61 protein-coding genes and 2 pseudogenes (2 of these 63 cut by a window edge) are annotated in these 57,671 nt (G+C 36.9%); 12 read left to right on the top strand and 51 right to left on the bottom strand.

The genetic code is table 11. The annotated features are described in order from the left end of the window. From V7138_RS05510 to rpsU, 19 genes and pseudogenes are all read right to left on the bottom strand, one after another. Positions 1–658: the 5' portion of a pyruvate, water dikinase regulatory protein gene (locus tag V7138_RS05510; RefSeq protein ID WP_335394776.1), read on the bottom strand. It extends 155 nt beyond the left edge of the window; 658 of the gene's 813 nt are visible here — the first part of the coding sequence; the start codon lies at positions 656–658; its stop codon lies beyond the left edge, outside the window. A gap of 27 nt (positions 659–685) precedes the next feature. Then, entirely contained in the window at positions 686–1,324 is a 639-nt protein-coding gene (locus tag V7138_RS05505; RefSeq protein WP_335394854.1) for a helix-turn-helix transcriptional regulator, read from the bottom strand. 129 nt (positions 1,325–1,453) lie between these two features. Next, positions 1,454–3,532, bottom strand: a complete 2,079-nt coding sequence (gene glyS, locus V7138_RS05500) for a glycine--tRNA ligase subunit beta (protein ID WP_335394775.1) — start codon at positions 3,530–3,532, stop codon at positions 1,454–1,456. Further along, the gene (glyQ, locus tag V7138_RS05495) at positions 3,525–4,415 is read right to left on the bottom strand and encodes a glycine--tRNA ligase subunit alpha (protein WP_335394774.1); all 891 of its coding nucleotides are present in this window, start codon (positions 4,413–4,415) and stop codon (positions 3,525–3,527) included. The genes glyS and glyQ overlap by 8 nt, the downstream gene beginning before the upstream one ends. A 352-nt stretch (positions 4,416–4,767) precedes the next feature. Then, the gene (gene recO / locus V7138_RS05490; RefSeq protein WP_335394853.1) at positions 4,768–5,517 is read right to left on the bottom strand and encodes a DNA repair protein RecO; all 750 of its coding nucleotides are present in this window, start codon (positions 5,515–5,517) and stop codon (positions 4,768–4,770) included. 95 nt (positions 5,518–5,612) lie between these two features. Then, positions 5,613–5,756: a YqzL family protein gene (locus tag V7138_RS05485; RefSeq protein ID WP_335394772.1), complete on the bottom strand. Its 144-nt coding sequence runs from the start codon at positions 5,754–5,756 to the stop codon at positions 5,613–5,615. Positions 5,757–6,023: 267 nt separating this feature from the next. Then, positions 6,024–6,935 carry a GTPase Era gene (gene era, locus V7138_RS05480; RefSeq protein WP_335394771.1) on the bottom strand — a complete coding sequence of 304 codons (912 nt, stop codon included), beginning with the start codon at positions 6,933–6,935 and terminating at the stop codon, positions 6,024–6,026. Continuing rightward, positions 6,925–7,341, bottom strand: a pseudogene (locus V7138_RS05475) (cytidine deaminase); the annotation flags it as partial. The gene era and the pseudogene V7138_RS05475, both read right to left, overlap by 11 nt. A 97-nt stretch (positions 7,342–7,438) precedes the next feature. After that, on the bottom strand, positions 7,439–7,825 hold the full coding sequence (locus V7138_RS05470) for a diacylglycerol kinase family protein (RefSeq protein WP_335394768.1): 387 nt from the start codon (positions 7,823–7,825) through the stop codon (positions 7,439–7,441). Continuing rightward, positions 7,809–8,279, bottom strand: a complete 471-nt coding sequence (ybeY, locus tag V7138_RS05465; RefSeq protein WP_335394766.1) for an rRNA maturation RNase YbeY — start codon at positions 8,277–8,279, stop codon at positions 7,809–7,811. The genes V7138_RS05470 and ybeY overlap by 17 nt, the downstream gene beginning before the upstream one ends. Next, positions 8,276–10,474 (bottom strand): HD family phosphohydrolase, encoded by a 2,199-nt coding sequence (locus V7138_RS05460; protein WP_335394764.1) that lies wholly within the window; start codon positions 10,472–10,474, stop codon positions 8,276–8,278. The genes ybeY and V7138_RS05460 overlap by 4 nt, the downstream gene beginning before the upstream one ends. A gap of 80 nt (positions 10,475–10,554) precedes the next feature. After that, positions 10,555–11,523, bottom strand: a complete 969-nt coding sequence (locus tag V7138_RS05455; RefSeq protein ID WP_335394762.1) for a PhoH family protein — start codon at positions 11,521–11,523, stop codon at positions 10,555–10,557. Between the two features lie 2 nt (positions 11,524–11,525). Continuing rightward, positions 11,526–12,713: a sporulation protein YqfD gene (gene yqfD / locus V7138_RS05450; RefSeq protein ID WP_335394760.1), complete on the bottom strand. Its 1,188-nt coding sequence runs from the start codon at positions 12,711–12,713 to the stop codon at positions 11,526–11,528. 29 nt (positions 12,714–12,742) lie between these two features. Beyond that, positions 12,743–13,027 carry a sporulation protein YqfC gene (yqfC, locus tag V7138_RS05445; protein ID WP_335394759.1) on the bottom strand — a complete coding sequence of 95 codons (285 nt, stop codon included), beginning with the start codon at positions 13,025–13,027 and terminating at the stop codon, positions 12,743–12,745. Positions 13,028–13,117: 90 nt separating this feature from the next. Beyond that, positions 13,118–13,597, bottom strand: coding sequence for a hypothetical protein (locus V7138_RS05440; protein WP_335394757.1), 480 nt, complete (start codon positions 13,595–13,597; stop codon positions 13,118–13,120). A 48-nt stretch (positions 13,598–13,645) separates the two neighbouring features. Then, a complete protein-coding gene (gene floA, locus V7138_RS05435) occupies positions 13,646–14,635 on the bottom strand; it encodes a flotillin-like protein FloA (RefSeq protein WP_335394755.1) in 990 nt (329 codons plus the stop codon). 21 nt (positions 14,636–14,656) lie between these two features. Next, a complete protein-coding gene (locus V7138_RS05430) occupies positions 14,657–15,988 on the bottom strand; it encodes an NfeD family protein (RefSeq protein WP_335394753.1) in 1,332 nt (443 codons plus the stop codon). Between the two features lie 208 nt (positions 15,989–16,196). After that, complete coding sequence (locus V7138_RS05425; RefSeq protein WP_335394751.1) at positions 16,197–16,643, bottom strand: GatB/YqeY domain-containing protein; 447 nt, start codon at positions 16,641–16,643, stop codon at positions 16,197–16,199. Between the two features lie 16 nt (positions 16,644–16,659). Continuing rightward, positions 16,660–16,833, bottom strand: coding sequence for a 30S ribosomal protein S21 (gene rpsU, locus V7138_RS05420; RefSeq protein ID WP_010678174.1), 174 nt, complete (start codon positions 16,831–16,833; stop codon positions 16,660–16,662). A 341-nt stretch (positions 16,834–17,174) separates the two neighbouring features. On the opposite strand from rpsU, the gene V7138_RS05415 reads away from it, so the two are divergent. Next, positions 17,175–18,101, top strand: a complete 927-nt coding sequence (locus V7138_RS05415; RefSeq protein ID WP_335394748.1) for a Na/Pi symporter — start codon at positions 17,175–17,177, stop codon at positions 18,099–18,101. 35 nt (positions 18,102–18,136) lie between these two features. On the opposite strand, the gene deoC is transcribed toward V7138_RS05415, so the two are convergent. The 13 genes from deoC to gpr form a co-directional block, all read right to left on the bottom strand. Further along, on the bottom strand, positions 18,137–18,805 hold the full coding sequence (gene deoC, locus V7138_RS05410; RefSeq protein WP_335394746.1) for a deoxyribose-phosphate aldolase: 669 nt from the start codon (positions 18,803–18,805) through the stop codon (positions 18,137–18,139). A gap of 139 nt (positions 18,806–18,944) precedes the next feature. Next, a complete protein-coding gene (gene mtaB / locus V7138_RS05405) occupies positions 18,945–20,306 on the bottom strand; it encodes a tRNA (N(6)-L-threonylcarbamoyladenosine(37)-C(2))-methylthiotransferase MtaB (RefSeq protein ID WP_335394744.1) in 1,362 nt (453 codons plus the stop codon). 5 nt (positions 20,307–20,311) lie between these two features. After that, positions 20,312–21,055 (bottom strand): 16S rRNA (uracil(1498)-N(3))-methyltransferase, encoded by a 744-nt coding sequence (locus tag V7138_RS05400; protein WP_335394742.1) that lies wholly within the window; start codon positions 21,053–21,055, stop codon positions 20,312–20,314. A 26-nt stretch (positions 21,056–21,081) separates the two neighbouring features. Beyond that, positions 21,082–22,026, bottom strand: coding sequence for a 50S ribosomal protein L11 methyltransferase (gene prmA / locus V7138_RS05395; protein WP_335394741.1), 945 nt, complete (start codon positions 22,024–22,026; stop codon positions 21,082–21,084). Between the two features lie 67 nt (positions 22,027–22,093). Then, positions 22,094–23,224: a molecular chaperone DnaJ gene (dnaJ, locus tag V7138_RS05390; protein WP_335394739.1), complete on the bottom strand. Its 1,131-nt coding sequence runs from the start codon at positions 23,222–23,224 to the stop codon at positions 22,094–22,096. Positions 23,225–23,371: 147 nt separating this feature from the next. Next, positions 23,372–25,213, bottom strand: a complete 1,842-nt coding sequence (gene dnaK / locus V7138_RS05385) for a molecular chaperone DnaK (RefSeq protein WP_335394737.1) — start codon at positions 25,211–25,213, stop codon at positions 23,372–23,374. Positions 25,214–25,249: 36 nt separating this feature from the next. Next, on the bottom strand, positions 25,250–25,903 hold the full coding sequence (gene grpE, locus V7138_RS05380; protein ID WP_438824314.1) for a nucleotide exchange factor GrpE: 654 nt from the start codon (positions 25,901–25,903) through the stop codon (positions 25,250–25,252). Positions 25,904–25,939: 36 nt separating this feature from the next. Beyond that, positions 25,940–26,971 carry a heat-inducible transcriptional repressor HrcA gene (gene hrcA, locus V7138_RS05375; protein ID WP_335394734.1) on the bottom strand — a complete coding sequence of 344 codons (1,032 nt, stop codon included), beginning with the start codon at positions 26,969–26,971 and terminating at the stop codon, positions 25,940–25,942. Positions 26,972–27,138: 167 nt separating this feature from the next. Further along, positions 27,139–28,275 (bottom strand): radical SAM family heme chaperone HemW, encoded by a 1,137-nt coding sequence (gene hemW / locus V7138_RS05370; protein ID WP_335394733.1) that lies wholly within the window; start codon positions 28,273–28,275, stop codon positions 27,139–27,141. 72 nt (positions 28,276–28,347) lie between these two features. After that, positions 28,348–30,171: a translation elongation factor 4 gene (lepA, locus tag V7138_RS05365; protein WP_335394731.1), complete on the bottom strand. Its 1,824-nt coding sequence runs from the start codon at positions 30,169–30,171 to the stop codon at positions 28,348–28,350. A gap of 282 nt (positions 30,172–30,453) precedes the next feature. Next, positions 30,454–30,807: a YqxA family protein gene (locus V7138_RS05360; protein WP_335394730.1), complete on the bottom strand. Its 354-nt coding sequence runs from the start codon at positions 30,805–30,807 to the stop codon at positions 30,454–30,456. 19 nt (positions 30,808–30,826) lie between these two features. Beyond that, complete coding sequence (spoIIP, locus tag V7138_RS05355) at positions 30,827–32,023, bottom strand: stage II sporulation protein P (protein ID WP_335394728.1); 1,197 nt, start codon at positions 32,021–32,023, stop codon at positions 30,827–30,829. An 87-nt stretch (positions 32,024–32,110) separates the two neighbouring features. Further along, positions 32,111–33,238 carry a GPR endopeptidase gene (gene gpr, locus V7138_RS05350; protein ID WP_335394726.1) on the bottom strand — a complete coding sequence of 376 codons (1,128 nt, stop codon included), beginning with the start codon at positions 33,236–33,238 and terminating at the stop codon, positions 32,111–32,113. 247 nt (positions 33,239–33,485) lie between these two features. On the opposite strand from gpr, the gene rpsT reads away from it, so the two are divergent. Both rpsT and V7138_RS05340 read left to right on the top strand, forming a co-directional pair. Further along, positions 33,486–33,752: a 30S ribosomal protein S20 gene (gene rpsT, locus V7138_RS05345; RefSeq protein ID WP_335394724.1), complete on the top strand. Its 267-nt coding sequence runs from the start codon at positions 33,486–33,488 to the stop codon at positions 33,750–33,752. A 198-nt stretch (positions 33,753–33,950) separates the two neighbouring features. Next, positions 33,951–35,164, top strand: a pseudogene (locus tag V7138_RS05340) (ISL3 family transposase). A gap of 110 nt (positions 35,165–35,274) precedes the next feature. Here V7138_RS05340 and holA read toward each other — a convergent pair. Then, the gene (gene holA, locus V7138_RS05335) at positions 35,275–36,291 is read right to left on the bottom strand and encodes a DNA polymerase III subunit delta (RefSeq protein WP_335394723.1); all 1,017 of its coding nucleotides are present in this window, start codon (positions 36,289–36,291) and stop codon (positions 35,275–35,277) included. A gap of 396 nt (positions 36,292–36,687) precedes the next feature. Here holA and V7138_RS05330 point away from each other — a divergent pair, with 396 nt between their 5' ends. Further along, entirely contained in the window at positions 36,688–36,822 is a 135-nt protein-coding gene (locus tag V7138_RS05330; RefSeq protein WP_099352202.1) for a YqzM family protein, read from the top strand. Positions 36,823–36,900: 78 nt separating this feature from the next. On the opposite strand, the gene V7138_RS05325 is transcribed toward V7138_RS05330, so the two are convergent. From V7138_RS05325 to V7138_RS05310, 4 genes are all read right to left on the bottom strand, one after another. Then, positions 36,901–37,185 (bottom strand): ComEC/Rec2 family competence protein, encoded by a 285-nt coding sequence (locus V7138_RS05325; RefSeq protein ID WP_335394721.1) that lies wholly within the window; start codon positions 37,183–37,185, stop codon positions 36,901–36,903. Positions 37,186–37,188: 3 nt separating this feature from the next. Continuing rightward, positions 37,189–39,270 carry a DNA internalization-related competence protein ComEC/Rec2 gene (locus V7138_RS05320; protein WP_335394719.1) on the bottom strand — a complete coding sequence of 694 codons (2,082 nt, stop codon included), beginning with the start codon at positions 39,268–39,270 and terminating at the stop codon, positions 37,189–37,191. Beyond that, positions 39,233–39,772, bottom strand: coding sequence for a ComE operon protein 2 (locus V7138_RS05315; protein WP_438824318.1), 540 nt, complete (start codon positions 39,770–39,772; stop codon positions 39,233–39,235). The genes V7138_RS05320 and V7138_RS05315 overlap by 38 nt, the downstream gene beginning before the upstream one ends. Positions 39,773–39,865: 93 nt before the next feature. Beyond that, on the bottom strand, positions 39,866–40,468 hold the full coding sequence (locus tag V7138_RS05310) for a helix-hairpin-helix domain-containing protein (RefSeq protein WP_335394716.1): 603 nt from the start codon (positions 40,466–40,468) through the stop codon (positions 39,866–39,868). 102 nt (positions 40,469–40,570) lie between these two features. Here V7138_RS05310 and comER point away from each other — a divergent pair, with 102 nt between their 5' ends. Then, positions 40,571–41,404: a late competence protein ComER gene (gene comER / locus V7138_RS05305; protein ID WP_335394715.1), complete on the top strand. Its 834-nt coding sequence runs from the start codon at positions 40,571–40,573 to the stop codon at positions 41,402–41,404. A 106-nt stretch (positions 41,405–41,510) separates the two neighbouring features. Here the strand turns inward: comER and V7138_RS05300 are convergent, their stop codons facing one another. The 8 genes from V7138_RS05300 to V7138_RS05265 are packed head-to-tail and all read right to left on the bottom strand — an operon-like array spanning position 41,511 to position 46,561. Continuing rightward, positions 41,511–42,254 (bottom strand): class I SAM-dependent DNA methyltransferase, encoded by a 744-nt coding sequence (locus tag V7138_RS05300; RefSeq protein ID WP_335394714.1) that lies wholly within the window; start codon positions 42,252–42,254, stop codon positions 41,511–41,513. Then, the gene (rsfS, locus tag V7138_RS05295; RefSeq protein WP_335394712.1) at positions 42,251–42,607 is read right to left on the bottom strand and encodes a ribosome silencing factor; all 357 of its coding nucleotides are present in this window, start codon (positions 42,605–42,607) and stop codon (positions 42,251–42,253) included. Before rsfS ends, V7138_RS05300 begins: the two co-directional genes overlap by 4 nt. Continuing rightward, positions 42,600–43,181: a bis(5'-nucleosyl)-tetraphosphatase (symmetrical) YqeK gene (gene yqeK, locus V7138_RS05290; protein WP_335394711.1), complete on the bottom strand. Its 582-nt coding sequence runs from the start codon at positions 43,179–43,181 to the stop codon at positions 42,600–42,602. The genes rsfS and yqeK overlap by 8 nt, the downstream gene beginning before the upstream one ends. Continuing rightward, positions 43,171–43,740, bottom strand: coding sequence for a nicotinate-nucleotide adenylyltransferase (locus V7138_RS05285; protein WP_335394709.1), 570 nt, complete (start codon positions 43,738–43,740; stop codon positions 43,171–43,173). The genes yqeK and V7138_RS05285 overlap by 11 nt, the downstream gene beginning before the upstream one ends. A 20-nt stretch (positions 43,741–43,760) precedes the next feature. Next, positions 43,761–44,060: a ribosome assembly RNA-binding protein YhbY gene (yhbY, locus tag V7138_RS05280; RefSeq protein WP_335394707.1), complete on the bottom strand. Its 300-nt coding sequence runs from the start codon at positions 44,058–44,060 to the stop codon at positions 43,761–43,763. After that, a complete protein-coding gene (gene aroE / locus V7138_RS05275; protein ID WP_335394705.1) occupies positions 44,054–44,899 on the bottom strand; it encodes a shikimate dehydrogenase in 846 nt (281 codons plus the stop codon). Before aroE ends, yhbY begins: the two co-directional genes overlap by 7 nt. 32 nt (positions 44,900–44,931) lie before the next feature. Further along, complete coding sequence (gene yqeH, locus V7138_RS05270) at positions 44,932–46,041, bottom strand: ribosome biogenesis GTPase YqeH (RefSeq protein ID WP_335394703.1); 1,110 nt, start codon at positions 46,039–46,041, stop codon at positions 44,932–44,934. A 4-nt stretch (positions 46,042–46,045) separates the two neighbouring features. After that, entirely contained in the window at positions 46,046–46,561 is a 516-nt protein-coding gene (locus tag V7138_RS05265) for a YqeG family HAD IIIA-type phosphatase (RefSeq protein ID WP_335394702.1), read from the bottom strand. A 410-nt stretch (positions 46,562–46,971) separates the two neighbouring features. Here V7138_RS05265 and V7138_RS05260 point away from each other — a divergent pair, with 410 nt between their 5' ends. Next, positions 46,972–47,112 (top strand): sporulation histidine kinase inhibitor Sda, encoded by a 141-nt coding sequence (locus tag V7138_RS05260; RefSeq protein WP_335394700.1) that lies wholly within the window; start codon positions 46,972–46,974, stop codon positions 47,110–47,112. Positions 47,113–47,137: 25 nt separating this feature from the next. On the opposite strand, the gene V7138_RS05255 is transcribed toward V7138_RS05260, so the two are convergent. Next, a complete protein-coding gene (locus V7138_RS05255) occupies positions 47,138–47,935 on the bottom strand; it encodes a phosphatidylserine decarboxylase (RefSeq protein WP_335394698.1) in 798 nt (265 codons plus the stop codon). Positions 47,936–48,292: 357 nt separating this feature from the next. Between V7138_RS05255 and pssA the strand changes: the two genes are divergently transcribed. Then, positions 48,293–48,832: a CDP-diacylglycerol--serine O-phosphatidyltransferase gene (gene pssA, locus V7138_RS05250; protein WP_335394696.1), complete on the top strand. Its 540-nt coding sequence runs from the start codon at positions 48,293–48,295 to the stop codon at positions 48,830–48,832. A gap of 38 nt (positions 48,833–48,870) precedes the next feature. On the opposite strand, the gene V7138_RS05245 is transcribed toward pssA, so the two are convergent. Then, positions 48,871–50,664 carry a M3 family oligoendopeptidase gene (locus V7138_RS05245; RefSeq protein ID WP_335394694.1) on the bottom strand — a complete coding sequence of 598 codons (1,794 nt, stop codon included), beginning with the start codon at positions 50,662–50,664 and terminating at the stop codon, positions 48,871–48,873. Positions 50,665–50,847: 183 nt separating this feature from the next. On the opposite strand from V7138_RS05245, the gene V7138_RS05240 reads away from it, so the two are divergent. The 5 genes from V7138_RS05240 (at position 50,848) to sigK (ending at position 55,803) form a co-directional block, all read left to right on the top strand. Next, a complete protein-coding gene (locus V7138_RS05240; RefSeq protein ID WP_335394692.1) occupies positions 50,848–52,401 on the top strand; it encodes a spore germination protein in 1,554 nt (517 codons plus the stop codon). 3 nt (positions 52,402–52,404) lie between these two features. Next, complete coding sequence (locus V7138_RS05235; RefSeq protein ID WP_335394691.1) at positions 52,405–53,514, top strand: GerAB/ArcD/ProY family transporter; 1,110 nt, start codon at positions 52,405–52,407, stop codon at positions 53,512–53,514. Further along, positions 53,489–54,745: a Ger(x)C family spore germination protein gene (locus V7138_RS05230; RefSeq protein WP_335394690.1), complete on the top strand. Its 1,257-nt coding sequence runs from the start codon at positions 53,489–53,491 to the stop codon at positions 54,743–54,745. Before V7138_RS05235 ends, V7138_RS05230 begins: the two co-directional genes overlap by 26 nt. 2 nt (positions 54,746–54,747) lie before the next feature. Then, positions 54,748–54,906 carry a hypothetical protein gene (locus V7138_RS05225; RefSeq protein ID WP_335394688.1) on the top strand — a complete coding sequence of 53 codons (159 nt, stop codon included), beginning with the start codon at positions 54,748–54,750 and terminating at the stop codon, positions 54,904–54,906. Positions 54,907–55,089: 183 nt separating this feature from the next. Beyond that, positions 55,090–55,803: an RNA polymerase sporulation sigma factor SigK gene (sigK, locus tag V7138_RS05220; protein ID WP_335394686.1), complete on the top strand. Its 714-nt coding sequence runs from the start codon at positions 55,090–55,092 to the stop codon at positions 55,801–55,803. A 470-nt stretch (positions 55,804–56,273) separates the two neighbouring features. Here sigK and V7138_RS05215 read toward each other — a convergent pair whose 3' ends face one another. From V7138_RS05215 to V7138_RS05200, 4 genes are all read right to left on the bottom strand, one after another. After that, on the bottom strand, positions 56,274–56,414 hold the full coding sequence (locus tag V7138_RS05215) for a YrzI family small protein (protein WP_335394852.1): 141 nt from the start codon (positions 56,412–56,414) through the stop codon (positions 56,274–56,276). A gap of 354 nt (positions 56,415–56,768) precedes the next feature. After that, positions 56,769–56,999: a YrhC family protein gene (locus V7138_RS05210; protein WP_438824313.1), complete on the bottom strand. Its 231-nt coding sequence runs from the start codon at positions 56,997–56,999 to the stop codon at positions 56,769–56,771. 125 nt (positions 57,000–57,124) lie between these two features. Then, a complete protein-coding gene (locus V7138_RS05205) occupies positions 57,125–57,262 on the bottom strand; it encodes a hypothetical protein (protein ID WP_335394685.1) in 138 nt (45 codons plus the stop codon). 160 nt (positions 57,263–57,422) lie between these two features. Further along, positions 57,423–57,671, bottom strand: partial view of a bifunctional cystathionine gamma-lyase/homocysteine desulfhydrase gene (locus V7138_RS05200; RefSeq protein WP_335394683.1) — the 3' portion only. The gene runs 885 nt beyond the window's last position; 249 of the gene's 1,134 nt are visible here — the last part of the coding sequence; the start codon falls outside the window, past its right edge; its stop codon occupies positions 57,423–57,425.

The raw sequence follows: 57,671 nt of genomic DNA, 5'->3' as shown, positions 1-57,671 counted from the left end.
TTGCTTGGTCATCTAAACCTAGTGATTTTAATCTTTCTCGTCTAATATGATTTAGTTTGTCTGGACTGATTTTTAATCCAAAGCATTTATTGGGTGACACTTTGAACAGTTCTTCCGGCGGATCCACCTCGGGTACTATCGGAACGTTCGCAACCTTAAAGCGCTTATGTGCAAGGTATTGGGATAAAGGGGTCTTAGATGTTCTTGAAACACCTATTAGTACGATATCTGCACGAAGAATTCCTCTTGGGTCACGTCCATCATCATATTTTACTGCAAATTCAATGGCCTCAATCTTTTTAAAATAATCTTCGTCTAGTTTTCTTACAAGGCCTGCTTCAAATCTTGGATTACTTTCATAAAGGCCCGACATTTTATCAATTAACGGACCAATAATATCATGCACGATAACTCCTTCTCGCTCTGCTTCCTTTGCAAGAAAGTCTCTTAGTTCAGGAACGACAAGTGTAAAGGCAATAATTGCATTATTAAGCTTTGCAAGTGCTACTACCTCTGACAACGTAGCAGTATCTTCCACATATGGAATTCGTTTAATATCTGTTTGTGAACCATTAAATTGACTTACCGCAGCTTTAACAACTAATTCTGCTGTTTCCCCAACTGAATCTGATACTACATATACCACCCGTTTACTCATCTGCTAATTCCATCTCCTTACCAAAAATTAGAGGATTTCATCCCCAGCGAGAGCCACTAATGCTTTTGTCATATTTGTTTTTGTGATTCTTCCTATTACTTCTATTCCACGTTCAGATTGTTTTATAACAGGTAATGCATCAATTTGCTTTTCAATTAGTTTATGAGCTACATCAAGTAAAAGATCATCTTTTTCACACATTGTAATATTAGGCATCCGAGTCATAATAACATTGACAGGAACGGATTTTAAATCCTGGTTACCAAGACTTGCTCGCAGTAAATCTTTTCTTGATAAAACTCCAACGAGAAGTGATGACTTATCCACGACAAATAAAGTTCCAACGTCTTCCAAAAACATGGTAACAATTGCATCGTAAACAGATATACTCTCGTTTATCACGACAGGAATGGATTGATAATCCATCACTTTTATTTTTTTGATCTTATCGGCTAATAATTGTTGACCTGTTTTTCCCGTATAAAAATAACCGACCCGAGGTCTCGCTTCAAGATAGCCTGCCATTGTTAAAATAGCGAGATCTGGCCGGAGGGTAGCCCGCGTTAAACTTAATCGATCTGCAATCGCTTCACCAGTAATTGGTCCATTGTCTTTTACAATTTGTACAATTTGTTCTTGCCGTTTACTTAGTTCTATTGTACTCACCACCAATTCTAAACTCTTTTGATTATGTAAATAGTGTTATACTAATTAGAATTATTATATACTAATTGAAGAATAACGTATAGTATATAGAAAAAGACTAGGAGCAAAATGCTCCTAGTTATTCTTTTCTTATTTTACAATAATCAAATTCATATCCCCGATTAAATAAATGATGTTTGCTAATTGCACCATTTGTGCAAGACGATTTTTCCTTACTGCTTCATCGTCTGCCATAACCATTGTATGTTCAAAGTATCGGTCAATTAGCTCTCTTAGTGAAGCTAAAAGATGAAAGGCTTCGGCTACATCATGTGTTTTAAGTCTCTCAATTACCATTGGTTGAACCTCTTTGAACTTCTCAAAGAGATGTTTTTCTTCATCAGATTCAAAAAGGCTAGGATTAATTTCGGATTCTTCACCTTTTTTGGCGATATTGAGTACTCTGGCTAACGATTCAATCGTTGCTTTAAAGTCCTGGTGGTCTTTTTTCTTATCAAGTATTTCGGCTTTTTTAATAAGTAGCCCAACATTTCCTAGCTTAGTACCAAGAACTGCATCAATAATGTCATAGTGAATATTTCTAGTATTTAGTTCATGCTTGATACGTAATTTAAAGAATTGAACAAGTTCTTTTTCGTTTTCTTGCTTTTCAAGCTTTGCGATATTCGCTTCGATAAATAGACTTAATGTATAATCGAATAACTCTTCAAGATTAATGTTCCAGCCTTTATCAAGTAAAATTTGAACAACTCCTGATGCCATACGCCGTAATGCATATGGGTCCTGTGAGCCAGTCGGAATAATACCTATAGAGAAACATCCAACAATCGTATCTAACTTATCAGCAAGGCTGATTAACGCACCAATTGTTGAAGAAGGGCTAGCATCATCAGCATGGCGCGGCATGTAATGTTCATTAATTGCAACAGCAATCGCCTCATCTTCACCACTTAATCGTGCATATCGTTCACCCATGACCCCTTGTAGCTCTGGGAATTCGTAAACCATATTTGTAACAAGGTCAAATTTACAAATTTCAGCAGCTCGATTAGCCTTCTTCTGTGTTTCGCTATCTAGGTTTAGTAGCTCTGCTAAATACTTCGTGATTTGCTGAATTCGTCTAACTTTGTCACCAATTGAGCCAATTTCTTCATGGTAAATAATTTTATCAAGCTTCTTGGTTAAGTCATCAATTTTCAACTTCTGATCTTCTTTATAGAAGAAATCTGCATCAGATAAACGAGCACGAAGTACCTTCTCATTACCTCTTGCTACTGTTTCAAGATGCTTGTGGTCGCCATTTCTAACTGCCACGAAGTATGGAAGAAGTGCACCATTTTTATCCTTTACAGGGAAATAGCGTTGATGCTCTCTCATGCTTGTAATTAACACTTCTTCTGGTAGATTTAAAAATTCCTCTTCAAATTTCCCGTAAAAAGCAGTTGGATACTCTACAAGATTTGTTACCTCTTCTAGCAAATCCGCATCAATAGGAACTTCCCAATTGTTGTCTTCTTCAAGTATTTTAATTTGGTTTGTAATTGCCTCTTTGCGCTCGAGATAATCCGCAATGACATATTGAGACATTAGAAGCTTTTCATAGTCCCTTGGTGTTGTGATTTCAGCCTCATGGCCTAAGAAACGATGCCCCCATGTTTTGTTACTCGCAGTAACAGTTGTGATTGAAAGTGGAATAATCTCATCACCGAATAGAGCAACGATCCATTTTATTGGACGGACATAGCGAAGTTCTTGATTGCCCCAACGCATGTTTTTAGGGAAAGATAGATGTGTAATCACATCTTCAAGTTCACTTAAAATTTCAACAGTGTTTTTCCCTTTAATGAATTTATTGATATGTGCGTATTCCACACCATTAATCTCTTTAAAAAAGATCTCTTCAACAGTAGCGCCCTGTCCTCTAGTAAAGCCCATCGCAGCTTTTGTCCAATTGCCATCCTGGTCTAAAGCTATTTTTTTTGCAGGACCTTTCGCTTCAAGTTCTACATCCTTTTGCTTTTCCGCAACATCATGAACAAGAACGGCTAGTCTCCGAGGAGAGGAAAAACGTTCAATTTGTTCAAATGAAATATTTTGCTCAAGTAACCAGTTTGTAATCTTGTCAGAAAGCTGATTCATAGCATCAGTAACAAATCGTGCCGGCATTTCCTCTAAACCAATTTCAATTAATAAATCTCGATTACTCATTCCGATCGTCTCCTTTTGCCTTCAGCATTGGGAAGCCTAATTTTTCACGCTCATCATAAAATGTTTTAGCTACTTTTCGAGCTAAATTACGCACTCTGCCGATATACCCTGTTCTTTCTGTAACTGAGATTGCTCCCCTAGCATCTAGTTGGTTAAAGGTATGGGAACATTTTAAAACATAATCATATGCCGGATGAACAAGTCCTTCGTCCATTTGACGGTGTGCTTCTTTTTCATAAATGCTAAATAAGTTAAATAACATTTCTGTATCAGATGTTTCAAATGTATATTTTGAATGTTCATATTCTGGTTGATGGAAAATATCTCGAACTGTAAAGCCTTTTGTCCATTCAAGATCAAAAACATTCTCCTTATCTTGAATATAAGAGGCTAAACGCTCAATTCCATATGTAATTTCGACTGAAACTGGTTTACACTCAATTCCCCCAACCTGTTGGAAATAGGTAAATTGAGTAACTTCCATACCGTCAAGCCATACTTCCCAACCAAGCCCTGCTGCGCCTAATGTAGGCGCCTCCCAGTTATCTTCAACAAAGCGAATGTCATGCTCTAATGGATCAATTCCTAATTTTCGTAATGACTCTAGGTAAAGCTCCTGAATATTATCAGGTGACGGCTTCATAATAACCTGAAATTGATGATGTTGGTAAAGGCGGTTTGGGTTTTCTCCATAGCGACCATCGACTGGACGTCTTGATGGTTCAACATATGCTACATTCCAAGGCTCTGGGCCAAGGCTTCTTAAAAATGTATAGGGGCTCATGGTTCCAGCTCCCTTTTCCACATCATAGGCTTGCATGAGTATGCAGCCTTGATCTGACCAATGCTTTTGTAACGTTAAAATCATTTCTTGTATATTCATTAATCTTGCACCTCCAAAATTATAAAGCGGAAGCGCCTATTGGCGCTGCGGCTAGATTTAAAAACAAATGAAAAACAAAAATAAAAAACTCCCCTCCTCTATGCCTAAATATAGACATAGGGACGAGAGTTTACCCGCGGTTCCACCCTATTTGCAATAACCTAAAATGATTATTGCCTCTTTTCAACGATACACTCTGGAACGCCTTCCTTATCTGTTCATACCCTAGCTCTCACCGTCCTAGGTTCGCTTTTATAAACGACAATAAGTACTACTTTCCTTCACCGTGTGTTCACATCATATTTTTAATAGCACTATAATCCAATTTCACTGTCATGTCAAGTAGGCCACTTTACGGAAGACGAAAATTTTCAAGCTGATCTAAGAATCGTTTTGATTTTAGATACAAGCCAGAATATTCTTCGTAATACATGTCAATAATCATTTTTAATTCTTTCTTCGTCTCGTCCTTTACTGCAATACTTCCTAGTCGACTTAAATCAAAATAATAAAATAAGCGAAGTAACCGAATGGTTGCTTGCGATACCTTAAGATGATACGGTTCTTTTTCATAGCAACGATGACAAAGAAGTCCACCTTCTCTGATAGAAAAAGCAAATTCCCCCTCTGTACATTTACAAATTGTACATTCGTCAAGTCGAGGATACAGGCCTAGTAAAGGAAGTAGTTTTAGCTCATAAATATAGAGAAGAATATCGGGATCATATCCTTCATTTAAGTAGTTTAAAGTTTGATAAAGCATTTCAAAAAGATAAGGATTTGATTTCTTTTCTTCCGTACATTTATCAGTGAATTCAACCACATATGATGCATATGCGGTTAAGAAAATATCTTCACGTATAGAGCGGAAAGTTGAAATAGTTTCGCCTTGTTGTAATACCCCTAAACCCGATGTCTTTTGAAATAAAAACTGTCCATATGTAAAAGGAAGGGTAATAGCAGCGAGACGACTGCTTGGTTTTTTTGCGCCTCTCGCCATTACCCCAATTTTTCCCGATTCTCGGGTATACATGGTAACGATTTTATTCGTTTCACCATAATCACTTGTTCTTATGATAATACCTTCGCATTTTTGCAGCACTTCTGTCACCATCCATCGGCAACTAGGCAACCAATTACCTTTGTTATTCAAATAGTACGTCCATATGGTAATTCTAAGACGCTTTTTTGGGATGGTCAAGTAATTGGAAAATCTATTTCTGCTAGCTCCTCACTCTGTGTTTCGGGTCTCTCAGTCTTCTCTTGTTCCAATTCCTTAAAAAGAAGATACGTATCAACATTACCTGTTTGACTAAACACCTTCCAGGTAAAATCTAACATAGTAACCCCACCTTTCTGATATTAAGACTAGCAAAGACTACTCCAATTTCATTCATTTGTAGGTGATGTTCAAAACGTCAGGTGAAAATGACAGTTGTGAGGACTTTTGACTTCTTACACACTGTCCTTTTCCTTGTTCTTTTGAACATTCACTTGTAAGAATATCTTGACCGAAAATCCTAAAAAACATGTTACATAAATTTTGCTAATCCGTGTATTTTTTTCAGAAATGCAAATACTTTAATGTCATCTTTTCAGATCAATTTTCTAATATTCATCTTCCCTGAATCCATAGTCACGAAGTTGAGACATTTTGTTGCGCCAGTCCTTTTGCACCTTTACCCAAAGCTCTAAAAAGACCTTCGATCCTAGCAATGCTTCAATATCAGCGCGTGCCCGTTTACCAACCTCTTTTAGCATGCCGCCTTGTTTTCCAATTACAATTCCTTTTTGCGAACTGCGCTCGACAATGATAGTCGCACCTACATAAACCGTATTGCCACCTTCTCTTCTTTCAAGTGAATCCATGACAACTGCAATGGAATGTGGTATTTCTTCTCTTGTAAGGTGAAGTACTTTTTCACGAATTAATTCTGTGATAATAAAGCGTTCCGGATGGTCTGTGACCTGATCAGCAGGATAGTATTGGGGCCCCTCCGGCAAATATTTTTTAATTTGCTCCACTAATCTTGGGGTGTTGGTACCCTGCAGTGCTGATATTGGAACAATTTCTTTAAAAGGATAGAGGCCTTTGTACTGCTCGATTAATTCTAATAATTTGTCAGGATGGATTTGGTCTATCTTATTAACAACAAGAAAAACTGGTGTCTGAACATTTTTTAGACGTTCTATGATAAACTCATCACCGCGTCCATAGCCCTCTTCAGCATTTATCATAAATAAGACAATATCGACTTCTTTGAGTGTGTTTTGAGCAACCTTCATCATAAAATCGCCAAGCTTATGCTTTGGTTTATGAATCCCAGGTGTGTCAATAAAAATAATTTGAGAATTTTCCTCTGTAAAGACCCCTTGTACCTTGTTTCGTGTAGTTTGGGGTTTATCACTCATGATTGCAATTTTTTGTCCGATAACATGATTTAAAAATGTGGACTTCCCAACATTTGGGCGTCCAATAATTGAAACAAAGCCAGATTTATAACTATTCTTATTTTCCATGTAGATCCTCCGGTGTAAAAGCTCCAGGCAGTAATTCCGTAATCGTTGTTTCTTGTACATCACCTTTTAGGTTTGATAAATAAACCTTCATATCAGGCGGGCACAGTTCTGAAATGACTTGACGACATACGCCACATGGAGGTACTGGCCGGTCAGTATCTGCAACTACAGCAATGGCTGTAAACTCCTTATCACCTTCAGAAACAGCTTTAAATAATGCTGTTCTTTCTGCACAATTGGTTGCACTATAGCCTGCATTCTCAATATTACAACCGTGGTAGACCTTACCGTCCTTCGTTAATAGGGCAGCTCCTACCTTAAATTTCGAATATGGAACATATGCTCGTTCTCTTGCTTTTTTCGCTTCGTTGATTAGTTCCTCTGTTTTCATTTCTAAATTCCTTTCTGCATCGTGTAGTACGAAAGTGTATTTTCATTTTACATAAAAAAATGGATTCATGCATGGATTTAAAACATTTGTTACATAATTGTAAGAATTTTCTTTAAATTATACGGATTAAGTAAGGTAGAAATATGATTACACCTACAATTGCGGAAATGATGGCATAGAAAAGGACAGCTCCAGCTGCAATATCCTTAGCTTTCTTCGCCAAGGGGTGGAATTCACTAGTAACTAAATCCACCACTTTTTCAACGGCAGTATTCATTAATTCAATCGAAAACATTCCACCGATTAGAAGTAAAATAACCATCCATTCTACCTTTGTAATTTGAAAAAGGAGACCACAAATCACGACAATTACAGAAAACACAAAATGGATCTGTAAATTACGTTCCGACAAAAATGCTTCCCGCAAGCCTTGAAAAGCATACGAAAAGCTTTTAATAAAACGCGTCCATTTACTTTCTTGCTTATCTTTCAAGTCCATACGCCTCTAAGATTTCCTTTTGTCTTGAAAACATTTTTTCTTCATCTTCTTTTGTCATATGGTCATAGCCAAGTAAATGCAGGAAACCATGAACAGCGAGGAAACCTAATTCCCGGGCAAAGGAATGGCCATAATCATCGGCTTGTTCCCTTGCCCTTGGAATTGAAATGATGATATCTCCTAGGAGCTTTGGTATGTCTTCCCCGATAATCGCAATCTCTCCTTCACCCATTTCTTCCATGGCAAAGGAAATAACATCAGTTGGTTGGTCCTTATCTCGATATTCTCGATTGATCTCTTGAATTCGATCATTATCAACAAACGTAATTGAAACCTCTGTTCCTTCTTTGACACCTTCCTGATCTGCAGCTAAAAAGAGTAACTCCTGTACTAATGTACATTCTTCTTCTTTTACTTCACCAATTTCATCATTAAAATCAATTTCTAATCTCATGCTTCCTTCACCTTCTGTTTTGTGGCCTCCACAGGGTATTCAATCCGTGAGTGGAAGATTCCCTTTAGTGATTCACAAAGTGTTTTTGCGACGATATCAAGCTCTTTTAGAGTAATATCACATTCATCAAATTGCCCATCCTGTAATCTGTCAGCAATAATGCTATTAACCAGTGACTCAATTTTTTGTGGGGTTGGATTTGACAGTGAACGTACCGCTGCTTCAACACTATCGGCAATTCCAATGACTGATGCCTCTTTTGTTTGAGCTTTAGGTCCCGCATATCGAAAATCCGATTCCAGAATGTCTCGATCACTTTGTTGCTTTGCCTTATGATAAAAATATTTTAGCAATGTTGTCCCATGATGCTGCTCAGCTATGTCAACGATTTCTTTTGGCATTTTGTACTTCCTCAAAGTTTCTGCACCGTCTGTAGCATGTGCCGTAATAATCGTTTTACTAAGCTGTGGGGCAATCTTATCATGTGGATTTTCAATATTCATCTGATTTTCTATAAAGAAATGCGGTCGTTTTGTTTTTCCAATATCATGATAATACGATGATACTCTAGCTAATAACCCATTCGCCCCAATTGCTTCACAGGCTGACTCTGATAAATTTGCAACCATGACACTATGATGATACGTTCCGGGTGCTTCGGTTAAAATTTTTCGTAATAACGGATGATTTGGATTCGATAGTTCAATTAGCTTCATTGTTGATAGAATATTGAACCCAGCTTCAAAAAATGGTAATAGCCCGATTGTTAATACAGCTGCTATCACACCAGATAAAACCGCCATAATAATTGATGAACCATAATCTAAACTTGAATAACTACCATTTTGCAATAACATGATCGAAAAGATCACAATAATATTAATCAATGCAACAAAAAGCCCGGCTTGGAGAATTTTCCCTCTGCGATTATGCTTACTTAAAAACAACACACCAGCTAAGCAACCAAACAAGAAATATATACCTGCTGTAAAATTCAGCGTACCAGTAACACCTTCATTAAAGATAAGACTTCCACAAACAGCAAAAATCATACTTGAGAGAATGGCAACTTTTTCATTTATTAAAAGCTTTATTAACATTGCACCCATTGCAACCGGAACAATATACCCTATATCTGAATAATCGATTTGTTGGAATAAACTAATACCCTTCATCAATAGAATGGTAATAGTAAAGATAATCGCAAAAATTAACAAATAGATGTTCCGATGTCGATCGGCAGGAATCATATCATTATGAAAGTGATAGACTAAGGCTGCTATAACTAAGACAATAATTAACGCTAATCCGATAAATGGTTGAATTGGATTATTAGAGCTGGTCATACCTAGTAGCTCAAGTTGACGATAAATATCCCTCGTGATTAATTGTCCTTCTTCGACGATAATTTGACCTTGGAGAATTTTTACTGGCTCCACTGCTTCTATTGCCTGTTGGCGTTTTTCTTCGGTTGCTTCAACATCATAATAGACGTTTTGAACGACCGCAAAGCGCGCCATTTCACGCATTGGCTCTCGTAGGGCTGCATCCACACTAGAGTATCGTAATTCCTCTACTACTTTATTTTTGGCATTCTCGACTTCAGAAGAAGGTATTCTGGTGTTCATTACATTATTAACTGCTGTAATAACTCCATCTTTTGCACGAGATAATTGTTCAGGTGTTGCTGTTAATAGAGTTGTAAAAACTTCATCTGGGATACGATTTGTTAAATCTTGTGGCAGCTTCGTCTTTAACATCTGTAGCTTTTCTGAAGCTGTCCATTGTTTGGGTTCTTCTCCGCGGTCTTCTTCCGAAAGGTTTTCCCATTCTTTTACCGTTGCATTATACATATCCAATGCTTCATTATTCGTTTCTTCAATGGAGTCAAAAATAGAAATAGCAAGATCAATTTGATTATCCGCATATTCCGATTTAAGGGTAAAAACATCCTCAACTTCTTTTGCTGCTGCATCCTGTTTGGCTTTAGTGGCCACTTTATCTTCAATTGTTAACGGAGAACGGATTGTCTGTTCAGATGGATGCAACACCTCTAAATGCAATACTTCAGGTTTTACATTACTGTACATGACTAAAAACATAATTCCTGCTAGGAGGATATAAATCAAAATATGTAGGGATTGATTGTTTTTTATAAGGGATAACTTATTCGTCAGCTTTATACTTTTCCTCATTTGGTGAACCTCCTTTTCTAAGGATTATTTTACCAGTTCCTTTAATGGTAAAAAAGACCCATTCCATATGGGTCTTTTACTTATTGATCAGTTTCCGCCTTTTCATACGCTTCAATAATGCGGACTACAAGTGGATGACGAACAACATCGGACTGTTCTAAGAAGATAAACGCAGAACCGTAAACATCCCTGAGAATATTTATGGCTTCATGTAATCCCGATTTTGCCCCTTTAGGTAAATCGATTTGCGAGATATCTCCTGTTATGACCATTTTAGAGCCAAAACCTAGTCGTGTCAAAAACATCTTCATTTGAGCCAATGTAGTATTCTGTGCTTCATCTAAAATGACGAATGCATCATCAAGTGTTCTCCCTCTCATATAAGCTAAGGGGGCAATTTCAATTATGCCTCGTTCCATTAATCGTTCGGTATGCTCGGCTCCAAGCACATCATGTAATCCATCATATAAAGGACGTAAATATGGGTCAACCTTTTCTTTTAAGTCTCCTGGTAAAAATCCTAGGCTCTCTCCAGCTTCAACAGCCGGACGAGTTAGAATAATCCGTTTAACCTGACCATTTTTTAAAGCGTTAACAGCCATAACAACGGCCAAATAGGTTTTTCCTGTACCTGCTGGTCCAATTCCAAAAACTAAATCATGCTGTTTGATAGCTGCCACATATTGACGTTGGCCGTGTGTTTTCACACGAATGGATTTTCCTTTTGCCGTTTTTGTAATTTCTTCATCATATAATTCTTCAAACGAATCCAGTTTTCCGCTTTTGGCCATTTGAATACAATAGATGACATCACGTTCACTCACACGTATACCCTTGCGAATTACTCCCAGAAGCTTATCAAGAATTTCCTCAACAAGTTGAACGCTTGTTGGGTCACCCGAAACGTGAAGCGCTTCACCTCTCGTGATGATTGAAACGTTTAATTCTTCTTCAATCCTTTTTAGATGAAGATCATTATTTCCAAATAAAACAAGTGCCTCGTTTGGATTTTCTAGTTGATGTTTACTCATTACTAAATCTTCTGACATCCTTAGTCTCCTTGAACTAATGGTATCGTTGTAACGATATTCTCAATAACATTATATTTTATTTCCAATTTTACTTTACCATTGTTAATGGATTGACGCAAAACTTTTTCTTCTATAATTTCAGCATCACTATCTAATTGTTGTTCTAATTGGTTTCTTCCGATCTCTTTTGCTACCTCTATGGCTTGATTTGTGCTATACGTTCTGGTGATTTTTTCACTTTCCCTAATTGTCTCTTTTTCATACGCGACTGGAAGTTCCCAATTAAAAAACTTGATATGTCTTTCATCTAATTCTGTTTGATATTCCTTATATTCAATTTTGCCAAATCCCCAAATTGGAATACGTAAATTACCTAACGAAATATAATGTTTTATTTTATTTTCCCCAGTCAGCACATCAAATTTCGTTGTAATATCTACCTTTACTTCAGACTTGTACCAAGTTTCGCCAAAAATTTTTCCACGTGCAGGTACATAGACTTCTTCTCCCTCTTTTCCAATTTTACCCGTAACTAAAAGATCGCCTTTTTTAACAAAATCATTTTCAGCCACAACTGGCTTTCCTTCTTCGACAATTAGTTTTTTAATAATGGCTTTTTTATTCGCCACCAGATGTCTTGGACTATACTGTTCTGGAGGCTCAGGCTGGTTCTTTTCAACAACCTCGAAATGATAGGTCGTCCCATTTAATTCCACACCAATCCATGTAATATCGTTAATGGCATCTTCTAGATGTCTTTGCAGCGATTCATTATCTTCAATAAAAAATTGTAACTTCCCTTTTTCTACACCAAGCTTTTTCAATTCTTGAATAATGCGGTGCTCTGTTTCCGGTTTAGCCCCTTCTACCTTTATACCCCAGACCATATTCGATAATAAAGTAACGATGATTAAAAACGAAATAGCACCAATTAAAAATCCACTATTGTAAAACGCCTTTTGGACGAGAAATGGTAAGCCTTTCTTCCCAATGAATCGGAGCTTACAATCATTTTTACGGACGACTTGCCGAATTAGCTTGATATCTTTCAAATACATAGAGAAGTTCAAGGTATGGGTACCAGGCTTCTTCACATCCCAGACAACAATCCCTCGTCTTACACATTCATTTATAAATCGCTCTGTCCCTTTTCCAGATATAATAACTTTGACACTCCCACTAAAAAAATGCATCCAATGGTTTTTCATGCTTATCCCCCTAGTGAATCAATTCTGAATCAATTCTCAATATATTGCACATGTTCAATTTTTCCTTCGAGCATGATTTCTTCAGGTAAAATCGTTTTAATCACAAATGCTTTTCCTTTAATTAGAAGTTGTCCTTGTTTCAATAAAAGACGCACCTCTTTATCTGAAAATGTTAACAGTCCTCGATGATTCTCTATGTAAATATGTAATTGTCCAATCATAGTGATTCTTGGAAGATCCATCATAACATCAGCAGGAAGTTCCATCTTGTTTGTAATCCATCTTTTCATGCGTAGTCCTAGGTTTTTAGGCATAACAAAGAACCCCCTTTCAACTCATATTTATGAGTGAAAGGAGGTTCATAGAACATTTAATTATATAGGAGTATTATCCGTTAATCATTTTTAACGACGGGTTTGATACGGTCTTTTTGCTCTTGGCGGACCAAGAATTTCAGACCAAATAATCCCTTCAACAACCTTATTTTTCGAGAAGCCTTTGACAGCCTTATTTTCCCTTGTAGCTAGGGAAGGTTTAATAACAGTTAGAGCTGGTTCTTCCTCAGTTGTTGTTTCATTATAAGTTCCCTTTTGTTGGAGCTCTTGATATCGTTCATAAAATGTATTAGGAACTTGCGTATCTGATCCTTCTTTAGATTCAAATTCATTATCATCATACTTTGTTTCGACCTGATATTCTTCTTTTTCAGTTTTGCGTTCTTGGTTAAACGGATTGAATTGCTTTGGCAATGGAATCTGGGGCGTAGGCTCTTTTTCATCCGCATTAAAACGTTTAAACGTATTAAAGACAAAACCAAGAATGATAATCAGAATCCAGGCATTTGACATAACCAATTCAATTAAGTTTTGTATTAGTGAATCCAAAGTGTAAACCTCCTTTCAACGTTTGAGTTTGAGGTTTATTCATGATGATTATTTTTGATTTTCATCATCGTCATGTGTGCTTTTACCAATTGAATTTCTCATATCGGTGTCAGCCATAATATTTTTTAGGTTTGTGTAATCAAGTACACCAAGGTTGCCTGATCGCAATGCTTCTGCCATAGCTAGTGGTACTTCAGCCTCTGCCTCTACAACCTTCGCTTTCATTTCTTCTACGCGAGCGCGCATCTCTTGTTCACTTGCAACCGCCATTGCACGGCGTTCTTCAGCCTTCGCTTGGGCAATTTTCTTGTCGGCCTCAGCTTGGTCTGTTTGAAGCACGGCACCTATGTTTCTACCGATATCAATATCTGCAATATCAATAGATAGGATTTCAAATGCAGTCCCTGCATCTAGCCCTTTTGCTAAAACCGTTTGAGAAATCATATCAGGATTTTCAAGAACCTTTTTATGGTCCGTTTGAGAACCGATTGTACTTACAATCCCCTCACCTACACGGGCAATAACAGTTTCTTCCCCTGCCCCTCCGACTAAACGATCAATATTGGCACGAACGGTAATACGAGTTTTTGCTTTTACTTCAATACCATCCATCGCAACACCTGAAATAAACGGGGTTTCGATAACCTTAGGGTTAACACTCATTTGCACAGCTTCTAACACGTCACGCCCAGCTAAGTCGATTGCAGCTGCTCTTTCAAATGTTAAATCAATGTTTGCACGCTGTGCAGCTATAAGAGCATTTACAACGCGGTCGACATTACCACCGGCTAAATAGTGACTCTCCAATTGGTTTGTACTAAGTTGTAATCCTGCTTTTTGAGCCTTAATTAATGGAATAATTACTCGGTTCGGGATAACACGACGTAACCTCATCCCGATTAATGTAAAGATACTTACACGGACACCAGCAGCAAGTGCTGAAATCCAAAGTGCAACTGGCACAAAGGTGAATAGTACTGCCAATAAAATAATAGCGAGTGCAACTAAAATTAGAACTGTAATCATACCTGTTGGCATTTATTTTCCTCCTACTTGTTTTTATTTATCAATTTCAGGAACTTCCCGAACAACGATTCGGGAACCTTCTGTTTTGATGACTTCTACTTTTGTATCTTTCTCAATGTAATTCCCTTGTGTAACAACATCTACTCTTTCATTATTGATAATAGCAGTACCAGAAGGTCTTAATGTTGTTAATGCAATGCCTTGTTTTCCAATTAAATCTTCTCGATTCTTATTTGACACATACCCACTTTCGGTATTAGTAGAATCAAAAAGGATAATCTTTTTAAATGCATGTAGGTTCTTGCCGAATACTTTCACTAAAATGATGGATACCACAATCGTTGCTACTAAAGCTACTAACAATGAAATACCAATAACCATGAAACTGCTTCCTGCCAAGAAAAAGCTCGTTAAAATAGCTCCTAATCCTATCAAGCCGATAATCCCCCCAGGCAAAACAAACTCCAATAAAATCAATACAATTCCTACAACAAAAAGGATAATAGCCTCCATTCCTGCTAACCCCGCTACTAGATGCCCATAGAAAAAGAGCAATAGTGCCGATATTCCCATTATACCAGGAATACCAAAGCCAGGAGAGTATAATTCAACAACTAATCCTAAGCTTCCGATTGTTAATAAAATCGAAACAACAATTGGATTTGTAATAAATCGAGCAATTTTTTCTGCTAGACTAACCTCAGCCTCTTCAACTGCAGCTTTCTCATAGCCTAACGTTTGTAATAACTCAGCCCTATCCTCTACTATCCCTTCAGCATAACCAACTGAAAGAGCCTGTTTGGCTGTTAAGGTAAGGAACTTTCCTTTTTCAGCACCTAGCTCTGGCAGGTCAATCTCTTTATCAGCCATTGCTAAAGCGTATATTGGATCACGGCCGTTGTTTTCTGCAGCACCTTTCATTGCGGATAACCAATAGGAAACGGCTTTCTCATCAGCTGTATTCCCTGCTTGGTCAATGATTCCAGCTGCTCCCATTCTTCCATTATGAGACATATAGATCTTATCCGCATTTAATGCGATGAAAGCCCCCGCTGAAATTGCATCGTTATTAATGTAGGCAACTGTCGGTATGTCTGTTTCCTGAATTCGCTTCCCGATTTGTGTTGCAGCATCAACCGCTCCACCAGGTGTATCGATTTCAAAGATAATGATGCCCGCTCCTTTATCCTCAGCATCTGTAATCGAACGATCGATAAAAGCACTTAATCCCTTTTCTACTGTTTCTTCTAATGGAATAAAATAAACCACTTGATCCGCAGCTGTATAGCTTTTATTTGGCATCAGTGTGAAGATGAGTGGCAAAAGAATAATGGACAAGAATATAAGGATTCTCCATTTTTTCAAAGCGTCCCCTCCTCTCTATTCATTTTTGCGTTGTGATAGTATGTATTACGTTTGAAACGGCTGCTAGGTTTCATTATTCATAGGTTCTATGTAAACTTTTTTCATGTCGATTTTTCCCATTTTTACTGAATTAAAAATCCAGTCCTAGATGCATGCGCTTTATTATCTCATATAGAAAAAACACCTTACACGATGTAAGGTGTTTTTGTTAAGATAATTGCTGTTGAACAAGCTTGTTTACGAGACCGCCGTCAGCCTTTCCTTTTACCTTTGGCATGATTGCAGCCATCACCTTGCCCATGTCAGCTTTTGAAGAAGCATTGACCTCTTGTACTGTTTCTTTCACAATTTCAACAAGATCCTCTTCAGATAATTGTTCTGGAAGGTATACCTCTAATATCTCAATTTCATTTTGAATTTTATTAACAAGATCTTCACGACCAGCGTTACTAAATTCGCGGAGGGAATCTTTTCGTTGTTTTACTTCACGAGTAAGAACTGTTAGTTCTGCTTCGTCTGAAAGTTCACTGTTACCCAGCTTAATGCCTTCATTTTGAAGAGCAGCCTTTACCATTCGAATAACAGATAGCTTATCTTTCTCTTTATTCTTCATCGCTGTTTTCATATCATTATTTAAACGCTCGAGAAGACTCATAAAACTACACCCTCTTTTAGTATTTGCGCTTTCTAGCAGCTTCAGATTTCTTCTTACGCTTTACGCTAGGCTTTTCATAGAATTCGCGCTTTCTAGCTTCTTGGATAGTACCTGATTTAGATACAGTCCGTTTGAAGCGGCGAAGAGCATCTTCAAGCGATTCGTTTTTACGAACGACCGTTTTTGACATTCTAATTCCCTCCCTCCGAAAACAACCACTAACTCTAATTAAGACACATGTTCTATTTCATTCTCTAAGTGTCGATTACAAAAAATCGTCGAAAAAATAAACATGTACTTTGCAATTATAATATATGCATGATTTTTGGTCAACTGTAATTCACAATAGGAACACTAGAAATCATGTTTTCTCTACTAGCTTCAATCATTTTTTTATGGTTATTCATGTTAATTCCTCTCTTTTTGTAGGTAAATATCCTCTCAAAAAAAGCAGAGATATTCAAGTAAAAAAAGTACAAGTAGTCATTTTCATGAAACCTTGTCCATACAATGAGATAGGGGTGAGATTGCATGATTGAACTTATTTCTTTATTTGCTGTTTTTATTGCGATATTCTTATTCGGTATGACCGTAATGAGGACAGGCCTTTATAATCTTACAGGTGATAAATTAAGGGTTTGGCTGATTCGATTTACTGATAACCCAGTTAAAGGATTAATAACTGGGATGATTATAACTGCCATAATCCATAGTAGTTCTGCAGTTATGGTGCTTGTTGTTGGACTAATTGCCACAGGATATTTAACCTTTAAACAATCGATTGGCATTATTCTCGGCACTAATATTGGAACAACTTTTACGGCTGAAATGATTACTTTTGATATTTTTGAATGGATTGTTCCGATTTTAATAATAGGATTTTTATGTTTATTTGTTAGTAATCAACAGGTTTTTAGCTTTGGTGCTTTTTTATTTGGACTAGGATGCATGTTTGTTGCAATGAACGGTTTTGAGCAGCTTGCCAGACCAATCTCACAATTCCCGTCCATTCATACTTTTTTTCAACAGACAAATGAAAGTGGCCTTTTTGGTGTAGGTGTTGGGACCATTTTGACTTCCATTATTCAATCTAGCACAGCTACAACTGGTATTATTATGGGCTTTTTGAATGAACAGCTACTAACTTTAAATGCCGGGATTGCTGTTTTACTTGGCGCAAATATTGGAACATGTATTACTGCTTTTATTGCGAGTATTGGGAGTAGACACGAGGCAAAATTGGCTGCATATGCCCATATTTGGGTGAATGTAATTGGGGTGGTTATCTTTTTCCCGTTCATCAATGTACTTGGTCAAATCGCAATGTTGCTTACTTCACATCCTGATGTTCAGATTGCCCATGTTAGTTTAATTTTTAACGTTCTAACTTCACTGCTCTTTTTACCTTTTGTGGGAATGTTGACGAATTTCATTATGAAGGTACACAGAGCTGGATAAGAAAAGCTGGCCTTTTGAGCCAGCTTTTTTCCTTTTTAATAATCAGATGATCCTGTTAGTCCGTTAACGATTGCTACGCCTGAACTTGCACCAATTCTAGTTGCTCCAGCTTCAATCATGTCTTGAGTCCCTTTTAGGTCACGAACTCCGCCAGATGCTTTTACACCGATATCTGGTCCAACTGTTTTACGCATTAAACGAATGTCTTCAACAGTAGCCCCACCAGTTGAAAAACCTGTTGATGTTTTTACAAAATCTGCTCCAGCTTTAACGGATAGTTCACAGGCTCTTACTTTTTCTTCTTCAGTTAAAAGACAAGTTTCAATAATCACCTTTGTTAGTGCTTTACCTTTTGCAGCTTCTACAACAGCATGAATATCTTTTTCAACTAATTCATCATTTTTATCCTTAAGGGCACCAATATTGATGACCATATCGACTTCTGTTGCCCCTTTTTCAATGGCATCCTTTGTTTCAAATGCCTTTGTTTCAGAAGTACTAGCTCCTAATGGAAATCCGATAACAGTACAAACCTTCACTTCAGAATCCTTTAAAAGACTTGCCGCTGTTTCAACCCAAGTTGGGTTCACACACACAGACATAAATCCATATTCCTTTGCCTCTGCACAAAGATTTTCGATTTGTTCTTTTGTTGTATCTGCTTTTAATGCTGTATGATCTATCATTTTAGCAATATTCGTCATTATGTATATCTCCTTTTAGCTTTTTAGATGTACGTACCTCTAACATCATATCATTAGTTCTAAATGGTGACTAGCACCTAAACAGTAATATTATGCGATAAAAAAAAGAAGCTAATCAATAGATTAACTTCTTTTTTAGTTACGCTGTAGTTCTTGTTTCTTCTTCCTCAATCAGAAGGTCTTCTTCAACCTTGACAAATTGACCCTCATTATATGGGTAGCCAGCTTTTGTGATTTTTACTTTCACGATTTTACCGATCATATCCTCAGTTGCATCGAACTTCACTTTTAGATAGTTGTCAGTAAAACCAACATATAAACCACTTGTTGGATTTTCCTTGTCTAACTCTTCGGGAATAACCTCTAATACCTCTCCTTCGTAATTAGATGCGTATTCCTTTGCTAATTGGTCAGAAAGTGAAATGAGACGGTGAACACGCTCATTTTTGACTTCTTCATCAATTTGGTCTTCCATTCTTGCTGCTGGCGTACCTGTGCGCTTAGAGTATGGGAAAACGTGTAATTCAGAGAATTTATGTTCTTTTACAAAATTATACGTCTCCATAAACTCTTCCTCTGTCTCGCCAGGGAAACCAACAATAACATCAGATGTTAACGCTAGGCCTGGTAATGCTTCACGTAGTTTTGTTAAACGCTCAGCAAAGAATTCCATTGTGTATTTACGTCTCATACGTTTTAACACAGTGTTTGAACCAGATTGCAATGGAACGTGTAGATGTCTAACTACTTTTGTTGATTGATCAAGTACTTCAATAATCTCATCGGTGATTTGACTAGCCTCAATGGAGGAAATACGAATTCGCTTAAGTCCAATTACCTTAGATTCTAAGTCGCGTAAGAGGGCAGCTAGATTGTAATCTTTCATATCCTCACCATAGCCACCGGTATGAATGCCCGTTAAAACGATTTCTTTATATCCAGCATTTACAAGCTGTTGAGCTTGTTTAATTACTTCTTCTGGATCACGAGAACGCATTAGCCCACGAGCCCATGGAATAATACAGAAGGTACAGAAATTGTTACATCCCTCTTGAATCTTTAATGAGGCACGTGTACGGTCTGTAAATGAAGGAACATCTAGTTCTTCATATACACGTGTTTTCATAATATTCCCTACGCCATTAATTGGCGTACGTTCTTGCTTGTATTGCTCAATATACTCAAGCATTTTTTTGCGGTCCTGTGTTCCTACAACAATATCAACTCCAGGAATCGCCATGATTTCTGCTGGTGAAGTTTGCGCATAACATCCTGTCACACAAATAACGGCATCAGGGTTTTTACGGATCGCTCTGCGAATGACCTGTCTACTCTTTTTATCTCCTGTATTTGTAACAGTACAAGTATTAATAACATACACATCAGCAGTGCTTTCAAATTCGGTACGCTCATATCCATTTTCTTTAAAGAGTTGCCAAATTGCTTCTGTTTCATAATGATTTACTTTACATCCTAATGTGTGGAATGCAACTAATGACATTGTTGTCACCTCGCTAATTCAAAATAATATGAAACAGCAGATAATACATATAATGGTGCTGTCTCAGTTCGTAAAATTCTTGGACCAAAGCTACATGAAATAAACCCATTTTCTATTAATGTCGAGACCTCGTTCTCAGTTAAACCACCTTCGGGTCCAATCACAACAAATAAGGATTCCCCGTGTTTTAATTGTGATATGACACGAGCTAGATTTGAGCTTTCACCACGCTTTGCATCCTCTTCATAAGCTACTACTTTATAAGTATAGGACTGACTAAAAGACAATAATTCTTTAAAAGACAAAGGTTTGTTCACTGCTGGAACCACTGCACGGTGGGATTGCTCTGCTGCTTCCTTTGCAATTTTTTCCCAGCGCTCAACCTTTTTTTGTCCTTTTTTTTCATCCCATTTAACAATTGAACGAGCCGCAACAAAAGGGACAAACTCAGATGCTCCAAGCTCCGTCCCTTTTTGGATTACATATTCAAACTTGTCCCCTTTTGGTAATCCGCTAGCGATACATACCTGAATGGGGAGTTCATTCGAGTTCTCTACCCATTCTACAACATTTGCTAAAACTGTATCATTGGTAATTTCAGTAATTGTACAAAGTGCCACTTTACCATTATAACAACAAAATATGGAGTCTCCAACTGACATTCTCATGACTCGTGTAATATGGTGAACATCTTCACCTACGATTGTGGCTTGCGTTTCGTTCATTTCATCGACGAAATATCGCTGCATCTTTTTCCTCCACCTGCTAGATTCCCTTATTCACTTTTCTTTCTAGCAATCATTGATACCCAGTCTTCCATAACAAGTACTTCTTCAATTGTGAAACCTGAAGCGATCAGGCTTTCTTTTACTTCTTGTTTTTTTGTATTAATGATACCAGATACTATGAAAGCTCCATTTGGCTTTAGGATTTTCGCTGCATCGTCTGTGAATCGGACAATTATTTCAGCAAGAATATTCGCCACTATGAGATCCACTGGTCCTTCGATATCATCAAGAAGATTATTTTGAGAGACATTCACTACTTCATGTACTTTGTTTAATTTAATATTAAGTTTTGCACTTTCAACGGCCACCGTGTCTAAATCAAGAGCTTGTATAGAGCTTGCACCCAGCATTGCGGCAGCGATGCTTAGCACGCCAGAACCAGTTCCAACGTCAATAATCCTATCTCCCTGTTTTACAGTTCGTTCAAGAGCTTGAATACTCATGACAGTAGTAGGATGTGTACCTGTTCCAAAAGCCATTCCAGGATCAAGTTCGATAATTAATTCATCACTATTAACAGGCTCATATATTTCCCACGTCGGTACGATGGTGAATTTCTCTGAGATTTTTACAGGGTGATAATACTTTTTCCAAGCTGTCGCCCACTCCTCCTCATGTACTTCACTAATTGTGATTTTATTATGGCCCAAATCAATATCAAAAAGCAAAAGATTGTTTATTGCCTCTTTTATTTCGTCAACTGTTTCACCTAAAAAGCTATTGACAGGGAGGTATGCTTTTACGATGACACCTTCCTCAGGATAATCATCAGGATTAAGTTGGTAGATTTCACCAAACACATTTTCTCGTTCTTTTATTAGATCAAATGGATCTTCAATCACAACACCACTAGCACCTGCTTCATGAAGAATATTCGATACTGGCTCTACCGCCTCCTGTGTTGTGTGAATGCTAATTTCAGACCATTTCAATTCTACCAACTCCAATCCTAATTCTATATTCCAGTTGCAGCGCCTTTAGCGCAGAATCAAATTTGTTCTACTCGCCTTTAAACGCGCGTTTTACTTTTGAAAAAAAATTATCATGCTGTTCATCCGGAGCTTCGTTACCGCCTATTTCTGTAAATTCACGAAGCAATTGTTTTTGCTTTTCTGTAAGCTTTGTTGGGGTAATGACACGAACTTGAATATGTTGGTCACCTTGACCATAACCTCGTACATTCGGTACACCTTTGCCACGAAGACGGAATCTCGTTCCAGTTTGAGTACCAGCAGGAATTTTTAACTTTACCTTTCCGTGCAAGGTAGGTACTTCAATTTCATCACCTAATGTAGCTTGTGCAAAGGTTAATGGCATTTCGCAGTAGATATCGTCTCCATCACGCTCGAAAAATTCATGGGAGCGCACATGGAATACAACATATAAATCTCCTGGAGGGCCACCATTTACACCTGGTTCACCTTGACCAGCTACACGAAGCTGTTGACCGTCATCGATACCTGCAGGTATTTTCACATGGATTTTCTTGCGTTTTTTCACCTTACCAGTTCCACTACATGTTGAACATTTATCCTTAATAAACTTACCAGTTCCACTACAGTGATGACAGACACGTCTATTCACTATCCTGCCAAATGCAGTGTTCTGTTCAACATTAATTTGACCTGAACCACCACAGTGTGAACAAGTTTCTGGAGTTGTTCCGGGTTTTGCACCAGACCCATGACAAGTTGAACATTCTTCTTCTCTTGGGATTTCGATGTCCGTTTCCTTACCAAATACAGCCTCTTCAAACTTTATGGTCATTGTGTACTGTAAATCTGCCCCTTGACGTGGTGCATTTGGGTCTCTTCGTCTTGTTCCACCACCAAAGATGGAACTAAAGATATCTTCAAAACCAAATCCTCCGCCAAAATCAGAACCTCCACCAAAGCCACCAAAGCCTTGGTTCGGATCTGTATGGCCAAATTGGTCATAATGGGCACGTTTGTTATCATCTGTCAAGGCATCATATGCTTCAGTTATTTCCTTAAACTTATCAGCAGCATCTGCTTCTTTATTGATATCGGGGTGATATTTTTTAGACAATTTTCGATATGCTTTTTTTATTTCATCTTTACTTGCATTTTTCGAAACCCCGAGTACCTCATAATAATCTCTTTTACTCATTAAATCCACTCCCGCATCATTCACATAAAGAATATTGTATCACTTAGTTTTATAAAAAGGCAATCATACATCTTTTCAACAAAAAAAGCCAAAGCCAAGGCAGGCCTGACTTCGACTTTTCCATACATTTATTTCTTTTATTAGTTTCTATTTATCGTCGTTAACTTCTTCGTATTCAGCGTCTACCACATCATCGTCTTTCTTACCTTGGTTCGCGCCTTCTGTTCCTTGCGCACCCTGAGCAGCTTGTGCTTGTTGCTGAGCTTGCTCGTATAGTTTCACGGAAAGCTGTTGAACGATTTCTTGAAGGGCATCCTTTTTCGCTTTGATTTCATCAAGATCATTTTTCTCGATTGCTTGTTTCAATGCCTCTTTAGCTTCATTTGCTTTTTCAACTTCAGCAGCATCTACTTTACCTTCAAGATCTTTAAGTGTTTTTTCAGTAGTAAACACTAATTGGTCTGCTTCGTTACGAAGTTCAACTTCTTCTTTTCGCTTCTTATCGGCTTCTGCATTTTCCTCAGCCTCACGAACCATGCGATCAACTTCTTCGTCAGATAGGCCAGAAGATGATTGAATTGTAATTGCTTGTTCTTTGTTTGTACCAAGATCTTTAGCACGAACATTTACAATACCATTTTTATCGATATCAAATGTTACTTCGATCTGTGGTACTCCACGTGGCGCTGGCGGAATATCTGTTAATTGGAAGCGACCCAATGTTTTGTTGTCTGCTGCCATTTGACGCTCCCCTTGTAGCACATGGATATCAACAGCTGTTTGATTATCCGCTGCAGTAGAGAACACTTGAGACTTACTGGTTGGAATAGTTGTATTACGGTCGATTAATCGAGTAAATACACCACCCATTGTTTCGATACCAAGTGATAATGGTGTTACGTCTAGAAGAACTACGTCTTTAACATCACCAGTCAGTACTCCACCTTGAATAGCTGCACCAAGAGCAACTACCTCGTCTGGGTTAACACCTTTATGAGGTTCTTTTCCAGTTTCTTTCTTGATTGCTTCTTGAACAGCTGGAATACGTGTTGAACCACCAACAAGGATTACCTTATCAATTTCACTTGCTGAAAGACCAGCATCTTGAAGGGCACGACGAGTTGGTCCCATTGTACGCTCAACAAGTCCTGCAGAAAGCTCATCAAATTTTGCACGTGTTAAGTTTACTTCTAAGTGAAGTGGTCCAGCTTCGCCTGCAGTGATAAATGGAAGTGAAATTTGTGTAGATGTTACACCAGATAAATCCTTCTTCGCTTTTTCAGCAGCATCTTTTAAACGTTGTAATGCCATTTTATCTTTCGATAGATCAATGCCATTTTCTTTTTTGAATTGGTCGACTAAATAATCAATAATAACTTGGTCAAAGTCATCCCCGCCTAGACGATTGTCTCCAGCAGTTGACAGTACTTCGAATACTCCATCACCAAGTTCTAGGATAGATACGTCGAATGTTCCACCACCAAGGTCATATACAAGAATTGTTTGATCTTCATCTGTCTTTTCTAAACCATATGCAAGAGCAGCTGCAGTTGGTTCGTTAATAATACGCTCAACTTCAAGACCAGCAATTCGTCCTGCATCTTTAGTCGCTTGACGTTCAGCGTCATTAAAGTATGCTGGAACTGTGATAACAGCTTTAGTTACTTTTTCTCCTAGATATTCTTCTGCATAAGATTTAAAGTATTGAAGAAGAATAGCAGATACTTCTTGTGGAGTATATTCCTTGCCCTCAACTTCAACTTTATAATCTGTTCCCATGTGGCGTTTGATAGACATAATGGTGTTTGGATTTGTAATGGCTTGACGCTTTGCCACTTCCCCAATTTGTCTTTCTCCATTTTTAAATGAAACAACAGATGGAGTGGTGCGGTTACCTTCGGGGTTTGGAATAACCTTAGCTTCTCCGCCCTCCATTACAGCAACACATGAGTTTGTAGTACCTAAATCTATACCAATGATTTTACTCATGAAAAATTCCTCCTTAAATTGACCAAAACTATAGAATTACTCGTTAACTTTAACCATTGAAGGTCTTAAAACGCGATCTTTAAGTTTATATCCTTTTTGGAACTCCTCTAGCACTACATTTGATTCAGCATCTGGTTCACTTACCTGCATTACTGCTTGATGGACATTTGGATCAAATTGAGTTCCAACTGCTTCGATTGCTTCTACCCCTTCTTTTTTCAGGGCATCGATAATGCTACGATATACCATTTCTACACCTTGTTTGATTGATTCAGCTTGCTCATTAGTTGCCTCAACTTGAAGGGCTCTTTCAAAATTATCTAGAGCAGGCAATAAATCATTTACAAGGCTTTGAGCTCTATATTTAGCAGCTGTTTCTTGATCTAAGCGAGCACGTCTCTTAAAGTTTTCAAAGTCAGCAACTTGACGTAAAATGCGATTTTCTGCATCTTCTAACTTAGCCTCAAGTTCTGCGATTTTTTCATTGGCTTTCGAAAGTTCGGCATTCACATCATTTTCTTGTTCTTCTACCAATTCTGCTTCAGCCTGTTCAATCGTTTCTACCACATCTTGATCTGCAGTTACTTCTTCTACTTCGATTTCTTCTTTCACTACTTCATTCTCGTTAGCCAATACACTCACCTCCCTTAAAGTGTAATGTTCCTCTTCATTATGACTAGATATGTACAAGAGGGCTCTATCACCCTCTACTAAATATGGCCCACGCTATTCTATTTGATACAGTTTTGTCAGCACCTTTGAAAAATCCTGACTAAAATGCTGCAACAAGGTAATTACACGTGAATACTCCATTCTTGTTGGTCCTAAAATGGCGATAGACCCAAGATGTTCATTACCAATGGAGTAAGTTGCCGTTATTAAACTACAATCATTCATCGCGATATTGTTGTTTTCATGACCAATCTTAATATTAATTCCAGCTTTATTTGTACGTAACAATCTTGAAATTTCATGTTCACTTTCAATCATCGTTAAAAAAGAACGCACTTTTTCAATATCGTGGAACTCAGGTTGACTTAACATATTCGTTTTTCCACCAATGTACATTTTTTCTTCCGCTTGAAATGTAAGTGTTTTGTCCAACACATTTATGGCAGTGTCATAGTTACGAATATTGGTTTTTAGAAGAAAAGCAACCTCTTTATAAATTTTATTTTTCAGATCAGTAAGCGGTACACCAACAAGTCGCTCGTTTAAAATATTGACCATTTTTTCAATATCGGTTGGGTCAATCGATTCTGGAAACGAAATAGTTCGATTTTCCACATGTCCATTATCCGTTACGATAATGGCAACCGCTGTTTCATTGTTAATTGGAACAATTTGCAGTTTTTTTACCTTGTTTTCCTTAAAGGCTGGACCTAATACGATTGCAGTATAGTTCGTTAGATCAGATAAAATCTGTGCAGATTTTTGGACAATTTTTTCGAGTTCATAAATCCTCTCTGCAAAAATTGACTTCAACTCATGCTTTTCCTCTAGAGTTAATCGGCTAGGAGATAATAAATGATCCACATAGTATCTGTAGCCTTGTTCGGATGGAACTCTACCAGATGAACTGTGAGTTTTTTCAATAAATCCAAGTTCTTCTAGATCTGCCATCTCATTGCGAATAGTTGCTGAGCTAAACACAATCCCATCCTTTTTCGACAATGTTCTTGACCCTACTGGCTGTGCAGATCTTATAAAGTCATCAATTATAACTTGAAGAATCAATAGTTGACGATCTGTTAGCAAGGAACATCACCTCTGTTAGCACTCCTTAACCGCGAGTGCTAATTCTATAATTAAATTACCAAATACGAATGTCGTTGTCAACGAATTAACATAATTTAATCAAGGATGAAACTACGATTAAATGATGTTAAGCCACCAACGGATGCCACGATTATTTAAAGATAAGTTCAAAGCAAAAATGCTTGAAAAACGTCATTACCTAGAAACTTCCCTTTATGTGTTAGTCGAATGTGCTCATTTTTTTCTTCAAGTAGACCTTTTTCTGTTTGTTCATTAATTTGGCTAGCAAAAACATCAAAAATACTAACAGAAAACTTTTCATGGAAGTGCGAGATTGAAACCCCTTTTGTTTTACGTAAACCTAAAAACATTTCCTCTTCCATTTTTTCTTGCACGGTTACTGAATGTGTTTCTACATGCGGAAAACCATCTTGGTCAATTGCCGACATATATTTTTTAATCGGACCGGCATTTGAAATTCTTTTTCCAGCCACATAGCTATGTGCGCCAGCTCCAATTCCATAGTATTCTTCATTATTCCAATATGTTAGATTATGACGACTTTCAAATCCGTCTTTAGAAAAATTACTTATTTCATATTGGCTAAACCCATGCTTCTCCATTTCTTCCATTAATGTTTCATACATTGCAGCCTCGTTTTCTTGACTAGGCAGATGGAGCTTACCTTTTCTCATTAAATTATAAAATACCGTTTTAGGTTCAATAATGAGCGAGTATGCGGAAACATGCTCGACATCTAGGGTGAAAGCTAAATCAAGTGATTCCTGAAAGCTTTCGATCGTTTGATGGGGCAGTGCATACATTAAATCAATGCTTATGTTTTTAAAACCAACTTGTTTTGCCAGTTCAATCGTATGAAATACATCTTCACGACGGTGTGTTCTGCCAATCGCTTTAAGTAGTTCATCATCAAAAGTTTGTACACCAAAACTGATACGATTAACACCCGAGTCTAGCATTAGTTTTAATTTATCCTCAGTAAGATCTCCTGGGTTTGCTTCAAAAGTAAACTCGATTGTCTTGCTACGTGGCTTTAAATAGTTGTTAATACTCGATAAGAATGCTTCCAGTTGTTTAACGGAAAGAACCGTCGGCGTTCCCCCTCCCACAAATATAGATTTAAGTATTGAGGGTGGATAGGCCTCAATCGTATTTTTCATTTCTGTATCCATATATTGAAGGTATTCATCAACCGGTTGTCCTTTTAGAAATACCTTATTAAAATCACAATAGTGACAGATTTGTTCACAAAAAGGAATGTGCAGGTATGCTGCTTGTACCAAAAAATCACTTCTTTCTATAAGTAAACGCATAATAGTGAAAAAAACCGCAGAAGCATCTGCGGTATCTCCATGTTACTTGTCGTCCATTTTTAATACTGCCATGAATGCTTCTTGCGGTACTTCGACTGAGCCGACTTGCTTCATTCGTTTCTTACCTTCTTTTTGTTTTTCAAGAAGTTTACGTTTACGAGATATGTCACCGCCGTAACATTTGGCTAACACGTTTTTACGAATGGCTTTAATTGTTGAACGCGCAATAATCTTTTGTCCAACCGCTGCCTGAATAGGCACTTCGAATTGCTGTCTTGGAATGAGTTCCTTCAACTTCTCTACAATTATTTTTCCACGTTCATATGCTGTATCCTTATGAACGATGAAGGAAAGAGCATCTACTTTTTCACCGTTTAACAAGATATCCATCTTTACAAGCTTAGATGGCTTATAGCCAATTAACTCGTAGTCAAATGAAGCATATCCCTTTGTGCTTGACTTTAATTGATCAAAGAAATCATATACTATTTCCGCAAGTGGAATTTCATAAATAATGCTTACGCGTTTTTCATCAAGGTACTGCATATCGATAAAAATACCACGTTTACCTTGGCAAAGCTCCATCACAGCTCCAACATAATCATTTGGCACCATCATTGTCGCTTTTACATAAGGTTCTTCAATTCTTTCAATTTTTTGTGGGTCTGGCATGTCGGATGGGTTATCGATTTTGATATCCGTTCCATCTGTTAAAAATATATCATAGATAACGCTTGGCGCAGTTGTGATTAAATCGATTTTAAACTCTCTTTCGATTCTTTCTTGAATAATTTCCATATGCAACAAGCCTAAAAATCCGCAACGGAATCCAAACCCAAGGGCTTGTGATGTTTCCGGTTCGAATTGAAGCGCAGCATCGTTTAATTCAAGCTTTTCTAATGCTTCACGTAAATCATTGTATTTTGCTGTATCAATTGGATACAATCCACAATAGACCATTGGATTTAGACGTCTATAACCTGGCAGAGCTGTTGTTACACCATTTTTCGCATTCGTAATCGTATCACCAACACGTGTATCGCCAACATGCTTGATGGATGCCGTTAAAAATCCAACATCTCCAACAGTTAGCTCTTCTTGCAATGTTGCACGTGGGGTGAAAACACCTACTTCGATAACCTCAAACTCTTTACCGGTTGCCATCATTTTAATTTTGTCTCCAGCTTTAACAGTACCTTCAACGATTCGAATATAAGCAACTACACCACGGTATGGATCATATACAGAGTCAAATATTAGCGCCTGTAGTGGTGCTTCAGGATCACCTTGTGGTGCAGGAACTTTTTCAACGACCTCTTCTAAGATATCTTCTATTCCTATTCCCGCTTTAGCAGATGCAAGAACCGCATCTGATGCATCAAGTCCGATCACATCTTCAATTTCTTGTCTTACCCGTTCTGGGTCCGCACTTGGCAAATCGATTTTATTAATAACAGGTAAAATTTCAAGATCATTGTCTAATGCTAGGTACACGTTTGCTAGTGTTTGCGCTTCAATCCCTTGGGCTGCGTCAACAACAAGTACTGCACCTTCACATGCCGCTAAACTACGAGAAACCTCATATGTAAAGTCTACATGCCCTGGAGTATCGATGAGGTGGAAAATGTATTCCTCGCCGTCTTTCGCTTTATATTTCAATTGTACCGCATTTAATTTTATTGTAATGCCACGTTCTCTTTCTAGGTCCATGGAGTCTAGTAACTGCTCTTTCATTTCTCGATGGGTTAACGCATTGGTTTTTTCAAGGATGCGGTCAGCCAATGTTGATTTACCATGGTCGATATGAGCAATTATTGAAAAATTCCGGATTCTAGTTTGTCTATTACGTCTCTCTTCTTGGTTCATTAAAAATCCTCCTGATACGAAAAGCGCAAGCGCCTTGATCAGCCCCGACAAGCGCTGGAACCCCCGACGAGGTGGCTATTGCCGCCGGAGGAGGGGTGAAGCGACCTCGAGGGGCTAGGCGCTGGAGCTAGACAATATAACTTAATCGTACATGTTATCTTACTATAAATTTATAGAATTCACTAGATTAGATTATACAGAACTCTGTTCTCACATTCAATTAAGAAAAACGACCATAAAAAGAAAAGAGAGCTTGCTTTTTAATTCAATGCAAACTCCCCATTATATTTTATCCAGTAAGCTTCCAATTCCATTTCCGATGGCAATCATGATTTTTTCAAATAAAGCACTGATCCCATTTCCAAGCTTTTCACCCATGCTTGAAAAAAAATTAAAGGCTTCAACATCCTCAAGTTGTTTTTGTTTTTGTTCGAGATCATGACTGGTTACTTTTCGTCCTAAAACGGATGCTTCAACTTCCCCGTTATCGTCGGAGATATGAAAAGCACCTTGAAGTGAGGGGTCATTATAGCCCCTCATTTTCTTCATCCCTTCATTTGCTTGTTGCATACCGATCAATACTCCTAAAAGAAGAACGGTCACAATCAAGAAACATTTCATCATGAATTTAACCATTGGAATTGCTCCCTCTTACCTATTCTTTATTCGTTTCACCTGCATTTACTTTCTCTGCTTGCCAATAGTATTCCGCCAAGACTTCGGCAACTGCTGCAGCTGTTCGGCGAAGCTCTTCGAAATTATTGTCGACGCCACCAAATTCGATTAGCATGGCATTTCCAGACTTGTCTTGGTTATATACCCCATTATTGCCAGGACCGCCTTGCTGTATAACTCCCCGACTAAGTCCGGGGTATTTTTTCTTGAGCATCTCATGTAAATCAGAAGCAATTTTAATATTTTGCTGAAGTTTTTTGTTTTCAGTCCCCACTATAAACGCGATTTTCGCATATGATTTTCCATTAATTTCGACTGTAGTAGTTCCTTTTCGATGCGCATCCCGATGTATATCAATTAAGTAAGTTATATCCTTATTACTTGCCATTGCACTTGTTACCAGCTCTCCAGATGCCTTATAGGATTGAAACCAATTGTATCCCTTCTGTTTTATATATTGATCCATATTCGTCTTATCAACATCTGTTCCGATTCCCCTAGCTTGTAACTCTTGACTGAGCATTTCTCCTACTTTTGTTACATTCACTTCAGGATGCCGGGCATTATCTGCATTCTCTGTATTCACTCCTTTTAAATGTGGAAAATAGCTTTCAGAGGAGTGAGTATGATAAATATAGGCCACTTTCTTATCACCGGTCGTCATCGTTGGCGGCGGAACAGGTTCAGAAGGCTTCTCAGCCTGTTCAACATTTTGAGTGGCAATTTGCCTTTCATCTAACAAAACATCCAAAGGTGGTGGAGATTCAATTGGCATATTGGTATAGTTCGTTCCTTCACCAGCTATGAGAATCTTGCCATCAAATATAGAAAAACCCGGAAGTTCTCTTCCTAAAAAGCTTCGTGGGTCATCCAATGTTAGGTTGGTAGCTGCTTTAAATACGGCTCCTAAGTAATTTGGCTTTGTTGTAGATTCAGGTAAGCCTTGAACGAAATAATGGTTTTCATATCCTAATAAGTGAACAAGAGACTCTCCTGAAAGATTTGTGGCTACGTTACCAATCGAAGATGAACTAATTCTATACTCTGGTTTAAGAGAGACAATCGCTCCAGTAATCGTAAACAATAATATAAAACTAAAAATGAGGAATAGAATTCCTTTCACAATGCTAGTTCCTTGGATTGAGATCATCATTCCCTGAGCCCGAAAACTTTTCATATTCTACCTCCTCAATGTTTGTCTATCATATTGATATGAACAAACTTGAGTTGGTAGAACCGAATTGCTAGAATCTATTCTGTTTTTTTAATGGGTATAAGCACCAGAGTTATCCTGGCCAACTTCACTGTGTAAAGCTGTATTTAGTCCACCCGCAATGACATTTGCCATATCCTCAATAAACACATCAACTTCTTTTGGCGTGACCATTAAATTATGACCAAGTGGGGCCAGCACTTCATGGATGAGCTTTCTTTTTTCGTCCTCTGGTAGGGTTCCAACTATTCCTAAGAACGTATTTCGTTCCTGTTCACCAGGCAGGTCATCATCGGTTAAAACCTTCTTTTCACCAAAACTCATCCCGGCAGGTATTAGAGCACGTGAAGGCTTATCTCCTTCCTTAAGCTCTCTACCAAAGTGCTTTAAAATAAAATCAATTGCATCACTTGTAATAGAAACAGCATCGACTACTGTTGGTATCCCAATCGCGATTACAGGAATACCTAATGTTTCTTTGCTTAATTCCTTTCGTTTGTTTCCTACTCCAGAACCGGGATGAATCCCAGTATCTGAAATTTGAATGGTAGAATTCACACGTGATACCGAACGCGCTGCAAGCGCATCTATCGCGATGACAAAATCGGGTTTTGATTTTTCAATCACGCCAAAAATAATGTCACTTGTTTCAATTCCCGTTAAACCCATAACCCCTGGTGCAATTGCACTTACAGAACGAAAGCCATCCTGGACATTTTCCGGCTGTAGTGCAAAAAGATGTCTAGTAATAACCAGATTTTCAACTGCTAATGGTCCAAGCGCATCTGGTGTGACATTCCAGTTCCCTAGTCCTACAACAAGACAGCTTGCTTCCTTGCCAATGTTAAGATTTGAAAGAAATTGGCTAAACTCCTTTGCAAATACTTCTTGTACCTTTTGTTGAAGTTCTGAATCTTTTTGGCGGATTCCTTGAACCTCTAATGTTAAGTAGTTTCCTTTTTTCTTTCCTACTGCCTCCGCACCTTCATCGGTAATTTCAACAGTTGAAATGGTAATGCCATCCTCTTGTCTTTCTTTTATAATGACACCTTCAATTTCGGATACAGGCTGTTCCTCTTCTTTTAAAGTTTTGTTACGTTCCTCGACAGCCATCGCGCTTGCTTCAAGAGCTAAATCAGTTCGAACTGAATATTTGGTTAAATCTAGTTGTTCTCCCAATCCAATTACCTCCATTTTTCACATAGTATGTATAGCTTTACCCGCAGAAATACGGTTCATGCAATTTTTATCTTGTGGGAAATAGATTGGTATTGCATTATCACAGTCAATTTGATAGAATAACTTTTGTTGTAACATCAGAGTATCAAAGACTGTATTCTGATCATTTAGTGAAGGAAAGCAGATTTCCCTTATCATAAATGATTGATCACTTTAGATCATCTTGATATTCGCAGGAGGTGAAAGTATGCCAAATATTAAATCAGCTATCAAACGTGTAAAAACAAGTGATGAAAGCCGTGCTCATAACGCAACTGTAAAGTCTGCAATGCGTACTGCTGTGAAAAACTTCGAAGCTTCAGTTGCTAATAACGATGTTGAAAATGCACAAGCTGCATTCGTTACTGCTTCAAGTAAGCTTGACAAAGCGGCTCGTAAAGGTCTTATCCATAAAAATGTTGCTGACCGTCAAAAGTCTCGTCTAGCTAAAAAACTTAACGGGGTTAACGCATAATAACCAAAAGCGCAGGCGCCAGACAATAAATAAACGACTCGAATTGAGTCGTTTTTTTATTTTGTTATTTATTTTGGCTCTATAATATTTGTTGGGGTTTAGAAAAAAATTTGTGTGCATAAAAAAACACGCAAACTCTTCATTCTTTTATACTTGAATTGACTAGAAACAAGTGTAAAGAATGGAGTTGCGTGCAATATGGATTTTACCATGATTATTCCTGGATTAAAAGGGGCTATCTTAACCAATGTTGAAGAAGTCGGTGAAGTAGTGCGACTGTACGTTGAAATGGAGAGAAAAGTACACCGGTGTCCTAAATGTAATCAAAGGACGAATAAAGTTCATGACTATCGTCTACAAAAAATTCAACACTTAAAGTGGTTTGAAAGAAAAACTCAAATCTTTTATAAACGTAGACGTTATGTCTGTGAATGTGGAAAACGTTTTTCGGAGAAAAACCCTTTCGTCATGCGTTATCAACGTACTTCAATAGAGTGGAATCAAGCGATATCGATAAAAGCGATCAAAGGAAAAACGTTCAAGGAAACGGCTGAAATCTATGGATGTTCTCCTTCAACTATTATACGTCGATTCGATCAAATATCCCGTAGTGAAATTCGTCCTGTGGAGGAGTTACCAACAGTTATAGCCATTGATGAATACAAAGGTGATACCCGCGAAGGGAAATATCAGTTAATCATTGCGGATGGGATTACAAAGCAACCGATTGATATTCTGCCAAATCGCTATAAACGTACGATTAAAGACTACTTAAGAAAGCATGGATCTAGGGTTCAAATAGTCATAATGGATATGAATCATTCCTTTAAAGCAGCCGTTCAAGAAGCATTGGGTAAACCCGTTATTGTAGCGGATAGGTTTCATTTTTGTCGCTACATTTATTGGGGGCTTGATGGAGTAAGACGGCGAGTACAAAACGAATTTCATGGCTACGACCGTAAAAAGTGTAAACGTATGAAACATGTCTTTCATAAAGATAGCCAGCGCTTAATCAAGGATGAACGATGGCATTTAGATAGATACTTGGAAAAGTCAAAGGAGCTCCAACGAGCTTATGAGATCAAGGAGGCTTATCGTGCGTGGTTTTTACGTGCCAAAGAAAACGGAAAAAACCATATTAGTTTGGTTAAAAAGGAATTGGAAGAACTATATAAGCTAATTGAAGATTCAAAGATACCAGAAATGATTAAAGCAATAAAGACCATACAAAATTGGCAAGTTGAAGTATTAAATAGCTTTGCATATGAATATTCAAATGGGTTTTTAGAAGGAATTAATAATTCCACCAAAGTTCTGAAGAGAAATCTTATGGATTTAGAGTTTTTGAACGCTTTAGGGCGAAAATTTTATTAACACACAAGTATAAAAGAATAGGGGTACATATTGGTTAACTGGGCATTCTCCTCTATAAAAAATGATGAACGGTACCATCCATCATTTTTTATAGAGGCCACCAAGCGAAGCGCGGTAGCCTGAAACCCCAACATTTGATTTAGAACCTTTATTTTGCCAATTTCATTATAAATAGTTCCAAAATTAATGTTTTATCCATTTTACCGTTTTTCATTTCATAATCTGCTTCCGCAAGCTCACTTATAATTTTTAATAGCTCTTCTTGTGAAAATAAATTTGATTGTCCACCTGCAAGCTTGACACGAAATGGATGAACCTTTAAATTTCCTGCAATTTGCTGCTGACCGTACCCTTGTCTAGAAAGCTCCTTTACCTGAAAAATTAACCTGAACTGTGTTGCAAGCAAGGATAATATTTTTATTGGCTCTTCATTATTTTGTAATAGGTCATAAAAGATACGTAAGGCCTCATCTAATTTACGATTCACTACCTTATCAATAAGCGAAAAAATATTTTGTTCCAGCGACCTTGGAACAAGCAATTGAACAGTTTCCTCCGTTATCTCACCATTTTCCCCAAGATATAGACACATTTTATCTACTTCCTGTGTAATATTCATGAGATTTGTTCCTGCAACCTGTAAAAGTTCTTGTATTGCAGATGGCCGAATGGTGACTTCATGCTGATGTGCACGATCCATAATCCAACTATGTAAATCTTTTTCAGACAATGCATTGATTGTTAATGTTTCCGCATTTGCTTTTAAGAGCTTGACGATTTTTTTTCGTTCATCAAGTTTTTCATATGGTGCAGTAAACACAAGGATTGTAAAAGGAGCTGGACTTTTTATGTAATGTTCAAGAACCGATATATTATGCTCAACCTTTTCCTTGTTTTTCTCAGAAGTTAAAAATGAAGGATTTTGTAAAATAACAACCCTTCTTTCGCCCATAAAAGGAAGGGTTTCTGCATCGGCTAATGCAATTTCAACTGGTGTTTCCTCTAAATCAAACACCGATAAATTAAAATCCTTCTCTTCTTCTTCAATGCTATATTCAATGATTAATTCCTTTGTTTCCTGGATTAAATAGCTTTCAGATCCATGTAATAAATAAACAGGTGCAAATTGTTTTTTCTTGATTTTTTTCCATAGCTCTAAATTCATTCGTATTCCTCTCCACTGTAAGCCTTCATTTACCTATTTCATCGTATCGGGAAATCGTGAAATTTTCAACCTGAAAAAGTAAAGGGAATTGGTTTTGGCCAATTCCCAATCTATATGAAACATTACCAAACAAGCCCCGGGTAACTTGTTGAGTAATGATAATTTTTACAGACCATTACATTGATGTTTGCTTATGTACTATTAGGATTGACTTTGTTTTTTGAACTATTTGTGACAAGTGTTGTTAATAAAGGAAGAGTATCAGATAATAGGGGAAAAAGGATTTTTGCCTTTTTTCGGGTTTGTTTTTTTGTAAAACAAATCCAAACTTTTAAAGGAATTATAGATTTTTTTAGGTAGTTAGGCTATACTATAACTGTTTAGGAGGGGTTAGGCGTGAACGAATTTGAAAAAAATATTAAAAACACACGAAATGACGTTATTGATGCTGGGGTAGCATTCGTTGTATCATTTGGCTTCTTCGCTACAATTTTCATTATCGCAACATTAATTAAGGTTATCGGAGCTTAATACCGACAGAATACATACTGTCAAATAGAGACTGCCCTTTTTGTGGCAGTCTCTTTTCGTACCTTGCTTTACAGTATCTTATGGAAGAGTGTGTAAAAAGGTTCCTGATTTTTTAAAATAGCGGTATCGAATTCCACCATGTTTGTCTGTTCGATAAACCTTAATTTTCTCATCTTTAAATAACTTAATAACGTCCGGATGCGGGTGGTTAAATCGATTATTAACTCCTACCGGGATAATTGCAACTTTAGGATTTATGAATTGAATAAATCCTAAAGTTGAAGAAGTTTTGCTTCCGTGATGACCTACCTTTAGGACATCCACCTGCAAATTTTTGTACGTTTTAATAAGATCAAGCTCCACATCTTATTCAATATCCCCTGTAAATAACCAATTTAAACCACCGAGCTTAGTATAAATGACTACAGAATTATTGTTTTCCTTCCTTTCATTTCCTTTCGGAGCTAAAATACAAAAAATATGTTCACCTTCTTTCCACTTTTGGCCATGTTCCACCTGATTAATGCGAATACCTTTTTTCATGGCTAGTTTCTTCAAAACGACTTCTTGACTTGCATCCTTCTTGCTTTTCCCAAAGACGATTTCCTTTATCCCTACCCTTCCCACTAGATCATATGCACCACCAATATGATCTTGGTCACCATGTGTAATAATAAGCCTGTCTAGGCTGCGTACTCCTTTTGATTTTAAAAAAGGAAGAATGATATCAGCAGTAGAAAACTCTTTTCTTCTTTTTTTCCATTGTTCCTGTTCAAATTGAATCGTCCCCCCAGTATCAATTAAATAAACCCCTTTTCGAAACGGGAGTTCGATATAGACACTATCCCCTTGCCCAACATCGATAATCGTAACTTCTCCATATGGATTTAAATAAGGGAGGATGACATGGAGCATTACAACTCCAATTGGCGCTAGTAACGCCAGTTGCAAAAGTACTTTCTTCTTCTCCCAACAAATTAAGAAGTAAAAGATTGCTACACAATACATAATCATGAGTACTGTTCCAGGTTTCCCTAATGTCAACACGGAGCCTGAAAATTGTGAAGCTAAAACAGTAGTTTGATTTACTATTTCTAGGAGCCATGTTAGCACGGCAGCAAAAATTTTCCCGATTGGTTCAAATATTCCAAGTAGAAAAACCGTGATCAAAGCGAAAGGCAAAATAATGACCGAGTATAAGGGAACATACAGCATATTTAGCGGCAAGCTTAACAATGAAAACTCAAAAAAGTGAAAGAGTAAAATGGGCAATGAGGCTATTTGCGATAAAAATGACACCGCAAATAAGGAAGAAAATGTATTTGGATAATGTTTAAAGATAGCTCTAGAGGATAAAATTAAAGATGCACTAACCATAAAGGATAATTGAAAACCGATGTTAAATAAAAAGTAGGGATTAAACGCTAGCATAAAAATAAAAACAAAACTGATGACATCAAGCATACTAGCCTTTTTAAACCATATGATTGTGGCAAATAAAAGCATACACATCAGTACAGAACGCATAACTGATGGAGAACCCCCGGCAATCACGATATAAGCTGGTAATAAACATAGAAGAAGCGTTGCAGTCGACTCCCGTGTCACTCCAAAACGTATACACAAAAAGTAAAACATTCCTGTCATGAGGCTTACATGAAGTCCTGATATTGCCAATAAATGGATTAAACCTAATGATTGATAGGAGTTAACGATATCAGTCTCAATATTCATTCTTTCTCCATAAATTAAAGCCTGGATAATTCCTGAAGTCGACCCGTCGAAATGAGAATCGATATGATGAATTCCCGCTTCCCGTACCTTAAGAAGCAAACGGCTTAGCGACCATTTTTCCTGAGGAAAACAGTTTTCGGGAGTTACAGTGGTTGCCTCAAAGATCCAATGGACTTTTTGAAAGTATAAATACCTCTGATAATCAAATGAATGTGGATTTCTTGATCCCTGTGGTTCTTTAAGAGTTCCCTTAAAGGTACAAACCAACCCCATTTTTAGTGATTTGCTAAGTTGAATTTTTTCAAGTTCTGTTTCAAAATAATAAACCAAAAGTAGTTTTTCTTCCTTAGAAGTGTTTACAATGACAGAGAGTTTATCACCATTTATATCTGGAGTCTCTACTATTTCGGCGTTAATTAATGTTGTCGTAGGTGCTAGTTTGGTTTGATTATGAGTATCGAGGAGAATAAACAAACACATGAAGAATAATAGAGTGAAACTGCTAAGGATAATAAGTGCGAATTGGTGGCGGAGAATGATATAACCTAATAGCAGTAGTGTGAGAAGAAGACTAAACCATGAAAAAGAGGTATAAGGGACTAGTATTCCTAAGACCGAAAAGAAAGCAAGGTAAACAAGCTTCCCTCGTACATAGTCCCCATACTTCTTAATTAAATCAACCGATAATCGAAAAAAGCGTGGCTGCTTGTTCATGCAATGCCTTTATTTCCTTATCTTCCGCACCTGATTTCGTCAATTTCTCAATTAATTCATTAACAAATTCTATTTTCTCTCTTGATCTTAGGTCAATTACCATCTCTTGAAGTGGAACCTTTTGAACTATTACATTCGATTTCTCAAGTAGTTCAAGTGCATATGGATGATTTTTATAATCCTCCGCGTAATAAACTACCTTAATTCCTGCCTGGATAATTGCTTTTGTACATTGAAGGCACGGAAAATGTGTTACATAGATTTCAGCATTTTCAGTGGGAACTCCAAACTTTGCGCATTGCAATAACGCATTCATCTCAGCATGTACAGTTCTGATGCAATGATTGTCGACCACATAGCAGCCCTCATCAATGCAATGGGTACTGCCTGAAACAGACCCGTTATAGCCCCCTGCAATAATCCGCTTATCTCGAACAATAGTTGCACCAACTGTTAAGCGTGTACATGTACTTCTTAATGCAAGTAAATGGCTTTGAGCCATAAAATATTGATCCCATTTTATTCGATTATTCAACATATCCCCATCCCTTCAACAAAATCTTACAATTATTTTATCTGTATCCACTATGAATCGTCAATTCAATTTGAGCTCGTCCTTTATCTTTTCGAAGGATTTCTCGCCAATCCCGCTCACTTGAAGTAAATCCTCAAGTTGTTTGAATGGCCCATTTTCTTCACGAAATGCAATAATCGCTGCAGCTTTAGAAGGGCCAATACCTGTCAATGTTTCAAAATCTGCTTGAGTCCCCTTGTTAAGTGATACCTTTCCATCTTCTTTATATGGTAAGCTGCTGGATTCTATTTCAGGACTTTCACCAATCCGAGGAACATAAATGACCATTTCATCCTCCACTCGCTGTGCTAAATTAACTTGCCTATGTTCCGCATCTTCAGTAAAACCTCCAGCCATCTCAACGACGTCCTTAACTCTCATTCCATCTTTAGCCTCAAAAACACCCTCATTATGTATGGCTCCCTTTATATCTACAAGAATGACTTTGATTTCCTCTTCCACACCTGCTTCCTCTCCAACGTTCGGTTCAAGCATCAGTTCCTCTTCTTCTATGGGCTCAACTTTTGTTTCATGTCCCCAAATTTGAAACAGAACAAAAAATATAACAAGACAGATCCCGCTGATAATCACAGTTAACTTCAATTTTTTATCTTTTAGATTCATAAATTACCTCCGATTTTTTTTGATCTTAAGTAAATTACATTCATATTTTGGCATGAAAAAACATAATGTGTTAGGAGAATAGTCTGTAAAGGAGGGACGAACTTGAAAATAGGGTTTATTGGTACAGGAAATATGGGGAAAATTTTAATAGAGTCGTTTGTAGAATCTCTTGCTGTTCCACCATCAAAATTAACCATTACCAATCGTACAATCGAAAAAGCAATAGCCATCAAGAACTCCTTACCAGATATTACGGTTGCAGCAACTAATGAAGAGGTAGTAAAAGGCTCTGATTTAATATTTATTTGTGTGAAGCCATTAGAGATTCACCCCCTTTTACACCAATTATCTTGTTTCTTAACAAGCAACAAATGTATTGTTTCAATAACAAGTCCGATTTCAGTTGAACAGCTGGAATCACTTGTAAATTGTCAGGTTGCACGAATAATCCCGAGCATTACCAACCGTGCGCTTACCGGTGTATCCTTATTTACTTTTGGTAACAGCATTAGTAACAGGTTTAAGGATTATTTAGAAAACCTTTTTGAACAAATTTCCACACCGGTTTATATAAATCATGAAGTAACGAGAGTGGCATCTGATATTGTTAGTTGTGGTCCTGCGTTTTTTGCTTATTTATTGAGACGGTTTGTTGAAGCGGCTGTGAAGGAAACAAAAATTACTGAGGAGCAAGCAACAAAATTAGCAAGTGAAATGATTATCGGAATGGGGAAGTTACTTGAAAAGGGCATTTATACATTACCTACACTACAGGAAAAAGTATGTGTAAAAGGTGGTATCACTGGAGAAGGTATTAATGCAATGGAAGAGCATATTGGTGAATTATTTGAAGAAGTATTTAGGAGTACCCACAGAAAGTTTGATGAGGATATTTCAGAGGTCAATGAACAGTTTAAAGAAACTCCATCTCGCTAAATATACCATTTCAATAAAAAAAGCGCAAGGCATGTACCCTTAGTGACAAGCACAGGGCTAAACCGGAATTAAATCATAGAAGAGGTCAGACAATAATGCCTGACCTCTATTTCTTTGCAGTTATTAATATTCGTTCAGATGTATCATGAACAGGGTCTGTAAAATCACCAATCATTTCTTGTACATAAAACCCTTTTTCCTCAAGCCAGATTTGATATGTTTCAATTGGAAAAGTTCGTTGTTCATGAAACTCGTCAAATCTTGTGTAATCTTCATTATGCTCATTTTTCACAAAAAAGGACAGTTCATGCTCAATACTGTGAGGATACTCTCCACTAAAACAATTCCAAATAAAACTAACTTGATCATCTGCGCTCACAAATGGTCCATTCATGAAAATGGTATCCATTTTATAAACGGAGTGGACATCAAATAGAAATAATCCATCTTTTTTTAACAGCCTAAACGCATTATCGAAGGTTTTTTGAACCTCAGCTTCAGTGTGAAGATAATTAAGCGAATCACAGAAAATGATAATTAAATCAAATGGTTCAAATCCTGAAATTTCAACCATATTTTGCTGGTAAAATTCAACTTTCACTCCTGCTTCTATTGCCTTGTGATTAGCAACCGACAACATATCTTCTGAAAGATCAACCCCGACAACCTCAAAGCCTTCTTGCGCTAGTCTAATGGCAATTTCTCCTGTGCCACAACCGATATCAAGAACACGTAGACCACTTGCTTTGTTGAACTGTGTTACTTTGCTTTTAACAAATGAAATCCATTGCTCATAGTCAACATCACGCATCAGTTCATCATAGATATAGGCAAATTCACCATAACTCATAAACTTAGCACATCTTCAACTGTTTCAGTAGGCGCATCTCCCCACAGACGTTCTAAATTATAATAGGTACGCTCATCTTTATGGAACACATGTACAATTACATCTCCCAAGTCAACAAGTACCCACCTTGCTTCATCGAAGCCTTCTAGGCGTTTAATATGAATGCCATTTTCATCAGCTACGTCTTTAATCTCACGAGCTATCGCTTGCACCTGTTTTTCAGAATTTCCATGGCAAATTAGAAAATAATCGGCAACAAGGGATAATCCCTTCATATTTAATGCAATTATATTTTCTGCACGTTTATCGTCAGCAGCTTGAACCGCAAATGTTAAAATTTCTCTTTCATTCACCTCTGGGTTCCCCCTTTTTCTCAAAAATTAAAGAATTATATGTCCGCAAAGTATCTGGATAAATAGCTTGATTTTTCTTTGCCAAAAACATGATCGTATTTCGCAAAGCATAAATGAGAGCATTGTCTAAATCTTGTTTTGCAAGCTCTCTTCCTTCCTCTACACCTGGAAAATGCCTTCCTGGCTCAATGTAATCTGCCACAAAAATAACCTTTTCAAGCAGCGTCATTTTTTCTCGTCCAGATGTATGGTAACGAATCGCATTAAGTACTTCTTCATCCTCAATTCCTACCTCAATTTTTACAAGATAGGCTCCAACTGGGGCATGCCAAAGCTCTGTATTATGGATTAATAAATCTGAAGGCATCTGTTGTTCGATGATGATTTGCTTCATCTCTTCCTTAGACCTAAACTTTGCATAATCATGAAAAATGGCAGCTTTTTCAGCCTTTTTCACATCAGCATGATATCGTTTTGATAGTTCAATCGCTGTGTCCATCACACCAATTGTATGCTGATACCGATGCTCTGTTAACTGTTCTTTGACTATCTTTAGAGCCTTCTCACGTTCCATATAAATGCTTCTCCTCTATATAGTTTCGTACTTTTTCGGGAAGTAAATACATAGTATTTCCTTTTTCTCTTAGCCTCTTTCGGATCATTGAAGAAGAGATATCTAATTGGGGCATATCTATTTCAGTGATTGGGTATTGAGTCGGAAATGAATAACCTGGTCTTTTGACCCCCACAAATGTAACGATATCAATGAGTTCATCAATTTTATGCCAATGTGGTAAATATTCGACCATGTCTCCCCCAATGATAAAATAAAACTTTGTATCTTCGTATTTTTTACGTAATAATTTAATTGTATCGTATGTATATGAGGGGCCTTCTCTTTCCAGTTCAATCAACTGTAATTTAAATTTCGGTTGATCAGATATAGCAAGAGAAAGCATTTCAACCCGCTCCCGATCGGTCACATAGCTTTTTCGCTCTTTATGGGGTGGAATATGATTCGGCATAAACCACACTTCCGAAAGATTTAACCTAGTTAATACCTCAGATGCAATGAATAGATGACCAATATGGGGCGGATCAAATGTACCACCTAAGATTCCGATATGGTTCATTTATGTCCCTCCAACAAAACCTATTTTGATTTTGGTAGTTCTAATTTTTTGTTTTCTTTCGACTCTTTGTATAGCACAATTGTATTTCCAATAACCTGAACCAATTCGGCTTTTGCACCAGTACTTAATGCTTGCGCCACTGTATCACGATCGTCCTCACAATTTTGGAGCACACTTACCTTTAAAAGTTCACGTGCTTCAAGTGCATCACTGATTTGTTTAATCATATTTTCATTTACTCCACCTTTTCCCACCTGGAAAATGGGGTCTAAATGATGAGCTTTGGAGCGCAAAAATCGTTTTTGTTTTCCTGTTAGCATGTTTTTCCTCCTAATAGACTTGTTACTAGTCTTTCCATTCTTTTTGTATCCGGAAATATTCCAGTCCATCTTTCAAAAGCTAGGGCACCTTGATAGACAAACATCCCAATTCCATTTTGAGTAATCGCCCCACGTTTTGCAGCTTCTTTCAAGAGTTTCGTTTCAAATGGATTATAAATAATATCACTTACGATTGTTTTTGGAGCGACTTTATCCATTGAAAGAGGCATTTCATCCACATTCGGATGCATTCCAACTGAAGTCGTATTGACAATCACTTGATAACTCCCTAAATCCGCTTCTGCCTCAGCAAAACCCAATGCATGCGAATCAACAGTATACTTACAATCTTCGATAATTGTTTTCGCTCGATCAATCGTGCGATTTACAATATCAATTTTTTTAACTCCTATTGCCGCTAATGAAATGAAGATTCCCCTTGCTGCGCCACCAGCACCGATTATTAATATTTTTGAAGAACATAATTCTTCATTACGAATCACTTGATTTAACGAACGGATAAAACCATGTCCATCCGTATTATAGCCAATTAATTTCCCATTCTCATTGACAATCGTGTTTACTGCACCTATATTTGCTGCAACCTCTTCTACTTCATCTAAATATTCAATGACATCAATCTTGTGAGGTATCGTGACATTTATGCCGGATATTTCAAGTGCTCTAATCCCCTCCATTGCAGCCTTTACACCTTTTTGTGTAACATGGAAGGCATGATATCTTGCCTCAAGCTTGTAATGTTCAAACAGATCATTATGCATAATTGGTGACATTGAATGTGAGATGGGAGTTCCGATTACCCCATAAACCTTTTCCATTTCCTCACCCGTAATTAAATTTTTTTGTCTATCTAAATTAACGACTTTCTTACAATAACTCCTACACCCTTAGGAACATGAGCGACTACCTTCGTATGTGGTTCATTAATAGTTACCCATCCCAAGCCAGAGAAGACAACATCTGTTTTTGCTTCTTTGACCATAAATTCATGAGCAACTAGGGGAGGAAATTCATCTAGTTCATTTATTCCTGGTGGCTGTAAAAACTCACCTTTATGGTTTTCATATAATTCATCTGCATTTTCAAGCTTTGTTCGATGGATATTGAGCAAATTTGAGAAATGACAAACAAATGACTGCCTGTCCCCACTTACAAAATCAAACCGAGCTAAGCCGCCAAAGAACAAGGTTTGTTGTTCATTTAATTGAAAGACTTTTGGTTTAATTTCTTTTTTTGGTGTGATTAGCTTCAGATCTTGTTTTGATACAAAATGTGCCATTTGATGGTGATTAATAATTCCTGGAGTATCAAATAATGAATGTTCATCATCAAGTGGAATATCAATAATATCCAAGGTTGTTCCAGGAAAATGTGAAGTGGTTATGATGTCTTCCTTCTCCCCGCTGAACTCCTTAATAAGGCGGTTAATAAATGTTGACTTTCCAACATTTGTACAACCAACGACATATACATCTTTTCCACTCCGATACTGCTCGATAGCGTCTGCAACCTCTTTAATGCCAGTGCCTTTTTCTGCACTAATTAAAAACACATCCATCGGTTTAAGACCTAGTTCTTTGGAAGATTCCTTCATCCAATTGACTAATTTTTTTGGTTTCACCGATTTAGGTAGTAAATCTACCTTATTACCAACTAATAAAATATTGTTGTTCCCTACAAAACGATGGAGACCAGGTAACCAGCTTCCATTAAAATCGAATATATCAACAATTTTCACAATTAATGCATCGGTAGACCCAATTCCATGCAGGATTTTTAAAAAGTCGTCATCTGTTAATGAAACATCTTGTACTTCATTATAATGCTTTAATTTGAAACATCGTTGACAAATGACTCTATCCTTTTCTAAAGCAGAAGGTGGTGCAAATCCTAATTTTGTTTTATCAGCCGTTTGGATTTCTACTCCACAGCCAATACAGCTAATTTTTTCTTGTTCCACTCTATTAATCCTCCCAATACAGCATTCCGCGTCGCTTCATCCAAGTAAGTATTCTTCTCTCGACAAAGCGGTTAAACTTTGTAAAAAATCCATCTGTTTGTGCAACAGGAACAACGAGAATTGTATGTAATCCACAACGGTTACCACCCAATACATCAGTAAGCAGCTGGTCACCAATTACTACAACCTCATCTTTTTGTAAATTCATTTCCCTTATTGCACGTTTAAAAGCCCGAATCAATGGTTTTCTAGCCTCATAAATAAACGGGATACCTAACGGATCTGCAAAATCTTTAACTCTTTTCTCTTGATTATTTGAAACAATCGTAACAGTGATACCATTTTCTTTTATTTCTTTAAACCATTCTTCAAGTTCTGGTGTTGCACTCGGACGGTCCCATTCCACTAATGTATTATCTAAATCGGTAATAACTCCTTTTATTCCCAGTTCCTTCAGCTTACTTGGAGAAATCTCTAAAACGGATTTCACATGTTCATTTGGTAAAAATTTCTTTAACAATACATCTACACCTCACCGTACTTCTTCCTTATATGTACCTACCCTATCATAACGGATTGAAATGATTTACACAAAGTCATACCCATACAAAATTCGCTATGATTTAGTAGTTTTTCAAAAAAAAATAAAAAGTTTTCGACAAATGTCAGTATATTTCAACACTTGTGGATAAACTTATACACATTTTACACATTGATATACATAGATTTCCAAATAATATAAACATAATACCCACAGGTTATCCACTTTTTTCTGTGGATAACAGAACGGTTGTTCCATTTTTTTTTTCGTGATAGAGTTATATTACCAACTAAGAACAACATATAAGTATATGACAACTAGAATTCAAATAGAACACTTTACGCTTATAAATTTTTGGGAGGTGAATAGCCAATTACTGGCTCAAAGCTATGAAAAAATTATCAGATGACTTGTTAATTGAATCTTATTTCAAAGCAATGAAGTTAAAGCTAAGTCCTGATTTTATTCACCTTATTGAAACTGAAATTATGCGCAGATCATTAGGACATAGGATTAGAAATATATCATAACGGATATGATTTTGTAAAAGAGCCATCATAGGCTCTTTTTTTCTTGCGTTAGTGTACCTAAGACTTCTCCCACTTTTATATTTGTTGCTGAGGTTATTTCAGGACTAATAGTAAAACTTCCTTTTTCAAATAATAGAATGACAGTTGAGCCGAATGAGAAAAACGCAATTTCTTCTCCTTTTTCCACTGAATCACTTGTATGGGTTGTTTCTATACTATTGACAAACATTGCTCCCACCTTGACCAAAGCAACATAGGAGTCCTTCACTCGGATTTCAGTAATTTTTCTAAAATTCTTGGATAAAGGATCTTTTCCATATTTTAACCCGAGTCGATTGACGGGATAGGATTTCTTTCCCAATTCCCATTGCTTTGTGATAACCCCAGAAATTGGACTATGGATTCGATGATAATGGCTTGGACTTAAATAAAGAATAACAAACGTACCACCTATGTATTTAGTAAGGGAATCTTTATCTCCAATCATTTCTTGAATGGAATACCGTTTGTTTTTTACAATGATTTCCTTTGTTAAAGTGATCTTGCCAGTCTCTTCAACAACAGCATCGACAGGACTAATTACGGTATTTTCTTTTGAGTCTATGTGCCTGCTATTCTTTTTCAAGTGTCTTACAAAAAGATCATGAAGGGTTGAAAAATCGGTTAAGCTTTTTTCCATTTCGGCTTGGTTAATATTGTATATTTTCGCATAACTCGGAATAAGTATAGCACTAACTCTTGATTGTGAAAATTTTTTTAAAATCGCCGATGAAAGACGATGGTTTGTTAGTTCAATGAAGAAACGATAAAGCCATTTCTGCAAATTTAAGCCCCCCCTAAAAAATTACAAATTTCTCTTTGACTATACTCATTTGAACGAATAAAATAATATTATTAAGCAATACTACTCTATTTTATGTATTTTTGATATTTATTACAAAACTTTTCAGTAAAAGTTCAAAAGGAGGATGAAAAGGACCCACGTCGACAAAAACGCCACGTCCTGTGGCATTGTCGACACTAGCACATCCTGTGCGTCGAAAGTTCAAGGCGGTGCAGCTTTGAGTACCGGAGCGTATGCAGTAAATACGCGAGGAACGGAAAAGCAAGCCAACGCAGAAATTCGATGTGTCATTTACACCGGACTTTTTGAACACCCTCTAAGGAAAGGAGTGAAGAAATGTTTTTATTAGAATACCTAGATTCAACCTTAAAAAAGCTTAAATCCCAAACGGCCAATATACTAACTCTTATTAATCTTAGTTTAGGTGGTTTTTCAATATTATTCCTTCTAAAGAACGAATTAAATTTAAGCTTATTACTAATCTTTTTAGCTGCACTTGCTGATCGTTTTGATGGGATGGTAGCAAGAAAGTTTCAAATCGAATCAGAGCTCGGGAAACAGCTTGACTCAATGTGCGATATTATTTCATTCGGAGTTGCACCTGCACTTTTATTATACCAGGGTATTATCCATGAATTCGGAGCACCGGGAATGTTTTTCACCGTTTTTTATATCGGATGTGGAGCATTTCGCTTAGCCAAATTTAATATCAGTGATAATAAAGGCTTCTTTGTTGGCTTACCAATTACAGCGGCCGGCTGTCTATTAACATTAAGCTTCTTAGCTATCCCATATGTATCTCCACAATTTTTCATTTACCTCATCATCATTCTTTCTTTCCTTATGATTGGCACGTTCAAATTAAAGAAAGTATAAAAAACCTATCCACTGGTAAAAAAGTGGATAGGTTTTTTTTAGTTCGTTAACTCTAAAAATTCTTCAACATCTTTTATTGAAAGCTTTACAGCCTTTTCCCAGAAATCACGTTTTGTTAAATCAACACCTAAATGTTTGGCAGCAAGTTCTTCCACCGTCATACTAGCTGTATCCTTTAACAACGCAATGTACTTCTCTTCGTAATCTGTTCCCTCATCTAATGCCTTTGCATAAATTCCTAGAGAGAATAAATACCCAAACGTGTAAGGGAAGTTATAGAATGGGACACCTGTAATATAGAAATGCATCTTGGATGCCCAGAATTGTGGGTGATATTCATATAGAGCTCCACAATACGCTTCCTTCTGCGCTTCGAGCATTAATTCATTAAGCCGTTCTGTACTTACAATACCTGTCTTACGCTCTTCATAAAATCTTGTTTCAAATAAGAAACGTGCGTGAATATTCATATAGAAGGCAACACTTCTTTGAATTTTATCTTCTAACAAAGCAATTTTTTCAGCTTCTGACGTTGCATTTTTTACAGAAGCATCCGCAACAATCATTTCTGCAAAAGTTGATGCCGTTTCTGCTACATTCATTGCATAGCTGCGGTTTAATGTATGTACGCCTGCCATTGCATGCTGATGGAATGCATGTCCAAGTTCATGTGCAAGAGTTGATACATTTGAAGGCGTTCCTGAGAAAGTCATAAAGATTCTTGATTGATCGCTTTCAGGAAAGCTTGTACAAAATCCACCTGGACGTTTTCCAGGGCGATCCTCAGCCTCAATCCAACTATCTTCAAATGCTTTTTGAGTAAACTCCGTAAGCTTAGGACCAAACTTACTAAATTGTTCCAAAATAAATTCCGCACCCTCTTGATAAGACACTTTGCTTTCCGTTTCGCCGACAGGGGCATCAAGATCGTACCATGTTAACCTTTCAAGGCCTAATAGCTTCGCCTTGCGGTTTAAATACTCCACAAAAGGAGCTTTATTTTCAGTGATGACTGTCCACATCGTGTCAAGCGTTTCCTTTGACATACGGTTAATATCAAGTGGCTCTCCAAGAACGTTATCCCAACCACGTGCTTTGTAGACATTTAACCGGAACCCGCCAAGATGATTTAAGGCTTCTCCAATATAATCAGTATGTGCATCCCATGCTTTTTCCCATTGTTCAAACATTGATTTACGAACATTTCGGTCTGAGCTCGAAAACTTGTTAAATGCTTGTCCAACTGAAAGCTGTTTTGTTTCACCGTTTTCTTCGAAAGGAACCTTGATGTTACCAACAACCATATTATAAAGCTGACCCCACGCATGATAGCCATCAACACCTAAAGCATTAATTAGGCTCTCTTGTTCTAAAGATAGTTTTTCCTTTGCTCTTGTTCTTCTCTCCTCTAAAACAAATGAAAGCTCATTAAATGGCTCTACTGATAAAAGCTCATTCCAGACAGATTCCTCAATTGCAACTAGCTTTTGATCAAAAGCGGTTAAAATTGATTGAAACTCGCTACTTAGCTGAGTTGTTTTTCCTTGTAAAAGACTAGCTCCTCGATCAGTTGTATCCTGTGCTGTCAAACAGCTAACATATGCTCCTGCTTGACGAAGCTTTTTAAAAGCGGATTGAAATGCATTCAATATGTGTACTAATCCTTCTTTATCCTTTACATTTGAAGGAACGTGAAATTGGTCTACTAATTCATTAAATTCAGTTAGTTCCTTCTGTAATGCTTCCAAAAAGGACTGAAAAGCGGGTGAACTGCTTCCACCTTCAAAAAATACATCTAAATCCCATTTTTGTTCATATGTACGCGTGCTCATATTTATTTCCCCCTTCTTCATTATTTAGACTCACTAAATAATTTACATCATTCATTATAAAGGGATTCTTATAAAAATTCTATTATTTCTCGAATATTTTAGATAATTCCCGCCTTTTCTCACTATTTGCATTAAATTCCATCTTTGGTGGCAAACTTAGGAAAAAGCATGGAGCTGTCTAAATTGAAAAAGCATCCAATCCAAAAGTATATTAATAAATTTATTAATCCTAAATTAGATCCCGGACAATTTCCGGAGAAGTCAGCTGAAGAGGATATTCATATAAAAGGTCAAGAAATTAACCAAGATCTTCAAATAAATATATCAACGTTAGAGAAGCTGTATTCACTTCCGGAAAATAGTGATGTGAAAATCCATACTTTTAATATTAACGGAATAAAGAAGAAAGCTGCCATCTTGTTTATATCAACGATCACCGATATTGACATGATTAGTAAGCATATTCTTGAACCTTTGTTACGAAATAAAGATTCAGATAAAGAAGTTCAAAATATCATTCAGGTTCAATCATTTACACCAATTCAACATATCAATGAACTTGTGAATGGTGCAAATCAAGGAAATACAATTTTACTTATTGATGGTGAATCAAAAGCATATGTGATGGGAACGTCAAATTTCCAAAGTAGATCCGTTGAAAAAGCGGAAAATGAAGTTGTCATTAAAGGGCCAAAGGAAGCTTTTAACGAAAAAGCTGATACGAACATTTCATTAATTCGAAAAAAAATCAGAAGTGAAAATTTAATTGTCGAAAATACGACTATTTCAAAACGTTCAAATAATGAACTTTATATCCTTTATATAAGGGATCTAGCTAATGATAAAATGATAAAAAATATTAAAGAAAGAGTCAGTTCTTTAGAGGTCGACGCCATTCAAAACCTTTCTCTTTTAGAACAATACATAGAAGAAAGGCCAAAATCCATATTTCCTAGTGCTTTATATACAGAAAGACCTGATCGTGCGTCTTCATTTTTAGAAGATGGATATATCGTTTTACTAATGAACAACGAGCCAGCAGCTTTAATACTCCCTGCCACTTTTTGGTCCTTTATTCATAATCCTGAGGATCACTATTTACGATTTATTTATGGTAATTTCATTCGAATACTACGAGTATGTGCTTTGTTTATTACAGTATTTGGATCTGCAATTTATGTATCCATAACAAATTACCATTCTGAAATGGTTCCTACTGATCTTTTATTAGCCATTTCTGCAACCCGTGAAAAAGTTCCTTTCCCTTCCCTTATTGAAATATTAATGATGGAGATTGCCTTTGAGTTAATTAGGGAAGCTGGACTTCGAGTTCCTAATCCAATTGGGCCGACAATTGGTATTGTAGGAGCGTTAATTTTAGGACAAGCAGCGGTTCAGGCGAATATTGTTAGTCCCATTGTTGTAATCGTCGTAGCATTAGGCGGACTTTGTTCTTTTACACTCAGTGATGTGAGCATGAATTTTGCAATAAGAATTATTCGGTTTTCTTTTATTCTCTCAGCTGGTTTATTTGGTATTTATGGTATGACCGCCTTTTTTACAGTAGGTATCACTTATATGGTATCTCTAAAATCATTTGGTGTACCGTACTTATCACCAATGTCACCTAAGTACATTTCTTCCGGGGATACAATTATCAGAAAAGTGATCAAGAGTGAAAGATTTCGTCCAGGTTATCTAAAACCAAAGGATGTTATCAAAAAGGCAGAGGAATAGGCTATGGAGCAATCAAGAGGAAAAATTGGAATTAGAGAATACGTAGCTATTGTAATATTAGTAATCGGTGTGAAGTTGTCTGATGACACACCTACCATTTTAGTGGGATACCTAGATAACGCGTATTGGATGGCTCCTCTTCTTATTGGAATAGAATCGATTATTCCAATATATTTGACAATGAAAGTCATTACAGCTTATAAGAATAAAAATTTGCACGATGTCATCCTTCATTTATTTGGTAAATATATCGGCACTGTTTTATCATGTATTCTTTTACTTTTTTCTTTTATCGGCTTTACTTATGATTCAGCCATTTATGTGGATATCATAGGTACCATGTATTTTACAAACACCCCGTATTTGATTATTTATACTGTTTTAATAAGCGTTTGTGCGTATGGGGCCAAAAAAGGGATAGAACATATCGGTACTGTTGCATGGTTAGTGCTCTTCTATGTAAAATTTTCATTGCTCATCGCCCTACTTTTAGCGCTGAAACAAGGGAGTCTCGCCTTTATTTTCCCAATTTTAGGTCCTGGCCCGTTAGAGGTAATAAAAAGGAGCACTACACATGTATCCCTGTTTGTAGAGTTTTTTTTTATGGGATTAATTGCACCCTATCTTGTATCTACTAAGGCGTTTAAAAAAGGGACTTGGATTGCATTTATCATAATCGTATTTGAAATAACGATAGCCTTTCTAATCTATTTATTTGTATTTGATTATGAGGGTTTAAAAATGCTTGATTATCCTTACCAAGAGCTAATACGCTTGATTAGATTGGGATTTCTAACAAATATTGAAACCTTTTTCTTTCCATTTTGGATAATAGCTTCATTTATTCGGTTTACTGTTTACTTATATTTGATTTGCGTATTTTTAGGAGGGATTTGTAATATCAAAAGCTTTGAATACTTAACCCCTACAATTGCAACAATTATCGTTATTTTTGGGTTAGGTCCTGAAGCTCCTACATTTACAGTCTTTAAAATAAGAGAGGTTTTATTACACATTCTAAGTCCGATGTTTCTTTTATTTCCTTGCCTTATGTGGTTGATAGCAAAAATCAAAGGGGATTTAAAACATGAAAAAACAAGCCAAAATAATTAAACTTTCTTTGCTATTTTCTGTTTTAATAATTTTGGTGGGCTGCTGGGATAAAGAGGAGATTGATCAAAGAGCATATGTTCTTGGGATAGGTCTAGATAAAAACAATGCTAAGGGTTATTTAAAAATCACGTATTTAATTTCAAATCCTGAGGCTGGATCAACCCAACAAGGTGGTGGAAGTAATGAACCCACGCATGAGATCATCACACTTAATGCCTCAAGTTTTATTCATTCTGAAAACTTAGCAAACGCCGTAATAGCAAAGTCGATATCATATGATATATTGGATTTCTTTGTGGTCTCAGAAGAGCTTGCGAAGGATAAAGATTTTATTCGATATATCTATGATGCAACAAAAGACCGTGATGTTAGACGTGATACAAAACTTATTGTTACAAAGGAAGATGCTAGTACTTTTATCGAAAAAAACAAACCAAAGCTCGAAACGAGAAGACATGAATACTTTGAGATCATTTTTAACAATGCAACTAAGATCGGGTTTATTCCAAGTTCTGAAATTAACAATTTTTTTAGAATAACTGAGGCCGATGCAGATTTATATATTTCTGCGTATGCTACGACTGAGGAAGACCAGAAAACAGTAAGGAAAAACGAGGATGATGATTTAATCGCGGGTAAGATGAGGGTAACTGGAAATACAAACCCTGCGCAGTTTCTTGGTTCAGCAGTCTTTAAAGAAGGACAAATGATTGGAGTTCTATCAGTGGAAGAAACTCGTATAACTCAAATGTTAAATAAATGGATGTTAAAACCGAGCTTTTTAATTTCTCTTTCCGATCCATTTATGAACAATTTCTGGATCACTGCGCGTTTCACACAAGTAAAATCCCCAGAGATAAATGTAGATGTTACGAACAAAGCACCAAAAATCACGGTTAACCTTCCTATTCAGGTTGAGATATTAACAGACCATAGCATGGTCAACTATGCAAACGAAGAAGAGAAAAGAGAAGAATTAAAGAAACACATAGTTAAAGGTTTTGAAAAAAGAATAAATGATTATATTAAACGAACACAAGAAGAATTTAAAGCGGATCCTTTTGGATTTTCTTTAGTAGCCAGAAAGCACTTTTTAACCATTCCACAGTGGGAGAACTATGATTGGATGAGATCATATCCCAATGCAGATATTAGCGTTACAGTCGATATTAGATTCAACGAATTTGGAAGACAATCGAAATTACCACGCTATGAAAGGATAAGGGATTAAGGATGAAGTTATTTATATATTTGATGATGACAATCATAGTTGCCTATACTGTTGGGTTTTCAGTTTCTCTTTGGAAAGATAAAAACAAACCTGGATCGATAGTTGTTTTTGGATTAGCATTGGTTGTAGCGGTTTCGCCATTTTTCACGATTTTAAAGTAAACTATACAATTCTTTTAAGGCTGAAGGTGTAGTGGAAAATGGTCTTTTTTACTATCATCAGCTTTTTTCTGTAGGACAGACACATGCAAGCACACTCGCTCATAACATTAAGTAATGGGCAAACGCCTAGATAAAGTAGTGTAACAAGTTACATACACTACAGATTTATGTGGAGGTGAGCAAATGTCTGGACTGTTAGCTGCATTAGGCTATTTTGTAAAAGAATTATTATTTTTAGTATCCTATGTAAAAAACAATGCTTTTCCTCAACCGTTATCTTCTTCAGATGAGAAGAAATACTTACAATTGTTGGCCGAGGGGAATGAACATGCTCGGAATGTGTTAATTGAACATAATTTACGGTTAGTCGCTCATATAGTAAAAAAATTTGAAAATACTGGTGAGGACACAGAGGATCTCATCTCGATTGGAACGATTGGATTAATTAAGGCAATCGAAAGCTATTCACAAGGAAAAGGAACAAAATTAGCAACGTATGCTGCGAGATGCATTGAAAACGAGATCCTGATGCACTTACGGGCTTTAAAGAAAACAAAGAAAGATGTTTCTCTTCATGATCCGATTGGCCAGGATAAAGAAGGTAATGAAATTAGTTTAATTGATGTGTTAAAATCGGAAACAGAAGATGTGATTGAGACCATTCAATTAAACATGGAGCTTGAAAAAATCAAAGAATATATTGATGTCCTTGATGACAGAGAAAAGGAAGTCATAGTAGGCAGATTTGGACTTGATTTAACGAAAGAAAAAACTCAGCGTGAAATAGCAAAAGAGTTAGGTATTTCAAGAAGCTATGTATCGCGGATTGAAAAACGTGCCTTGATGAAAATGTTCCATGAGTTTTATCGGGCCGAAAAAGAGAAGAGAAGAACGTAAAAAGGTGGATTGCATGATTTGCAATCCACCTCTAGCTATATTTTATAATTCTACACTTACTTCAGTTCCAATAATAATTGCAATAACAGACGTAATCACTATCCCCATTACGATCATAAACATCATTATCATCCTCCATCAAAGAGATGTACTTCTTACTTTTACTTTATCACTTACAGACTGTGTAAACGTTATCCACTTATGAACATTATGTTAAGGAAATTTGACAAAATTAAGGCAGCAAAACAATGTCAAAAAGAGCACCATTAGTGGCGCTCTTTTTGCTTTTTAGTATCTATTTTTATTTGTAAATAAAATGGTGAAAATAAGCACGTGAACCGAAAGCATTCGTAACTCCTCCTATTATTTATATTCGTTAGGTGGAATCCTTCTCCACAGATAACCAAGCTACAATCGGACAAACTTTCATAAACATATTCATTCCCCTTTCTTTCTATTATTTTTGTTGCTTAGAACAAGCGCATCATCGAATACTGACGTTCCTTCATTTCTTCCATAAGCCTATGAATTCTTTCCTCACGTTGATACTCTTCGATTGATCTTTGGCGTTTTGAAATCGAGATTGTTAAAAAAAATAGATTGATGGTCATCATTTATCACCTCCTTGATCGGATGATTATTTTGTAGGAAAAATAGACACAAAAATGCCACAGGCATACTAGTCCTGTGGCATTAAAGGGCATAAGAAAGCCACAGGCATACTATTCCACCTGTGGCATGATTAACGTATCATCAAGATTTAAAAATTAATCACCGGTATGGTCGAATAGATTGTTCCATATGAAGTTTTTGAATTTGTCTTGTCAATTGTTACTTTGATCATTTTACTCGACCTCCTTTTGTCATTAATTTTTCCTACTGTGGTAATTATAACCAATAATACTACTCATGTAAACCCTTTTTTGCAAAAAAATTCCTTCACCACTATTTTGGGTGAAGGACGCTTATTCTTCAGATTGTTTTTTATATTTAATGGCTAAAAAGAAAAAAGTAAAAGACAAACATAAAAAAATGAGTGTGGAACCCATCATAAGATAGATTTGAAACGGAGATCGTTCCTCCGGAATGATAATACCGATATACAAAAATACACTTAACGCAAGCAGGATGTAACCAAAGTTTGTGAAGTCTGTGATTTTACTACGTAGTTTTTCCATTTGTTTATTACTTTCCATGTATAACACCTACCAAATTTGTAAACTTCTATCCTATCATAACACACACTAAAAGCGTGAGAAGAATGTAAAATTTAGCAGTTTCCTAGGAACAAAAGCGTAAGTGCCTTGAAGGGGAACATCAACTAACTACTGCCACGTCCTGTGGCAAACGTCGATGTCAGCACTTCCTGTGCAAGTCCGACAAGCATAAGAAAAGATGGCGAGGAGGATGTATTTTTATCCTTCTTGACAGATTGGCTTATGACCTCGAGCTGCTTCACAAGATACTCACGGAAGCCTATTCAAGGTGAAAACTGGCTAGGCGCTGGAGGTGGACATGGATACACCCATTATAAGTTATCCACAACGATAAATTTTATAATTTCATAGACCATAAAAAAATAAACCTCCAACCCAGCTATGGGTTAGAGGCCGTACTTCTTATTTTAAGCCTTGTTCAAGGTCCTCAATTAAGTCCTCTACATCTTCTAAACCTACAGATATACGAACAAGTCCATCACCTATTCCAAGCAACTCACGACGATCCTTTGGAATAGAAGCATGTGTCATTTTTGCTGGAACAGAAATCAAGCTTTCAACAGCACCAAGACTTTCTGCCAATGTGAAGTATTTTACTTTACTTAGAAGCTTATCCGCATTTTCGGCACTTCCGACATCAAACGATACCAT

It is taken from the genome of Bacillus sp. JJ1533, from assembly GCF_036965045.1.
In the GTDB taxonomy this organism is placed as follows: domain Bacteria; phylum Bacillota; class Bacilli; order Bacillales; family Bacillaceae_L; genus Ferdinandcohnia.
Note: the sequence above shows the minus strand (reverse complement) of the source record. Positions and strands in the feature narration are given on the sequence as shown.

Excerpts from the sequence above, each read along its gene's own strand:
- V7138_RS05245 (WP_335394694.1), bottom strand. The coding sequence starts at position 50,664 with ATGAGCACGCGTACATATGAACAAAAATGGGATTTAGATGTATTTTTT.
- V7138_RS05470 (WP_335394768.1), bottom strand. The coding sequence starts at position 7,825 with ATGGACTTGAAAGATAAGCAAGAAAGTAAATGGACGCGTTTTATTAAA.
- pssA (WP_335394696.1), top strand. The coding sequence starts at position 48,293 with ATGTTTTTATTAGAATACCTAGATTCAACCTTAAAAAAGCTTAAATCC.
- yhbY (WP_335394707.1), bottom strand. The coding sequence starts at position 44,060 with ATGCTAACAGGAAAACAAAAACGATTTTTGCGCTCCAAAGCTCATCAT.
- holA (WP_335394723.1), bottom strand. The coding sequence starts at position 36,291 with ATGAATTTAGAGCTATGGAAAAAAATCAAGAAAAAACAATTTGCACCT.
- dnaK (WP_335394737.1), bottom strand. The coding sequence starts at position 25,213 with ATGAGTAAAATCATTGGTATAGATTTAGGTACTACAAACTCATGTGTT.
- yqeK (WP_335394711.1), bottom strand. The coding sequence starts at position 43,181 with ATGGAACGTGAGAAGGCTCTAAAGATAGTCAAAGAACAGTTAACAGAG.
- glyQ (WP_335394774.1), bottom strand. The coding sequence starts at position 4,415 with ATGAATATACAAGAAATGATTTTAACGTTACAAAAGCATTGGTCAGAT.
- V7138_RS05455 (WP_335394762.1), bottom strand. The coding sequence starts at position 11,523 with ATGTCAGAAGATTTAGTAATGAGTAAACATCAACTAGAAAATCCAAAC.
- ybeY (WP_335394766.1), bottom strand. The coding sequence starts at position 8,279 with ATGAGATTAGAAATTGATTTTAATGATGAAATTGGTGAAGTAAAAGAA.
- V7138_RS05215 (WP_335394852.1), bottom strand. The coding sequence starts at position 56,414 with ATGACCATCAATCTATTTTTTTTAACAATCTCGATTTCAAAACGCCAA.
- V7138_RS05315 (WP_438824318.1), bottom strand. The coding sequence starts at position 39,772 with ATGGCTCAAAGCCATTTACTTGCATTAAGAAGTACATGTACACGCTTA.
- V7138_RS05485 (WP_335394772.1), bottom strand. The coding sequence starts at position 5,756 with ATGTTAGATTTTACCTGGAAGGTGTTTAGTCAAACAGGTAATGTTGAT.
- aroE (WP_335394705.1), bottom strand. The coding sequence starts at position 44,899 with ATGGAAAAGGTTTATGGGGTAATCGGAACTCCCATCTCACATTCAATG.
- glyS (WP_335394775.1), bottom strand. The coding sequence starts at position 3,532 with ATGAGTAATCGAGATTTATTAATTGAAATTGGTTTAGAGGAAATGCCG.
- mtaB (WP_335394744.1), bottom strand. The coding sequence starts at position 20,306 with ATGTCATTAGTTGCATTCCACACATTAGGATGTAAAGTAAATCATTAT.
- era (WP_335394771.1), bottom strand. The coding sequence starts at position 6,935 with ATGGAAAATAAGAATAGTTATAAATCTGGCTTTGTTTCAATTATTGGA.
- V7138_RS05300 (WP_335394714.1), bottom strand. The coding sequence starts at position 42,254 with ATGAGTTATGGTGAATTTGCCTATATCTATGATGAACTGATGCGTGAT.
- V7138_RS05360 (WP_335394730.1), bottom strand. The coding sequence starts at position 30,807 with ATGGTTAAATTCATGATGAAATGTTTCTTGATTGTGACCGTTCTTCTT.
- lepA (WP_335394731.1), bottom strand. The coding sequence starts at position 30,171 with ATGAACCAAGAAGAGAGACGTAATAGACAAACTAGAATCCGGAATTTT.
- V7138_RS05415 (WP_335394748.1), top strand. The coding sequence starts at position 17,175 with ATGATTGAACTTATTTCTTTATTTGCTGTTTTTATTGCGATATTCTTA.
- V7138_RS05230 (WP_335394690.1), top strand. The coding sequence starts at position 53,489 with ATGAAAAAACAAGCCAAAATAATTAAACTTTCTTTGCTATTTTCTGTT.
- V7138_RS05460 (WP_335394764.1), bottom strand. The coding sequence starts at position 10,474 with ATGAGGAAAAGTATAAAGCTGACGAATAAGTTATCCCTTATAAAAAAC.
- V7138_RS05320 (WP_335394719.1), bottom strand. The coding sequence starts at position 39,270 with ATGAACAAGCAGCCACGCTTTTTTCGATTATCGGTTGATTTAATTAAG.
- rpsU (WP_010678174.1), bottom strand. The coding sequence starts at position 16,833 with ATGTCAAAAACGGTCGTTCGTAAAAACGAATCGCTTGAAGATGCTCTT.
- floA (WP_335394755.1), bottom strand. The coding sequence starts at position 14,635 with ATGCCAACAGGTATGATTACAGTTCTAATTTTAGTTGCACTCGCTATT.
- spoIIP (WP_335394728.1), bottom strand. The coding sequence starts at position 32,023 with ATGAAAAGTTTTCGGGCTCAGGGAATGATGATCTCAATCCAAGGAACT.
- sigK (WP_335394686.1), top strand. The coding sequence starts at position 55,090 with ATGTCTGGACTGTTAGCTGCATTAGGCTATTTTGTAAAAGAATTATTA.
- rpsT (WP_335394724.1), top strand. The coding sequence starts at position 33,486 with ATGCCAAATATTAAATCAGCTATCAAACGTGTAAAAACAAGTGATGAA.
- V7138_RS05235 (WP_335394691.1), top strand. The coding sequence starts at position 52,405 with ATGGAGCAATCAAGAGGAAAAATTGGAATTAGAGAATACGTAGCTATT.
- yqfC (WP_335394759.1), bottom strand. The coding sequence starts at position 13,027 with ATGCCTAAAAACCTAGGACTACGCATGAAAAGATGGATTACAAACAAG.
- V7138_RS05310 (WP_335394716.1), bottom strand. The coding sequence starts at position 40,468 with ATGAATCTAAAAGATAAAAAATTGAAGTTAACTGTGATTATCAGCGGG.
- dnaJ (WP_335394739.1), bottom strand. The coding sequence starts at position 23,224 with ATGAGTAAAAGAGATTATTATGAGGTACTCGGGGTTTCGAAAAATGCA.
- V7138_RS05425 (WP_335394751.1), bottom strand. The coding sequence starts at position 16,643 with ATGAGTCTTCTCGAGCGTTTAAATAATGATATGAAAACAGCGATGAAG.
- yqfD (WP_335394760.1), bottom strand. The coding sequence starts at position 12,713 with ATGAAAAACCATTGGATGCATTTTTTTAGTGGGAGTGTCAAAGTTATT.
- V7138_RS05225 (WP_335394688.1), top strand. The coding sequence starts at position 54,748 with ATGAAGTTATTTATATATTTGATGATGACAATCATAGTTGCCTATACT.
- V7138_RS05285 (WP_335394709.1), bottom strand. The coding sequence starts at position 43,740 with ATGAACCATATCGGAATCTTAGGTGGTACATTTGATCCGCCCCATATT.
- V7138_RS05210 (WP_438824313.1), bottom strand. The coding sequence starts at position 56,999 with ATGGAAAGTAATAAACAAATGGAAAAACTACGTAGTAAAATCACAGAC.
- V7138_RS05260 (WP_335394700.1), top strand. The coding sequence starts at position 46,972 with ATGAAAAAATTATCAGATGACTTGTTAATTGAATCTTATTTCAAAGCA.
- V7138_RS05400 (WP_335394742.1), bottom strand. The coding sequence starts at position 21,055 with ATGCAGCGATATTTCGTCGATGAAATGAACGAAACGCAAGCCACAATC.
- deoC (WP_335394746.1), bottom strand. The coding sequence starts at position 18,805 with ATGACGAATATTGCTAAAATGATAGATCATACAGCATTAAAAGCAGAT.